This window comes from Burkholderia pseudomultivorans (genome assembly GCF_902499075.1).
Classification (GTDB): domain Bacteria; phylum Pseudomonadota; class Gammaproteobacteria; order Burkholderiales; family Burkholderiaceae; genus Burkholderia; species Burkholderia pseudomultivorans.
Window position 1 is genome coordinate 1 of record NZ_CABVPP010000026.1, and the last position, 57671, is coordinate 57671.

General features: G+C 67.4%; 42 protein-coding genes and 1 pseudogene (1 of these 43 running past the window's edge). 14 read left to right on the forward strand and 29 right to left on the reverse strand.

What is annotated here, in order from left to right:
* Nucleotides 1-245 precede the first annotated feature (245 nt).
* The 19 genes from BST28156_RS18090 to tssJ form a co-directional block, all read right to left on the reverse strand.
* Nucleotides 246-1010 (reverse strand): hypothetical protein, encoded by a 765-nt coding sequence (locus BST28156_RS18090; protein WP_174902965.1) that lies wholly within the window; start codon nt 1008-1010, stop codon nt 246-248.
* Nucleotides 1007-5746, reverse strand: a complete 4740-nt coding sequence (locus BST28156_RS18095) for an RHS repeat-associated core domain-containing protein (protein ID WP_174902966.1) — start codon at nt 5744-5746, stop codon at nt 1007-1009. The genes BST28156_RS18090 and BST28156_RS18095 overlap by 4 nt, the downstream gene beginning before the upstream one ends.
* On the reverse strand, nt 5743-7041 hold the full coding sequence (locus BST28156_RS18100; RefSeq protein WP_174902967.1) for a hypothetical protein: 1299 nt from the start codon (nt 7039-7041) through the stop codon (nt 5743-5745). Before BST28156_RS18100 ends, BST28156_RS18095 begins: the two co-directional genes overlap by 4 nt.
* 17 nt (nt 7042-7058) lie before the next feature.
* Nucleotides 7059-7682, reverse strand: coding sequence for a hypothetical protein (locus BST28156_RS18105; RefSeq protein WP_174902968.1), 624 nt, complete (start codon nt 7680-7682; stop codon nt 7059-7061).
* Nucleotides 7683-7737: 55 nt separating this feature from the next.
* Nucleotides 7738-10011: a type VI secretion system tip protein TssI/VgrG gene (tssI, locus tag BST28156_RS18110; protein WP_174903012.1), complete on the reverse strand. Its 2274-nt coding sequence runs from the start codon at nt 10009-10011 to the stop codon at nt 7738-7740.
* Nucleotides 10008-12674, reverse strand: a complete 2667-nt coding sequence (gene tssH / locus BST28156_RS18115; protein WP_174902969.1) for a type VI secretion system ATPase TssH — start codon at nt 12672-12674, stop codon at nt 10008-10010. Before tssH ends, tssI begins: the two co-directional genes overlap by 4 nt.
* A gap of 12 nt (nt 12675-12686) precedes the next feature.
* Nucleotides 12687-13853 (reverse strand): type VI secretion system baseplate subunit TssG, encoded by a 1167-nt coding sequence (tssG, locus tag BST28156_RS18120; protein WP_437341296.1) that lies wholly within the window; start codon nt 13851-13853, stop codon nt 12687-12689.
* Complete coding sequence (gene tssF / locus BST28156_RS18125; RefSeq protein WP_174902971.1) at nt 13778-15649, reverse strand: type VI secretion system baseplate subunit TssF; 1872 nt, start codon at nt 15647-15649, stop codon at nt 13778-13780. Before tssF ends, tssG begins: the two co-directional genes overlap by 76 nt.
* 4 nt (nt 15650-15653) lie before the next feature.
* Nucleotides 15654-16202 (reverse strand): type VI secretion system baseplate subunit TssE, encoded by a 549-nt coding sequence (tssE, locus tag BST28156_RS18130; RefSeq protein WP_174902972.1) that lies wholly within the window; start codon nt 16200-16202, stop codon nt 15654-15656.
* A 16-nt stretch (nt 16203-16218) separates the two neighbouring features.
* On the reverse strand, nt 16219-16710 hold the full coding sequence (locus BST28156_RS18135; RefSeq protein ID WP_060237878.1) for an Hcp family type VI secretion system effector: 492 nt from the start codon (nt 16708-16710) through the stop codon (nt 16219-16221).
* Between the two features lie 58 nt (nt 16711-16768).
* The gene (gene tssC, locus BST28156_RS18140) at nt 16769-18277 is read right to left on the reverse strand and encodes a type VI secretion system contractile sheath large subunit (RefSeq protein ID WP_174902973.1); all 1509 of its coding nucleotides are present in this window, start codon (nt 18275-18277) and stop codon (nt 16769-16771) included.
* Nucleotides 18270-18824 (reverse strand): type VI secretion system contractile sheath small subunit, encoded by a 555-nt coding sequence (tssB, locus tag BST28156_RS18145; protein WP_060239050.1) that lies wholly within the window; start codon nt 18822-18824, stop codon nt 18270-18272. The genes tssC and tssB overlap by 8 nt, the downstream gene beginning before the upstream one ends.
* Before the next feature lie 78 nt (nt 18825-18902).
* Nucleotides 18903-19919 (reverse strand): type VI secretion system protein TssA, encoded by a 1017-nt coding sequence (gene tssA, locus BST28156_RS18150; protein ID WP_254596393.1) that lies wholly within the window; start codon nt 19917-19919, stop codon nt 18903-18905.
* Between the two features lie 73 nt (nt 19920-19992).
* Nucleotides 19993-22398 (reverse strand): serine/threonine-protein kinase, encoded by a 2406-nt coding sequence (locus BST28156_RS18155; RefSeq protein ID WP_174902975.1) that lies wholly within the window; start codon nt 22396-22398, stop codon nt 19993-19995.
* A gap of 103 nt (nt 22399-22501) precedes the next feature.
* Nucleotides 22502-23176: a type VI secretion system-associated protein TagF gene (gene tagF, locus BST28156_RS18160; protein WP_374991882.1), complete on the reverse strand. Its 675-nt coding sequence runs from the start codon at nt 23174-23176 to the stop codon at nt 22502-22504.
* Nucleotides 23173-26796 (reverse strand): type VI secretion system membrane subunit TssM, encoded by a 3624-nt coding sequence (tssM, locus tag BST28156_RS18165; RefSeq protein WP_174902977.1) that lies wholly within the window; start codon nt 26794-26796, stop codon nt 23173-23175. The genes tagF and tssM overlap by 4 nt, the downstream gene beginning before the upstream one ends.
* A 1-nt stretch (nt 26797) precedes the next feature.
* Entirely contained in the window at nt 26798-28120 is a 1323-nt protein-coding gene (locus BST28156_RS18170) for a DotU family type VI secretion system protein (protein WP_174902978.1), read from the reverse strand.
* 14 nt (nt 28121-28134) lie between these two features.
* Nucleotides 28135-29505, reverse strand: a complete 1371-nt coding sequence (tssK, locus tag BST28156_RS18175; protein WP_174902979.1) for a type VI secretion system baseplate subunit TssK — start codon at nt 29503-29505, stop codon at nt 28135-28137.
* Nucleotides 29502-30017 carry a type VI secretion system lipoprotein TssJ gene (tssJ, locus tag BST28156_RS18180; RefSeq protein WP_174902980.1) on the reverse strand — a complete coding sequence of 172 codons (516 nt, stop codon included), beginning with the start codon at nt 30015-30017 and terminating at the stop codon, nt 29502-29504. The genes tssK and tssJ overlap by 4 nt, the downstream gene beginning before the upstream one ends.
* Before the next feature lie 618 nt (nt 30018-30635).
* On the opposite strand from tssJ, the gene BST28156_RS18185 reads away from it, so the two are divergent.
* Complete coding sequence (locus tag BST28156_RS18185) at nt 30636-31022, forward strand: TssQ family T6SS-associated lipoprotein (protein WP_060237903.1); 387 nt, start codon at nt 30636-30638, stop codon at nt 31020-31022.
* 43 nt (nt 31023-31065) lie between these two features.
* A complete protein-coding gene (gene tagH, locus BST28156_RS18190) occupies nt 31066-32454 on the forward strand; it encodes a type VI secretion system-associated FHA domain protein TagH (protein ID WP_060237906.1) in 1389 nt (462 codons plus the stop codon).
* A gap of 206 nt (nt 32455-32660) precedes the next feature.
* On the opposite strand, the gene BST28156_RS18195 is transcribed toward tagH, so the two are convergent.
* From BST28156_RS18195 to BST28156_RS18230, 8 genes are all read right to left on the reverse strand, one after another.
* A complete protein-coding gene (locus BST28156_RS18195; protein WP_060237909.1) occupies nt 32661-34106 on the reverse strand; it encodes an NAD-dependent succinate-semialdehyde dehydrogenase in 1446 nt (481 codons plus the stop codon).
* A gap of 337 nt (nt 34107-34443) precedes the next feature.
* A complete protein-coding gene (locus BST28156_RS18200) occupies nt 34444-35754 on the reverse strand; it encodes a c-type cytochrome (RefSeq protein ID WP_174902981.1) in 1311 nt (436 codons plus the stop codon).
* A gap of 17 nt (nt 35755-35771) precedes the next feature.
* A complete protein-coding gene (locus BST28156_RS18205) occupies nt 35772-37991 on the reverse strand; it encodes a xanthine dehydrogenase family protein molybdopterin-binding subunit (RefSeq protein ID WP_174902982.1) in 2220 nt (739 codons plus the stop codon).
* 1 nt (nt 37992) lies between these two features.
* Entirely contained in the window at nt 37993-38448 is a 456-nt protein-coding gene (locus BST28156_RS18210; protein ID WP_174902983.1) for a (2Fe-2S)-binding protein, read from the reverse strand.
* Between the two features lie 121 nt (nt 38449-38569).
* Complete coding sequence (locus BST28156_RS18215) at nt 38570-38869, reverse strand: putative quinol monooxygenase (RefSeq protein ID WP_060237918.1); 300 nt, start codon at nt 38867-38869, stop codon at nt 38570-38572.
* Between the two features lie 82 nt (nt 38870-38951).
* Nucleotides 38952-39995: an NADPH-dependent curcumin/dihydrocurcumin reductase gene (gene curA / locus BST28156_RS18220; RefSeq protein ID WP_060237923.1), complete on the reverse strand. Its 1044-nt coding sequence runs from the start codon at nt 39993-39995 to the stop codon at nt 38952-38954.
* Nucleotides 39996-40222: 227 nt separating this feature from the next.
* Entirely contained in the window at nt 40223-40843 is a 621-nt protein-coding gene (locus BST28156_RS18225; protein WP_060237926.1) for a TetR/AcrR family transcriptional regulator, read from the reverse strand.
* 127 nt (nt 40844-40970) lie between these two features.
* Nucleotides 40971-41984, reverse strand: a complete 1014-nt coding sequence (locus BST28156_RS18230) for a DNA-binding protein (RefSeq protein WP_174902984.1) — start codon at nt 41982-41984, stop codon at nt 40971-40973.
* 291 nt (nt 41985-42275) lie between these two features.
* On the opposite strand from BST28156_RS18230, the gene BST28156_RS18235 reads away from it, so the two are divergent.
* The 6 genes from BST28156_RS18235 to BST28156_RS18260 all read left to right on the forward strand — a co-directional run bounded on the left by BST28156_RS18235 (nt 42276) and on the right by BST28156_RS18260 (nt 49059).
* A complete protein-coding gene (locus BST28156_RS18235; protein WP_174902985.1) occupies nt 42276-43058 on the forward strand; it encodes a COG4705 family protein in 783 nt (260 codons plus the stop codon).
* Nucleotides 43059-43096: 38 nt separating this feature from the next.
* On the forward strand, nt 43097-43543 hold the full coding sequence (locus BST28156_RS18240) for a hypothetical protein (RefSeq protein WP_174902986.1): 447 nt from the start codon (nt 43097-43099) through the stop codon (nt 43541-43543).
* A 395-nt stretch (nt 43544-43938) separates the two neighbouring features.
* Nucleotides 43939-45423, forward strand: a complete 1485-nt coding sequence (locus tag BST28156_RS18245) for an aminotransferase class V-fold PLP-dependent enzyme (RefSeq protein ID WP_174902987.1) — start codon at nt 43939-43941, stop codon at nt 45421-45423.
* A 49-nt stretch (nt 45424-45472) separates the two neighbouring features.
* Nucleotides 45473-46279, forward strand: coding sequence for a sulfite exporter TauE/SafE family protein (locus BST28156_RS18250; protein WP_174902988.1), 807 nt, complete (start codon nt 45473-45475; stop codon nt 46277-46279).
* Nucleotides 46280-46994: 715 nt separating this feature from the next.
* A complete protein-coding gene (locus BST28156_RS18255; protein ID WP_174902989.1) occupies nt 46995-48164 on the forward strand; it encodes a porin in 1170 nt (389 codons plus the stop codon).
* A 229-nt stretch (nt 48165-48393) separates the two neighbouring features.
* Entirely contained in the window at nt 48394-49059 is a 666-nt protein-coding gene (locus BST28156_RS18260; protein WP_174902990.1) for a cation diffusion facilitator family transporter, read from the forward strand.
* Nucleotides 49060-49114: 55 nt separating this feature from the next.
* Here BST28156_RS18260 and BST28156_RS18265 read toward each other — a convergent pair whose 3' ends face one another.
* Nucleotides 49115-50305, reverse strand: a complete 1191-nt coding sequence (locus tag BST28156_RS18265; protein WP_060239055.1) for a helix-turn-helix transcriptional regulator — start codon at nt 50303-50305, stop codon at nt 49115-49117.
* Nucleotides 50306-50586: 281 nt separating this feature from the next.
* On the opposite strand from BST28156_RS18265, the gene BST28156_RS18270 reads away from it, so the two are divergent.
* The 5 genes and pseudogenes from BST28156_RS18270 to BST28156_RS18290 all read left to right on the forward strand — a co-directional run bounded on the left by BST28156_RS18270 (nt 50587) and on the right by BST28156_RS18290 (nt 56055).
* Nucleotides 50587-51525: an alpha/beta hydrolase gene (locus BST28156_RS18270; protein WP_174902991.1), complete on the forward strand. Its 939-nt coding sequence runs from the start codon at nt 50587-50589 to the stop codon at nt 51523-51525.
* Nucleotides 51522-52646 carry a bifunctional 3,4-dihydroxy-2-butanone-4-phosphate synthase/GTP cyclohydrolase II gene (gene ribBA / locus BST28156_RS18275; protein ID WP_174902992.1) on the forward strand — a complete coding sequence of 375 codons (1125 nt, stop codon included), beginning with the start codon at nt 51522-51524 and terminating at the stop codon, nt 52644-52646. The genes BST28156_RS18270 and ribBA overlap by 4 nt, the downstream gene beginning before the upstream one ends.
* A 164-nt stretch (nt 52647-52810) precedes the next feature.
* A complete protein-coding gene (locus BST28156_RS18280; protein ID WP_174902993.1) occupies nt 52811-53269 on the forward strand; it encodes a helix-turn-helix domain-containing protein in 459 nt (152 codons plus the stop codon).
* Between the two features lie 2 nt (nt 53270-53271).
* Nucleotides 53272-54617: pseudogene (locus tag BST28156_RS18285) on the forward strand (type II toxin-antitoxin system HipA family toxin).
* A 202-nt stretch (nt 54618-54819) separates the two neighbouring features.
* Nucleotides 54820-56055 carry an NADH:flavin oxidoreductase gene (locus BST28156_RS18290; protein WP_174902994.1) on the forward strand — a complete coding sequence of 412 codons (1236 nt, stop codon included), beginning with the start codon at nt 54820-54822 and terminating at the stop codon, nt 56053-56055.
* Between the two features lie 39 nt (nt 56056-56094).
* Here BST28156_RS18290 and BST28156_RS18295 read toward each other — a convergent pair whose 3' ends face one another.
* Nucleotides 56095-57222: a 4-hydroxyphenylpyruvate dioxygenase family protein gene (locus BST28156_RS18295; RefSeq protein ID WP_174902995.1), complete on the reverse strand. Its 1128-nt coding sequence runs from the start codon at nt 57220-57222 to the stop codon at nt 56095-56097.
* Between the two features lie 354 nt (nt 57223-57576).
* Here BST28156_RS18295 and shiA point away from each other — a divergent pair, with 354 nt between their 5' ends.
* A protein-coding gene (gene shiA / locus BST28156_RS18300; protein WP_060237967.1) for a shikimate transporter crosses the window boundary here: on the forward strand, nt 57577-57671 show its start. 1213 nt of this gene lie beyond the right edge of the window; the window shows 95 of its 1308 coding nt (coding positions 1-95); it begins with the start codon at nt 57577-57579; its stop codon lies off the right edge, out of view.

The window sequence follows — 57671 nt, forward strand, 5'->3', positions numbered from 1 at the left end:
CGGACGGCCCGTTAAGGCGGGAGGCGACCATTCCATCTATTTAGCGGAAACGCGACATCTGAACTTGGGACCTACACTCAAACTGACGATAATTCACGTTATGTAAAATCAACAAAACAGCCACCGAATCCAGCCCATCCTCCGCCCGCCGACGCGAAAAATCCGCATCCGCCGACACAAACAGCCTCTACCGAGCTGCTTCGCCCGGGAAGATCCAACGCCACGAACTTCATCGACCCGCAATGCTAATCGACCGCATGCGAGCCTTTGATCGTGAAGGTGCGCACCCAGTCAAGCGCCGCTTCGCCGGCCATTATTCGTCCAGCCTCCCCTAACTCAATCTCGCAACGGCCCTTAGCAAACTCGAGATGCACATGCACGCCCTCGAAGTTCTCCACGTCGACAGTTCCACCGACGTTAACTGCATCGGCGATCACGAGTTCGATGTCGTTCAGGCGAAAGACACACAAATTCTCTTGGTCCTCGCTGGCGACGCCACTGGGTAGCCAGAACCTCGCTCGTAGCGCAGGCGCCGGCGGGCGCCTCCAATTGGCCCAATGAATGATTTTTCGCAGCCTGTAGTCGATTTCGTCCGATGGATCGTGAAGTGGAATTTCGCATCGATAGGCGGGAAAAGCGGTGTAAACGGCACTACAACGTATGCGATCTGTTTCGTTGCTGATCGAACCGTTGATCAAAGAAGAATGAACGAGTACGCCAAGGTCGAAAGCCGTCTGCCGCAACACGTCGCTCGAAAATAGGTCGATCGGACGTGCTGCGCTCACCGCACTGACTTGGGCGGCGGTGAGCGTGTTCAAGAAGGCAAGCACAAGGGCCGGATCGTACGTGTCTTTCGCGCAGTGGATTTTACAGGCCCAATCTCCGGTGAACCTGACAAAGAATTCCAACTGGGCGCTATTGAACGCCTTCCAGCGCAAGATGTCGTGACGTGCCATCACGGGACGCGGTGTCAGCGCCTCGGTGAAGCGGCGTTGCAATTCGCTTGTCATGGTAGATAATTCTTGCCAGTTTTCACTTTGAAGTTAAAGTCGCTGCCTTTTTTAGCGTTGGCGGAGCGGTCCATTGCTTCGAGATTATGGTGATCATCGTGAAACGCATCGCGAGTCGCTCGATCGGTGTCACAACCAGGCGGGTACTTCTTCACGGTGCCGTCCGGCCTTGTGACAGTCGCGCCATGGGTGTACATCCGCGCTACGGAAATCTGATGGTCGTAGGTCAGATTCGTGATCCTCCTGCCGTTGGCGTCGAGTACATAAGTCTTGTTGCCTTCGGCATCGAATACATAGTTGCCGTCTTTATCTTTTTCGTACTTATAGAAATCAATCTTCTCATTGCCGTTCACCCACTGCAGTTGATCGCGCTGGCTAACCACTCCAGCAGGATCCCTCGCCGGGTCGAGACCACCGGGAAACTGGCTGATGGTTCCTTCGTCTACCCATTTCTTTCCTTCAAGCGTATATCGCTTTATCATTTCCATATGTGTCTCGACAGAATACGTGCTGGTGAACTCGTTTTCCCTTGTGCGTATTCCTTTAACCTTATTGATGGCTTCGTATAAGTCGGGAATTTCGTGATCAATAATTTTATTATATCTGTTTGTTTCGGCGACAAATCCCGCTCCAAACATATTACCCGTTATAGATGCTAGATCCTTTTTTTCGCGTTCGAGCTCCTCGATCTGACCCCTCAGATTTGCGATGATCTCTTCACGTTCCGCTTCCTGCCTTGCTCGCTTTTCGTCGCGCTTCTGTTGTGCGCTCAATTTCTTTTCTTGTGGTTGGCCGGCGGCCGTCGCGTCTTCCGATGAAGGCTCCGTTGCCTCTTCACCCTCATCGTGCGCCTTCAGGCCCAGCACATCTACTACCGCGACCGGATTGGCGGTGTACGCGTAAAGATTGATCCCCCCTGCAAGTCCAAGCGGATCTGACTGAAGATATCGCCCCAACATCGGGCTGTATGACCTGAATCGGTTGACATGCAAGCCGGTTTCGCGCTGCAGCCAATGCCCCGGCCAGCGCACGTCGTACTCCACCGAATTTCCCTCCGCGACCACAATCGTTCCGTATGGATCGATCTCCTTCGCGAGCCATACCACATCGCCGCTGCCATCCTCGATCCACTCGGGCATGCCGACCTGGTTGCAGAGCACGAAGTACTCGTTTCCCGAAGCCGCCGGCGCATCAATGCCGGGATAATCGATGAACATGAACGGCACCAGCGATGTCGCGTCGACATAAACGAAGACTCGCAGCTTGCCGTTGGGTTCGATCTGCGCAGCCAGCCGGTCTTCGCTCCAGTAGTACGCCGTTGAGCGATCACCCGTTGTCGCGATTATCTGGCGGCAAAGGCCGTCGTATTCTGCCGTCCACGCATCGGATCGATCGGACCACTCGATGCCGACAAGGAGGTCCATGCTGTCGTAACGAAAGGTCGTGCGCCGACCGTCGCGCGCAATTTCTTCGCATAGGTGGTTGCGCTCGTTGTATCTGTATTGGCCGTGCGACGCCGTCGATAATCGGTTACCGTCCGCGTAATGCATTCTCGTGCAGGTCGGCATCGACAACAGATTCCCGGCCGGGTCGTACTCGTAGCGGCGAGTTTGCCAACCGGCGCATACCTCGCCGACCAGTCGATGCGCGCCGTCGTACTGGTAGTGCGTGTCACCCTTCTCGCTGTCGCTCACGCGACGCAGCTCCCCGGCCCCGCTGTACTCATACGCCGTTCGACGAAATGCCGCAGGTGCACCGGTACGCCAAGTGACGCGCTCCGTGCAACGCCCCTTGTTATCGAACGTATAGCAAACCTGCGTACCATTGCCCAACTGGAGCAGCACACGGCCGTCATTGCCACGTTGTATGCAATGAGCCCTGCCGCCCAGAGTCCGAATCGACGTTGCTCCTTGCGCGGTAGGCGTGTACATGACGTCGAACCGCCCGAAGCAGGCTGTTCGCCTCAGCCGATGACCATCGTATTCATGCGTGACGCCCGCACCGTCGCGCTTGTCCGACGTGAGTCGTCCGCGCGAATCGAACGTTCGCGTGATCTCGTGCGCATTGGTGGAGGCTTTCGTATGCATGCCAAAGCGGTCATATTCATAAACATGCTTGCTGCCCGACGCCAGAGTCCGCTCGCGCGGCAGGCCGTTGTTGCCGATTTCGAATTTCAATAACCAGTTGCCCGCGCCGTCGTGCTTTTCGATCAGGCGGTCGCCGCCGTCATAGCAATAGGTCTCGCGCAGCTGGCCATGCCGTATCACACTCGTCAGCCGGTTCTTCAGGTCGTAGCCGTAAACGGTTTCGTTACCGTTTGCATCGGTGATCGACGCGATGTTCCGGCGAGGTGTATAACGATAGCGAATCGTCTCGCCGCGCGCATTCTCTTCGCTGGCCAGCAGATTCCATGAACATCGCGTATAGCGGGTCGCGGCGCCATCCTGATCGAACCACCGCAGCAGATTGTCTTCGGCATCGTATTCGAAGCGCTCGGCGTGTCCGCTCATATCCGTGTGCCGGATCACCCTGCCTGCAACGTCGCGTTGTTCTCGCTGTTCATCGGGCAATTGGGCAGCCGCAGTGGCAGCCCCCCATGTCCAATGTTCGACCGCCCGCGGTAGCAGCACCCCGCCGGCAAGGTCGGCGTCGTTGGCATCTCCCCACATCAGGCCAAGCATCGAGTTTGACACGGTGTGCGCAAGCGGGTTGGGCAGGTTCGGCAGATCGTCCTTGCCTGGCCAGAGGTTTCCGAATCGATCGAGGCGGCCGATGTTCCTGTCCAGCCTGTCGTAAAGCCATCGCAACGCTCGGCCGCCCGAGTCGATTTCCTCAACGATGCGACCCGACGGAGCGATCACGTACTCCGCCGCCCCTCCATACGGGTCGACCACGCGGGTAATCGTCCCTACGTCGTTGAACAGGACTGTCCACTTGCCTCCGTCCGCCTCGGTGACAATGGTGCGCCCTGGCTGGTACTCGAAGCGGACGTGCCACATCCCGTCTTGGCCGGTGCTCTCCATGCAGCGACCCTCATGGTCGTAGCGATAAAAGAACGCGTACCCGTTCGCATTGGTAAGGCGCACGATTCGGCGCTGTGAATCATATTCGTAAGCCGAAACCGAATCGAGTGCATTGCGGTAGTTGGCCAGACAGCCGCTTGTATCGTATCCGTAGTGGGCGATGCGGTGAATCTCGCCGCCGACGTCCGTCAGCACAACTTCGAGGATCCGTCCGAACCCGTCATACCCGAACCCGATCACCCGCCGGGTCCGGCCTCGCTCGTCGGTCTGCGTAATACTCTGCAGACGCCCCTTTTCGTTCCAATGCAGGACACTACGCGTTCCATCGCGGATATGACCGACACAGTGGGCGGACCGGTCCGTTGCCGAGTCCCGCTCAAACTCCAGGTTTCCTTCCACTTCGTGCCGGACGATAAAGCGCCGGCCGTCCACCTGTTCAATTTCGTATCCCTGGCAATAACCGCTATATATCCCATCCGCTCGCTTGCCGAAAGCGTATTCTGTTCCGCGCGGATCGGTATAAACCGCACGCGTGCGCAGTAGCTGGAGTTCGTGCTGCCATGCATGTCGGAACCCGTATCCCAGCATGCCGTCCCGCTCGCACCAGCCGCTGCAGTAGTGGCGCCCCCATTTGAACGGCTCGACCCCGTCCGTCTTATAGTCCGTGAAATTGTTCTCGATTTCGCCCGTAACGGCGCTAACCGGCTCGCCCCACGATTCACAGGCCAGTTTCTGCGCCCACTTCGGCAGCTTCGGCCTTACCTTCTTCCCGATCCCATGCTTCGCCCCATGCCACATCATCTGCGCATCCGGCAGCGGAAACCCGCCGATCAACACCGTCGGATCGCCCATGAGCAGCGTGCCCATACTTGGCTCGATACCGGGATCCTTGCCCATCAGGTTGCTGAGCATCATGAACGCGAGATCGGCCGCAGTCTGCGCAGCCGTCATCGCGGCTGCCAGATCCTCGTGATGCTTCGCATCACTGGCAGCAGTTGCCGCGCCCGCCGCCGGCCCAACCGCTGCGTTACCAATCCCCCATGCCTTCCCTGCCCGTCCCAACAACTTCGCTCGTCCGCTTACCTGAGCCGCCTCCTCGCTTTTCTCCGCCGCACTCTCCGCTTCACCGCCCGACTTCCCGACATGCCCCATCGGATTGCAATGCCGCGTGATGTCGATGCCCATGCGCGCCGCACGCATTCCGCCGATAAACGTATTGCTCGAACCCGTCTGGATATCGAAGTAAGGCGTCAGTCCACCACAAGTAGGCGCGAAGCCGATGTCCAGCACCCGTGCGGCAGGGATGCCGCCGACCAACACGCTCAGGCAACCGGCGCCAATCGTCATACCGGAACTCGGCAACGGAAAACCATTACTGGGCGGATGACTGTGCGCATGCGGCGTACCGAGATGCGGAACGCCAATGGTGGCAGCCGGCATCCCCGGCACCTTGTCGAGCAGTGGGATCTGCGCGATACCAGTATTGAGCAACTGCGACGGCATGCCCTGCAATGATGCAAGGGAATTCACCGCCTCGCTGACATGGTGGAGCGTGCTCCCTTTCGACGAGAACGTTTCCTTGAATGGATCGAATGTCGACTTGACCGTATCGAGTAACGCATCGCACGCGGTGTCCGCTTTGGCTTCCGATTGCGTCGCGTGACTCTCTGGGGGATCGGAAGCACGCGTAAAACGAGGTTCGGATTCGCTCATTGCCGTGCCTGCTCATCTTCGGTCGTCACGTGGCGCGCAGCCGACGCCGTGGCCGCACGCAGACGAGCCATGTAAAGCGGATCTTTCTCCAACTCATACGCCCTCGCTTCGGTTTTCAGACCGGCGTTTCCGTAAAGCGATACGAGTCGATCGAGAATGCTGATGCGTTGCCGTTCGCAACCGAACTGCTCGCACAATCCCTTCGCGGCGATCCAGTTCTTTGCGGCTTCCGCCGCCTGGCCGCATGCCAGCAATGCGATGCCACCCTTCTCCATCGCCTCGATCTTCGTATGAACGAGCATCATCCTTCCGGCAGCACCGCTTGCCAGATCGAAATAAGTCGCCGCCTTCGCATGTTCGCCGAGCGTGTTGCAGCAGCCGCCCGTCGCCATCAGCGCATTGAGCACGATCAGCAAATTCCGACTATCGAGCGCTGCCGATAGCGCACGCAAGTACCAGTCCTTCGCGTCGCCCGACGACCCGTGCCGCAATGCCACATCGCCCAAGCCATGCAACGCGATTGCGCAACCGGTCGAATCTTTCCGTTCCGCATGAAATGCAAAGAGCGTGTAATACTTGCGCTGCGCGTCGGGTAGCCTGTCGTGCGCGAGGTCGATCCCGGCAATCTGCATCAAGGCCCCCATGCGCTGCTCGATCGGATATACCGCATCGTTTGCAATGGCGACCAGATTGCGCGTCGCTTTTTCGGAGGAAAAATCGACAGGAAGAATCAACACATGCTCCGCTTTTTTCTCGCGAGCGAGCGGAATCAGGCAAGGTTGCTTCCGGTCGTCACGGATGCAGAACCGATTCCCCTCCATCCAGTCTTCGAATCCATTCAGTGCCAGACATTGCAGAACGATCTTTGCGAAGCCGCCAAAGTCGCCCATCGGTGACGGTAACCATGCCCAAACGACTTTTACCCCCTCGGGAATTAGCGTGCGCACATGAACGACGGCATCACGCAACCGCTGTGCAGGCGCACGCCTCGGATCGGTGCAGGTCAGCGGCAACGGCGGCCAGCTTCCTTCACCGCGCTCGACGCGTACCGCGCTTTCGTCGGCGATCTGACGGGCGAGCGCTTCCATGCACGTTTTCAGATACGCGTCAGCCGAGTCGCACGGAAACGGGAAGATCAGAAAAATCGCGTCGCCGACACGCTCGTCGAGCGATTGCAGCATCTTCAGCACGGGCACGATGTCGTTGTCCGTTGCTTCGAGTAGCAACGTCGGATCGTCAGGCTGATCGATGAAGGCCTCAAGCGACGATTCGATGGCGGAGAATTCGCGATGCATGGCGTCAGGCCGTCCCCTCAGTTCAGACGGATGTACCGGCTGCGCACCACGGTGTCAGCTTCGGTCCGGATATCGACGCCACCTCGCCCGCCTTCGAGCTCGAGCGTCTGTGCACTCAATCTCAGCTTGCCGGCGACTTCGATGTTTACGTTCCGGTTCAGCAATGTCACGACTGGTCCGTCCGGCGACGCGCGTACCTGCAATAACGGACAACCCGACGCATCTGAAACCTGCAAGCACTTGTCTGCTTCGAGCGAAAGTGCCATTGCAGGCTCGACGACCGGTTCGACCGGTTCGCCCGAACCCTTTCGCTTCAGCAACCCGGCGATCAGATATTCAGGCCAATTCGACGGCGATTGCAGCAGTACACGATCACCGATCTCCGGTTTCACGCCATTCATGCATTCCAGCCAGTGCTCGCGTGTGGTGCTATCCGGCATCGACCATTTCACGCGAACCCTGCCCATCGCATCGGGGTGGTGCGTATCCGTCACTTCGCCGATCAATGTCGATGATTCGCGCCGGTCGTCAGGCGCGGAACGATCCGGCGTCGCATCGTTGGCGAACAGTCTTCGCAGTGCCTCGATCGTTTCCGCTTCGAGCGCTTCGTCGACCATCATCTGATCCGATTCGTTTTCCATCGAATGTCTCCCATGCTTCGAATGCAAACGGGCAACCGGTTGGTGCCGGTCGAAATCAATTGATGTGGGCAATCGTTCCCTGGATCGTCACGCCCGACCCGTCGAGCGTGATGGAGCCGCCACCGGTCGCCAGGACGATCTTCGTCGCATTGACATTGACGGTGCAGCTATCCTTGCCGTTGTCTATGTTGATCGTTGGTGCCTGAAGATTGGCGGTCGATTTACCCGAAAGATTGAGATCGTTCTCGCCGTAAATCGTCACGCCCTGTGCATAGCCTGAAATGCTGACGCCCTTGCCGTATCCGTCGATGGCCACGCCGCCATTCTGGCCACTGATTCCAACACCAGTACCGTTTGCGGTTCCGCCGATGGATACGCCGATGTTGTCCTTGTTGATCGACACACCACTCTTTCCTGCGCCCATGTCGATATATTGGCCAGCCGCCAACGAAGCGACTTTGGCCACGTCCACGGAATGATTGCCTGTATTGACTTTCGTCGCATACGACCCGGTGCCGACGACATGCGTGCTGTCCCCCTTGACGAAAACGTCCTGCGTGCCGACAAGCACCGCCAGGTTGTGATTTCCCTTCGTCACCGTATGCGAGCTGTTGCCGTCAACCGTCACGCTGCGATTCCCCCCCACCCCATGCGTCTCATCCACACCAATCTGCGCGACCCGATTCTTGCCGATATTCACCGTCTCGTTCTGCCCGACGCTGCGCTGCCGGTTGTTCTTCACCTGCATCGTTTCGTCGTTCCCGACCGTGTGCGTGTGATTGTTCCCGACGGAAAGCGAATGATCGAGCTCCGTCTCCGCATCGAAATTCCGCTCCGCATGCATCCACAGCTGTTCGGCGCCCTTCTTGTCCTCGAACCGGAACGCGTTTGCATGCTCGGTCGTCCCGCCCGGCGACGACCGCGACAACAACCCGCTCTGCGTCGCACTTCCCGGCAGCCCCCAAGGCGGCATCTTCTCGCCGTTGTAAACCCGCCCCGTCACGATCGGCTCGTCCGGATCGCCGTTCAGGAAATCGACGACGACCTCGTCGCCCACCCGCGGAATCTGCACGCCCCCAAACCCGCCGCCGGCCCACGGGCTCGACACCCGCACCCAGCACGACGAATCCTGGTTGCTCTGCCCATACCGATCCCACCGGAACTGCAGCTTCACGCGCCCATACTGATCGGTCCAGATTTCCTCGCCCGGCGGCCCGACGACGGTTGCCGTCTGCGGGCCGTTGGTGCGCGGCCGCGGCGTCTCGCGCGGCGACCGATAAAGCAGACTCGACGGCTGCGCGACCATCATCGTCTGATGCACGACCGCCTCCGCGCCCTGATCGCTCGCATAAGCGTTCTCCTGAAACCGGTACCGGCACCGCACGATCAGGTACTCGCGGTTCTGGTCCGCACGCGGACAATGCGCGAGCGTGAACAAATAGCCGGGCGCCGCACCGCGCACGTCCGTATCGGCACTCGCGCGCTCGTGCTCGGCCTGCTGTTCCTCGAGCCGCACGCGGCTGTAATGCGCGCCGGGCGCATCGTCGCGATAGCCGCCCGGCCATTCGAACGACGCGAAGCCGTCGTGATCGTGGCCGCGCGGATCGACTTTCTGCGACGACAGGTCCGCACGCGGTTTCGTATAGTCGTAGTCGGTGGTCTGGTGCTTGCCGACGCTCACCTCCTGCGCGGGCAGCCAGCCGTCGATATGCTCTTCGTCGGCGATCGCGGTACGGTCGCGCGCGATGTACGGAATCGTCTCGTAGCCGGGCAACGCGGTATGCGACGACATCGCATCGCACAGCACCAGCGTGTGCGCATCCGCCGCATGCCTGAAATAAAAATAGATGCCCTCGAACTCCATCAGCCGCGACACGAATGCCGTATCGGTTTCGTTGTACTGCACGCAGTACTGGCGCGGCACATAGGATTCGGTCAGCTTGTTCTCGATCGGAAAGCCGTACGGCGCGAGCACCTCCTGCACGATCTCGGGCACGGTGCGGTTCTGGAAGATCCTGCAATCGGAGCGGCGCGTCGCGAGCCACAGCCAGGGCCGCACGATCAGCTCGTAGCCGTAATGCCGTTCGGCGCGCCGGCCGGCCAGCGTTGCGCGCGCGACGATGCCGTTCAGGTAGCGCGTCGACAAGTCCTGCCGTTCGATCCGCACGGTCACGGATTTGCCGAGCATGTCCTTCAGCGACAGGCTGTGACTGTCCGCCAGCGCCTCGATCCGAAACTCGAACAATCGTCCGAGTTCCTCGCTGCCGTCGAGCGCGTGGAATTTCAGGTCGTCGCCGTGCGGGCTGTCGAGTGTGAATACGCGATTCACGTCGTGGCCTCCTCGTCGAACCGGTAAACGAATTCCCCGCCGGCCGCGCTCACCTCGATCGACGCCAGCGCGCGGCCTTCGAGCGTCGCCTCCAGGATCGCGCGCCCGATGCGCGGCATCACGGTATGCGTGAGGATCGCGTCGACCATGCGGCCGCCGGATTCGATGGTCCGGCAGCGCTCGACGATCAGCGCGGTCGCGGCAGCGGTGCAGTGCAGCCGGATGCCGTGGTGCGCATCGATCCGCTGCTCGATCCGGCGCAGTTGCAGCGCGACGATCCGCGCCAGCGTCGCGTCGGTCAGCGGGTAGTACGGCACGACGGTCAGCCGGCCGAGCAGCGCGGCCGGAAATACGTCGAGCAGCGGCGCGCGCAGCGCATCGGCGAGGGTTTGCGCGTCCGGCAGGTGCTCGGGATCGCGGCACAGCTGCATCACGCGATCGGTGCCGACGTTCGACGTCAGAAAAATCACCGTGTGCCGGAAATCGATGTCGCGCCCCTCGCCATCCTCCATCCAGCCCTTGTCGAATACCTGGAAGAAAATCTCGTGCACGTCGCGATGCGCCTTCTCGATCTCGTCGAGCAGAACGACGCTGTACGGCCGCCGACGCACGGCCTCGGTAAGCACCCCGCCCTGTCCGTAGCCGACGTAGCCGGGCGGCGCACCCTTCAACGTCGATACCGTGTGCGCCTCCTGGAACTCGCTCATGTTGATCGTGATCGCGTTGCGCTCGCCGCCGTACAGCGTATCGGCGAGCGCGAGCGCGGTTTCGGTCTTGCCGACGCCGGACGGCCCGCACAGCAGGAACACGCCGTGCGGTTTGGTCGGGTCGTCGAGCTTCGCACGTGCGGTCTGAATCCGTTCGGCAATCAGTTCGACCGCATGGCGCTGGCCGACCACACGTTCGCCGAGTGTCTCGGCGAGCTTGAGCACGGCTTGCGTCTCGTCGCGCACCATCCGGCCGAGCGGAATCCCGGTCCAGTCGGCAACGACCGCGGCGACCGCATGCGTGTCGACGGCGGGCAGCACGAGCGGCGCGTCGTCCTGCATCTCGGCCAGCGCCTGCTGCGCGGCAGCCAGGCGCGACAGAACATCGGTGCGTGCGTCGCCGATCAGCTCGCGCGACGCGTCGTCGTCGAGCAGCGCGGTGCGCGATTCGACGATCGAGGTCAATGCGGCGCGCTCGGCTTGCCAGCGCGTATCGAGCCGATCGAGCTCGGTCTGCACGGTGGCAAGCTCGGCATCGATCGCGTCGCGTCGCGCCGTGTCGCCGCTGCCGATCGCGCACTCGCGCGCGATCCGTTCCCGCTCGATGCGCAGGCCGTCGATGCGCCGGCGCGCGTCCTCGATCGGCGCGGGCACCGCGTGCTGGCTGACGGCGACGCGCGCACAGGCCGTGTCGAGCAGGCTGATCGCCTTGTCCGGCAGCTGCCGTGCGGGAATATACCGGTGCGACAACGTGACGGCGGCCTGCAGCGCGTCGTCGAACACCAGCACGCGATGGTGGGCTTCGAGCTTCGCGGCGAGACCGCGCAGCATCGTCACGGCGGCGGCCTCCTCGGGTTCGAGCACGTGCACCAGCTGGAAGCGCCGCGTCAGCGCGGGATCCTTCTCGATGTACTGTTTGTACTCCGACCACGTGGTCGCGCCGATCGTGCGCAGCAGGCCGCGCGCGAGCGCGGGTTTCAGCAGGTTCGCAGCGTCGCCGGTGCCGGCGGCGCCGCCCGCGCCGACGAGTGTGTGCACTTCGTCGATGAACAGGATCGCCGGCCGCTCGGACGACATCGCCTCGTCGATCACGCCGCGCAGCCGGCTCTCGAACTCGCCTTTCACGCTCGCGCCGGCCTGCAGCAGCCCGATGTCGAGCAGATACAGTGCGACGTCGCGCAGCGACGGCGGCACGTCGCCGGCCGCGATCCGCAGCGCGAAGCCCTCGGCCACGGCCGTCTTGCCGACACCGGCCTCGCCGACCAGCAGCGGGTTGTTCTGCCGGCGCCGCAGCAAGATATCGACGATCTGGCGGATTTCCGGATCGCGCCCGATCACGGGATCGATCTCGCCGGCGCGTGCGCGCGCAGTCAGGTCGACGGCGAAGCGGGCGAGCGCGGAACCGTCGCCGGCCGACGCGGCGACCGCGGCGCGCGCCGAGGCATCGCCGCCGGCGCCGGTCTGCCCGGCCGGCGGCGCTTCGGGCGAGCCTTCGACGATCGATTCGAGCGAATCGGCGAGCACGTCGGGCACGATGCGCTCGAACTCGCGCGCGATCGCGTACAGCACGTTGCGCAGCTGCGGCGTCTTCAGGATCGCCAGCAGCAGCACCGCGCCGCGAATGCGCGTCGCGTCGTACTTCAACGTCGCATAGACCCATGCTCGTTCGACGGCGTCGTCGATGTGCACGGACAGGTCGGACACCGATCCCGCGCCGCGCGGCAGTCGGTCGAGCGCCGCGACGAGCCGGCGCTCGAGCGCGGCCTCGTCGATCTCGAAGCGGCGCAGGATGCGATGCAGGTCGCTGTCGGGCCGCTGCAGGATCTGCTTGATCCAGTGCGCAAGCTCGACGTACGGATTGCCGCGCAGCCGGCAGAATCCGGTGGCCTGCTCGAGCGTCTCGTAGAGGAACGGATCCAGTTTCCCGAACAAATTGACGCGGCCGATATCGGACATGACGGTTCCCGTTTAGGCGGTTTCTCGATGCGGAGCGTGGGCACCGCGATGCAGGTCGTAGCGAACGACGAGATCGCGCGCGGGGCCCGGTTCGAGGCGCTGCCCGAGCCACGCGATGCGGCCGATGCCTTGCGGCGCGCCGAGCGCGAGCGCGGGCACGGCATCGGCCGCGAGTTCGAGCTGCACGTCCCAGTCGAATTCGATGCCGACATATTCGCGCACCCATTGCGCGAGCTGCCGCGCATGCGGGCCGGCCGGCAAAAATCGCCGGTACGCGTCGAGCGACAGCGGGCCGAGCACGATCCGGAACCGCGACTGCGCGTCGCGCACCGCGAGGCCGAGGGCGACGCCGCCGAGGCGCGGCGTCAGCCGCGTCGCGCGGATCGTGCAGCGCTGCGAGCGCTCGATCGCAACCCACTGCGGCATGTGCTCGACGATCCGCGCATCGACGCCGAAATGCTTGCGCACGATCTGCACGAGCCCTTCCGGGTTGCGTGTATGCCGGACGAGATGGCCCGCGTGGAAATAGCGGGCGTGCGGTGCGAGCGTGTCCGCATCGTCGCGCGGAATACGGCCCGCCCCGCCCGCCTGGGCCTCCCGACCGATCAGGCTCGCCACATAACCGTCGAACCGTGCGCGTGCGGGCCGGTCGAGACTCACCGTCGGCTGCGCATCGGCCCACGCGCGGTAGAACAGCAGGATCAGCCGGTGATGAAACAGGTCGGCGAACGCGGCGAAAGCCGGATCGTCGTGCTGCGCCGCGCGTTCGTGCGCGTATTCGGTCAGGTGCGTCGGCAGCGGCCCGTTCGGCCCGAACAGCCCGAAGCCGTGGATCGCGATGCGCGGCAGCGCGGCATCCCGGTCGACCACGCCGGCCACCATCGACGCCGCGAATGCCAGCGACGGCTGCTGGCCGAGCCGGACGGGTTCGTCGCGCGGCCGCGCGGCATGGCCGAGCGGCGCGCGGCCCGGCGACAGCGCATCGAGCCAGCGCAGCGCCTGGAACAGGTCGTAGCCGTGCGGCGCGGCGCGCAGCCGCGCCCACCACGCGGCACGGCGTGCGGCATCGGCGGCCGGCGGCGCGCCGGCGGGCATCTCGTGTTTCATATCGCGGGCCGCCTGCCGACGCGGGCCGGCCAGTGGGCGAGCCGGCCGCGCTGCACGCTGGTCAGCACGCATTCGGCGAACGCGTTGATCGACACGTGCCGGGCAAAGAACTGCTCGAGCACGGCGCCGAGCAGGAACGGGCTGTCGCCGGAGAACGCATGATCGTCGACGGTCACGTCGACCTGCACGCCGCGCCCGAACATCAGCGGCCCGAGCGCCGGCAGGCGGCGGAACACGGGCGAGAACGCGACGCGCTGCACGCCGTCGATCTGCCGCCGCATCGCGGCATCGGCCGGATCGGCATGCAGGCCGAGCAGTTCGCGCAGCGCGTGTGCGCCCTCGTCGGCGTCGAGATCGGTCAGCGTGTGGCGGGCGAGCCCGAGATGGCGGATCAGCCGCCAGGCCGTCTGCGCGTCGGCGATCGGCGGGCGCGGCCGCGACGGGCCGCGGATCGCGACGATCCGCTCGACGGGCGCCGACACCCTCAGCGTGAACGTGTTCGCATCGCCGGGCGGCTGCAGCAGCACAAGGTCGCGGTTCGTGCACAGCGTGTCGACGGACAGGTAGCGCATCGTTTCGTCGTACGGCGCGCACTGGCTGTCGACGAGCGACACGTAGGCTTCGCTGCCGACGTAGCCGGTGCGCGTGCCGTTGGCGCGCGCCTGCGCGGACACCAGCCGCGGCTCGCGCCGCACCGTGTAGTACGCGCCGTAATTGCCGTCGTCGCCGGCGAACGACGCGTGAAACGGCCGGAACTCGCGCGACTGGCCGTCGTCGCGCTGTTCGCTCGCGAGCCGCTGCACCGCATACACCTCGTAGTCGAGCGGCCGGCTGCGGTCCACCACGACATGATGTTCGCGCGCGCCCGGCTGCACGGGGATGCGGTCGCCGCGACGCGCGAACAGGTTCACGGCCGGCGTGCAGTTCAGCGCGAGATGACGCGCGTCGACGGCCGCCTCGAGCGCCGCGTCGTGCCGGTCGAACAGCACGGTCAGCTCGCATTCGTCGCCGCTCGCGCGCGCCAGCGCCGGCTGCAATCCGCCGATGCTGAAGAACAGGAAGCGCGCGGGAAACGCGAAATACTCGCGCAGCAGCCGGTAGCCGTGGAAGCTGCGGCCGTCGTCGGGCAGGATCGCCTGTGCCGGATCGAAGCCTTCGTGCGCGATCGCGTCGGCGTCGAGCGGATGAATCCAGCGCGGCGGCTGGCCAGGGTCGTGGCACACCACGCCGAGCGCGTGCGCGCAAAGCAGTTCGAGCAGATGCAGCGCGTCGCGCTCGGGGCCGGCGAGATGGAACGTCAGCCGGTCGAGCGGCAGTTGCGACAGCTTCGCCCCGCCGCGCGCCTTCAGCCGGATGCGCAGCGCGCCGCGCACGTCCTGCCGTGCCGCGACCGTGCCGCGCGGCAGATAGGCCGGTGCGCCCGTGACGGCCGCATCGGCCAGCTCGAGCGGCCACAGCGTCAGGTCGTGCGCGGTGCGGAATTCGCACGCGGTCTGCTCGGACGCGGCCGGCCGCGCGCGCAGCGCGGTGCCGGCCGGCAGCCGCCAGCCCTGCGCGAGGCTGCCTTCGTTCAGCATCGGCGCGAACCGTACGATCGCCATCGACGGCAGCGGCGCGACGTAGCCCGGATACACGGCATCGAGCAACGCCTGCGTGAAGCGCGGAAACTCCGCGTCCATCTTCAGCTGCACGCGCGCGGTAAGGAAGCTGAAGCCTTCGAGCAGCCGCTCGACGTACGGGTCGGGCGGCCCGGAGTCGTGCAGCCGCAGCCGCGCAGCGACCTTCGGGAACTGCTGCGCGAACTCGCCGCCGAGCTCGCGCAGGTAGGCAAGCTCGCGGTTGTAGTAGTCGAGCAGGCGCGTATCCATCGCGTCAGGCCCCCGCCGTCGATTGCAGCGACATCGCGCCGGTCTCCAGGTCGAGGTCGGAGCGCAGCACGAATTCGACCGGATGCGGAATCGACCACAGCGTGCCGCGGATCTCGAACAGCAGCACGTTGTGGCGCTGCTCGCCGGCGCGGCCGCGCGTCGCGTCGGTCACGCTGCGGACCTCGACGCTGTCGGGCGCGATGCGCGGCTCGAAGCGGACGATCGCGTCGCGAATCGACGCCTCGACCGACATCCGCTCGACGCCCGACATCGGCTTGCCGACGAGCGGCCGCATCCCGTAGTTGACGACCGACGCCTGCGCATGCGGGAACGCCTGCCAGTCGACGAAGCCGTCCTCGCCGTTGCGCGTGTTGAGCAGCCACGCGAGATCGCGCAGCACGGCCGCACGCAGGCGTTCGGCGCCGATCCATTGCGCGCCGGACGCTTCGCTCGCGCACTGCGGCGCGTCGTCGGTGAGCCGGTCGAGCAATGCGGGCTGGAGCCGGTCGCGCAGCTTGCGCTCCCGGTCGTCGCGGGTTTGCAGGTCGTCCATCGTCCTCTCCGCGCGGTCACATCTCGGTGTTTTCCTTGATGTTCCAGCCGACCGACACCTCGGCGCCCTTGCCGCCGTTGTCGTTCTGCTGCCAGTACTGCTTCTTCACCTTCGCGGCCTGGAAGCCGTAGTGCATCAGCAGCCGGTCGGCCGCGTCGCCGGGATCGACGCCCGCAACCTGCGCGGACGTGACGAGCACTTCCTGCAGCGTGACGCGCATGAACTCGACCTGCGTGCCGCCGGTCTTGCACGCGGAGATCTCGACCGACGGCAGGTGCTTGCCGCTCGCGCAGTTCTTGATGATCGCGGGCGAGCCCTTGTCCATGTATGCCGCCACGACGAGATCGTTGAAGCTCGCCTTGCCTGCGTTGCCGCCGCTGCCGCTCGCCATCGCGCCCGGCTGGCTCGCGCCCCACGTGAACGACTGGATGTCGGTCCAGCCCTTGTGCTGCGCGTCCGCGGATTCGCCGGTCACGCCGTCCACCTTCATAAACATTGCCACGCCCATTGCCGTCTCCGTTCAGATCAGATTGCGGTACAAGGTCAGGTTGAATGCCGGTCGCCGCTCATTCGTCGATCGCCTTCGCGGAAGGCAGCCGCGAGATAAGCCGCAGCGACACGGTGAGCCCTTCGAGCTGGTAGTGCGGCCGCAGGAAGAATTTCGACGTGTAGTAGCCCGGGTTGTCCTCGACCTCGTCGACGACCACCTGTGCGGCCGCGAGCGGCTTGCGCGCCTTGGTTTCCTGCGACGAGTTCGCGGGGTCGCCGTCGACGTAGTTCATGATCCAGTCGTTCAGCCAGCGCTCCATGTCGTCGCGTTCGCGAAACGAGCCGATCTTGTCGCGCACGATGCATTTCAGGTAATGCGCGAAGCGGCAGCACGCGAACAGGTACGGCAGGCGGCCCGACAGCCGCGCGTTGGCGGTGGCGTCGGGATCGTGGTACTCGGCGGGCTGGTACAGCGACTGCGCGCCGATGAACGCGGCGAAATCCGAGTTCTTCCGGTGTACGAACGGCATGAAGCCGTTCTTCGCAAGCTCGGCTTCGCGGCGGTCGCTGATCGCGATCTCGGTCGGGCATTTCTGGTCGACACCGCCGTCGTCGGTCGGGAACGTGTGGCTCGGCAGCCCCTCGACCGCCCCGCCGGATTCGACGCCGCGGATCGACGAGCACCAGCCGTACAGCTTGAACGACCGGTTGATGTTCGCCGCCATCGCGTACGCGGAATTCGCCCACGTGTAGCGATCGTGGTTCGCGGCGTCGGTGTCTTCCTCGAAGTCGAATTCGTCGACGGGGTTGGTGCGCGCGCCATACGGCAGCCGCGCGAGAAAGCGCGGCATCGCGAGGCCGACATAGCGGGAATCCTCGGACTGCCGCAGGCTGCGCCACGCCGCGTATTCGGTGTTCTGGAAGATCTTCGTCAAGTCGCGCGGGTTCGACAGCTCCTGCCACGAATCCATCTGCATCAGCTCGGGCGACGCACCGGCGATGAACGGCGCATGCGCGGCGGCCGCGATCTTCGACAGCTCGCCGAGCATCTCGACGTCGGGCGGGCTGTGGTTGAAGTAGAAATCGCCGACGAGGCAGCCGAACGGTTCGCCGCCGAACTGCCCGTACTCCTCCTCGTAGATCTTGCGGAACAGCGGGCTTTGATCCCACGCGACGCCCTTGTAGCGCTTCAGCATGCGCGCGACTTCGTTGCGCGACGCGGGCAGCGCCTTGATCTTCAGCAGCTCGTCGGTTTCGGTGTGCGTGACGAGGTAATGCAGCCCGCGCCATGCGCCTTCGAGCGTCTGGAAATCGTTGTGGTGCAGGATCTCGTTGATCTGTTCGGAGAGCTTCCGGTCGATTTCCGCGATGATCTGCTTGACGCTGCCGTACGCATCGGTCGTCATCCCGACCGTGTGTTCGAGCGCCTGCTGCGCGAGCGTGCGCACCGCGCGCTCGACCGATTCGCGCGCCTCGGCGGTCTTCGGCTTGAACTCCTTTTGCAGCAGCGCGGCGAACGCATCGTGCGCGCGCTCCGGCTGCGCGGTCTCGCGCGACTCGGCGCGGGATTGGGCGGGCTCATTCATCGCGGGTCTCCGGGGCGGTCGTCGCATCGCCCTGCCGTTGCGCGCGCGGTTCGCCGACAAGCGTCTTCAGCAGGTCGGGATCGTTGATCGCGCGCTCGATCAGTTGTTCGGCACCGTGCTTGCCGTCCATGTACGACAGCAGGTTCGACAGCTCGGTGCGCGCGTCGAGCAGACGGCGCAGCGCATCGACGTTGCGCGCGATCGCGGCCGGCGAGAAATCGTCGATCCGCTCGAACGTCATGTCGACGCTGAGCATGCCTTCGCCCGTCAGCGTGTTGGGCACCTGGAACGCGACGCGCGGCGCCACGGACTTCATCCGCTCGTCGAAGTTGTCGACGTCGATCTCGAGAAACCTGCGCTCCGGCAGGTCCGGCAGCGGCTCGGCGCGCTTGCCCGCGAGGTCGGAGATCACGCCCATCACGAACGGCAACTGCACCTTGCGTTCGGCGCCGTAGGTCTCGACGTCGTACTCGATCTGCACGCGCGGCGCCCGATTGCGCGCGATGAACTTCTGTCCGCTGCCCGCTGCCCTGGTTCTGTCCGTCATCGTCCACTCCTTCACGTCGATCAATTCACGTCGATCAAATTGCGCGGTATGCCTTCGCCGCCCGCATGGCGGCATGCTTCATTCGCTCCGCTCGCCGCTTAGCAGGTCCAGCTTCGGCAGGCTCTCCGGAGCGAGGTCCCGGATGATTGCGTAGAAATCGAGCGCCAGCAGGCGCTGCGCGCGCCGCAGCAGCAGCGGCGCCGGATGGCTCGGCTCGTAGTGCTCGAAATAGCGGCACATCTTGTCGAGGCCGATGCGCACGTCGTCGCGGCTGGTCAATTCCGCGTCGCGCCAGGCCTGCGCGTTCGGCACCGGCGCGCCGGACGGCGGCCCGTCCGCCGATGCGTCTGCGCGCGCGGCCCCGGGCGCCGGTGCGGCATGCTCCGGGGCGGCGGCGCGCGTCGCCGGCAACGGCACGTCGTCCACGATCCGTCGCAAGGCCTTTTCGGTGTCGCTGGCGTCGGGCGCCCATTCGCTGCCGAGCGCATCGGTCACGCGCGCGCGGATCGCATCCAGCGCACGCAGCGCGGCACGCGCCGCGTCGAGCGGCGTCCGGCCGTCGTCCTGCATGGCGGACAGCGCGGCAATCAGCCGCTCGCGGCCGCCCGCCGGGCCCGCTTCGTCGCGGCCGTCCAGCAGCCGTTCGGCATCGCGCACGCTCGGACCGCCGTCGAACAGCGGCTGGCGTCGCGCCGCGCGTGCGCAGTCGTGGGCGCCGGCGACATCGGCCAGCGCGTTGATGCGCGGCGTCGGATCCAGGTCGCCGTCCGCGTCGAGGCGCGGGTGCACGTCGCTCCACCAGCGCTCGAGTGCCGCCGCGACGAGCGCAAGCCCGTCCGCGTAGCCGGGAATGCCGTACAGCTCGGTCCAGCTGCGCGTCAGGCACGCGACGACGCGCAGATCCTTGGTGCGCGCGAGCAACGCGAGCGCGAGCCGCTCGATCGTGTGCCAGTCGGGCGCCTCGGCCGGGATCACGGTGTCGCCGTACTGCTGCTCGGCGCGCGGCGTCGAGCGCTCCTGCAGCTGCAGGAAGTCGGGCTCGTATTCGAGGTTTGCGCCGCAGCGCGCATCGGGTGCGACGTCCGCGAGCAGCATGCCGATCAGTTCGGCACGCGGCGTCGAACCGAGCGGGAGCGGCGACGGGGCGGCGAGTACCGCCTGGCTGACGTTATTCGAATACATAGTCGATGCTGACCGGTTTGCTGCCGAAGTCGATCGCCACGGTGCGGCGCAACGGCGGCAGCGAGCCGTTGCGGATCTCGATCTGATAGACGCCCGGCGCAAGCGATACCGAGCGCAGCGGCGGGCTTGCGCCGCGCCGCGCGCCGTTCACGTAGACGTCGCCCCACGGGCGCACGTGAAAGCGCACGACGACGTTTTCCGACGCCGGCGGCGGCCGCTGCTCGACGGCGGCCGGCGCATTGACCGTCGCGACGGCCGTATCGGCGCCGGCCGGTGCAGCCGATCCAGGCGCCGGAGCTTGGGCCTGCGCTGGCGCCGACTGCGCGACGGCATCGGAGGACGGCACGGTGACGACGCGCTCCGATGCGTCGAGGCTGCCTGCCGGCGCGATCGCCGAACTCGAGCCGGCCTGCGATGGCGTCGGGCCGGCGGCGTTCGTTGCGACCTGCGGTGCGGACGCGGCGGTCGCCACGGACGGCATGCTGGCCGGTACGTCGGCGACCGGTGCCGGCGAAGACGGCGCCGACGCGCCGGCCGGCAGGCTCGACGGCGGCACCACGACCGGCGTCGGCCCGTGCTGCGCGAGCGTGGTGTCAGGCGCGCTGGCGGGCGATGGCGTGCCGGGCGGCGGCTGGCTCGCCTCGGACGTTGCGTCGCCGGCGATGCGCGCAGGGCGCGACAGATAGGTGGCCACGATGCCGACCGCGATCAGCGCGACCAGCGCAGCACCGAGATAGACCGGCATGCGCCGCTCGCCGAAGCGGTTGCGGGTGGCGCGGTCAGGCGGCGCGTCAGGCGGGTCCGACGCGCCACGCACCGGCGCGGACGCGGCAGGACGCGATGAGGTTGCACCGGCAGTCGCCGCGAACGCATCCGGATTCCGGTTCGCGTTCCCGTTGCTGCCGTCGCTCGCGGTTGCCGGCTCGCTTCGCTGCGCGGCATCGGCGCGGGTGTGTTCCCCGACACCTGCCGACCGTGCCGCCGTATCGCGTCCGGTTGTTTCGCTCCGCGGCGCTTCATTCGCTTTCGCCGCCTCTCCGGTTTGGCGATCGGGATCCTGCTTCGGCGTGTCGGACAGCGCCGGTTCGGCGGAAAGCCCTGATGTCTGCGACGCCGCTGCCGACGACGCAGACGCTCCAGCCACGGCTGCAAGCGGCGCCTTTTCCGCCGTGGCCGATGCGGCGGCGGTTCCCTCGCGACCGGACGAAGCCGCCGACGAGTCGTGCGATGGCGTACCGGGCGATGGATCCGCACGGTCCTGCTTCGGATGCACGGCATCGCCGTGGCCGGCCGAAGCGGAATTCGCGGATTCACGGTCGTCTTCCGACGTCGCTCCACGCTTCGGCGGTCCGCCCGCCGTTCCGGCCTCTTCCCCGCCGTGCGCGTCCGTTCCCGGCGCCGCCGCCGGCGGCACGACCGCCGCCACGCCATACGCGCTCGTCCGGTCGAAATCCTGCAAGCCGAGTTCCGCCGCGAACGCGGCGACCGACTCGGGCCGGTCGGGAATCCGCAGCTGCAGCGCATGATCGACCGCCGCCAGAAACGCCGGGCTGTACACCTCGCCGGCCGGCAGTTCGCGCGACACGAGCGGCCGGTACGTATCCTTGATGCTGCGCACGACCGCCGCCGGCGGCAGGTCGCCGACGATCATCGCGTGCATCACCGCGCCGAGCGCATACAGGTCGGTCCACGGCCCCTGGCTGAACGCCGGGTCGTCCGTGTATTGCTCGATCGGCGCATAGCCGGGCTTGATCATCATCGCGCCGTCGTCGACCAGATCGCCGATCCGCTTGCGCGCCGCGCCGAAGTCGAGCAGGATCGCGCTGCCGTTCGGGCGGATCAGCACGTTGTCGAGCGCGACGTCGCGATGAAAGCACTGCGCGCGATGCAGCGTGTCGAGCGCCCCGAGCAGCGCGCCGACGATATGGCGCAGTTGCGTCTCGCCGATCCGCATCCCGCCGTCGAGCAGCTGCTTGAGCGTGCGCCCTTCGTAGAACGGCATCACCATGTACGCGGTGCCGTGGCTTTCCCAGAAGTGCAGCACCTTGACGAGCCCCGGATGATCGAACTGCGCGAGCAGCCGCGCCTCGTTGAGGAACGCGCCGCGCCCCGCGTCGAACGCCTGCGCGAAGCGCTCGGAGCGCAGCGACACCGTATAGTCGCCGCCGCGCGTCGCGAGCATCGACGGCATGTACTCCTTGATCGCGACCGCGCGCCGCAACGTGCGGTCGAATGCGCGATAGACGATTCCGAAACCGCCGATGCCCAGCACCTCGTCGAGCTGCAGCTCGCCGAGGCGATGGCCGAGCGGCAGCGGCCGCACCGTGAATTCGGGCGGGTCGCCGCGCGTCGCCGTGTCGTGCTCGTTGTCTCTCGATCCAGCGTCCTTCATGTTCACCTCTCGATACCGCGGTTCGTCGCTGCGCCGCCGCGCGGCACCGACGAATCGCCGATCGGCGCGCCGTCGCGCGCCTGCGTCGCCTGCGATTCCGGCCCTAGCCGTCGCCGAACAGCCGCAGGAACAATGCGTTGTCGGGCGCGCCGGTATGTGCGTGGGTGCGCAGCGGCGAGCCGTCCGCACGATTGGTCCACCAGAAGCTGGTCCCGCCGTGCGGATCGAAATAACCGGACAGCCCCGGCCACGCTGCCGGCGCAGCGTGGTCCGTGCCGTCCGTTTCGCCCGCGCCGTTGCCGGCCATGCCGCCGCCCGGCACGAGACGCACACGTTCGAGCGCGCGCTCGAGGTCGGTCGGCGCACGCGCATGCCGGATCGCATCGAGCAGCGCATGACCGATCTGCCGGTAGAACGTGTCGGCCGCGTCCGGCAACGCGCTCCAGTAGTCGGCCGCGCGCATCGGCAGCGTGACGATCACCGGGTAGTAGCGCCCGACGCGGTCGCAGCTCGGCGCGAGGCAGCCCGGCTGCACGCACGACGCGCCGGCGCCGGCCGGGATCAGGAAGTTCCATACCGGCGCGACCGTGTAATGACGCTCGATCTCGTCCGCGCCGCGCGCGCGCATCGCGGCCATCCCTTGCTGCAGCCACCGCTCCCACCAGAGCGCGAGCGCATGCGGCAGCCGGCTGTTCACGAAGTCGCCGGCGCCGGGAATCTTCCCGTACCAGGCCGGTGCGTCGCCGGCGGCGGTCGTGGGCGGCGGAGTGGTGCTCATGGCTTCGGAGGGCATGTAAAGGACTCCATCTGGGCCAGCCTGAACGGATTGCGGACGCTGCCGGCGTTCACCTGCAGCACGAGCGGTTTGCCGTCGACGGCGAAGCGCGCAATCATCTGGTCCGAGCCGCGTCCGGCCGATACCGCCGCGCGATCGAACAGCCGGTGCAGCGCCCACGGCCCGTCGGTCGTGAAGCCGTCACTCGTGCCGCCCTGCCCCGACACCTGCAGGCGCACCTGGTTGCTGCCGCGCGGGCCCGGCCAGTCCACCGCGCTCTGCACCAGCGGGCCGTGCGCGTAGCGGACGATCTGCCCGTCGACGTCGAGCACCATCTCGGTGATCGACGGGTCCATTTCGAGCGGCTGGATCTGCACCTTCAACTGTGCGGTGCGCGCACCGCCGCCGAAATAGACGTCGCGGATCACCGCCGCCTTCTCGAACGACGACAGCATCGCGGCGGCCGACGGATCGGCCTCCGCATTGCGGTTCGCGAAGCGCCACGGATGCGACGTCGTATCGACGATCGACTGCAGGTTCTTCTGGAAGAAGTCGTCCATCAGTCCGCCCGGCGCGAACATCTGCGCGAAGTCCGCCGGTGCGACGTCGCGCGTCGCGCCGCGCGCGAACGGATAGCGGCCCGCGATCGCCTGCCGGCAGAAGTCGCCGACGTTGGCGCCGGCGCGCTGCGCGACGCTGCGCTGCTCGACGGTCGCGACGCTGCCGTTCGCGACGTTCGACAGGTCGTCGAGCACTTCGCGGAACGGCGTCGGCAGGCGTCCGGCCTGCGCACGCAGGCGCGCCGGCGCGTCGGACGGCGGCGGCTGCGCGCCGCTGCGCAGTGCGTCGTCGGTGGCCGTCAGGTACGTATACAGCGCATCGATCGACTTCAGCACCGCATCGAACGAGGCGGCCTGGTCGCCGCTGCCCGGCGCGAACGCGCGCAGCCCGGCGAAGTGGCTGTCGACGACCTGCTCGGCGCTGGCCGGCGCCGCCGCGGACGGGTTCGCGTCGCTGCCCGGCTGTCCCGCGAAGATTTGCGCGAGCGAGCTGCGCGCCTCGTCGACCTTGTCCTGCGCACGCGACGCGAGATTGCGCGCACCGCCCGGCGCGTCGCCGAGCGCCGTGTCGCGCGCGAGCGCGACCATCAGCCGCGACAACGGCGAATCGGCCGACGACAGCGCACGCGCGACCTGGATGCTCTGCGCAAGCGTCGACGTGCGCTGCAGACGAATGTCGGCGAGGTAGTCGTCCCAGATCTTCAGGTAATCGTTCAGGTAGATCTGGCGGATGTCGCGCGCCCACGCCGCCGCGTCGTTCGGCCCCGGCACCTCGGACAGCCCGAGGTTCAGCACCCACACTTCCTCGCGCCCGTACGCCTCGACCTCGCCGGCAAGACGCGGCGCGAACACGTTGCGATAGCCGTTGCGCGTATAGAGGCCCGGCACGCCGTCGGACAGCGGCTTGCCGCTCTGCCGCCGGAACACGAGCGACGCGTCGGGGCCGACCGCGCGCGCGACGCTGAAGTCGAACGCGGACGTCGCGGGCCGCAGCGTGCGCGTTAGCTGCCGGTACAGCCGCTGCGAGAACGGCACCTGCCGCAGCCGCTCGCGGACATCGGCCACCAGCCGCTCGTTCATCGGATACGGCGACACCGCGACGCGGTTGCCGAACAGCGCGGCGAGATGCGCGCGCAGCGCGGAACGTTCGGCCGGCGAGAAATCGGGCGGCAGCGCGCGCTCCATCTCGAGATCGACGACCGCCTGCACGAAAGCGGGATCGTAGTGCGCGCTGTCGTACAGCATCAGGTAGGCCTTCAGCGCGGCATACGCGTACTCCGTCTCGTCGGGGCGTGCGTCGCGCAGCGCGGCTTCCATCCGGTTCGCGGCGATCGGCAGCAGCACGTCGTCGAGCGCGCGCCGGTACACGGCGTCGACGGCCTCGTCGATCTTCTCGCCCTGGAACAGTCCCCAGCGATACGCGAGCGGCGGACGAGACAGGTCGACGCCGCCCGCATTCGCGAGGCTGCCGAGCGCATCGAGCACCGGCAGCAGTCGCGCAACGTCCGACGCATCCGAGAACTTCGCGCCGGCGATCTGCGCATCGACGGCCGGCACGCGCGCGCCGATCTGGTCGAGATACGCGCGATTGTTCGAATAGCTGCGCAGCCACGCGACCAGCACGGCCACGCAAACGAGCGCCAGCGCGACATAGCCTGCAATTCGCAGCACGCGCTGCCGCCGGTGCCAGCGCAGGTTGCTGCCGGCCAGCGCGGCCTCGCGGAAAATGTGCTCCTGCAGCAGCGACTTCAGGAAGAAGCTGCGCCCCGTCGAGCCGACCTGCGCGACGGGCGGCACGCCCTCGATCTTCAGGAACCGCTTGATGCCGCTCATCACGCGATCGAACGCAGTGCCCTCCTGCGTGCCGCTCGTCAGGTAGACGCCGCGCAGCATCGGCATCGGCTCGAAGCTCGACACGGAGAACACTTCGGCGACGAACTGGCCGAGCATCTCCTGCAGATCGGCGATCTGCTGCGGCAGCAGGTAGGTCATTTCGCGCTGCCGCGCGTCGGTCTGCGCGGCGAGCAGTTCGGGCAGGCCGTCGTTCAGCCGCTGGTGCAGCAGCCGGTATTCGCGGTCGAACGCCGCGCGCAGGTCGAAACCGGGCGCCTCGCTTTGCGCGAGCGGGAACGTGAAGCCCCAGACCTGCGCGCATTCCGCACGGCCGAAACCGCCGAAATACTCGGCGAAGCCGGCGAGCAGGTCGGCCTTGGTGACGAGCAGGTACACCGGGAAACGGATGCCGAGCTGCGCGCGCAGCTCGAGCAGCCGCTTGCGCAGCACCATCGCGTGCTGCGTGCGCTCGGCCTCCGACGCGCCGAGCAGGTCGGCGACGCTGATCGTCAGCATCGCGCCGTTCAGCGGCTGGCGCGTGCGGTACTTCTTCAGCAGCTCGACGAAGCCGTTCCACTCGGCTTCGTCGAGCGCGCGATTGCCTTCGTGGGTCGTATAGCGGCCGGCCGTATCGATCAGCACCGCGTCGTTCGTGAACCACCAGTCGCAATGCCGCGTGCCGCCGACACCGCGAATCGCCGCGCGGCCGAATTGCTCGGCCAGCGGAAAACTGAGCCCCGAATTGACGAGCGCGGTCGTCTTGCCCGAGCCCGGCGCGCCGATGAACACGTACCACGGCAACTGATACAGATACTGGCGCGACATCCGGTCGAACCAGTGCCGCACGCCGTTGCGTGCGGCGTCGGGCTGCCCGAAGCGGACTTTCTTCAGCAGCGTCGCGGCTTCGTCGAAGCGGCTGCGCAGCTCGTCGAGCTGCGCCTTGGCCGGATCGTCGGCGACGGCGGGCGCGGCCTCGCGCAACTGGTTCAGCAACTGCGCATTGAGCTGGCCGGCGCGCCAGCTTCGCCACGCGACGCGTGCGCCCCACGCGACGAACAGCGCCGCGATCGTCAGCCCGCGCGCCCAACCGCTTTCGAGCGGCCGGACCTCGGCGAAGGCAAACAGCGGCCCGGCGAGCCACACGAAGCATGCGAGCACGACGAGACCCGCGAAGGTCCAGATTTCCCGCGACGGCAACGGCCGGACGAAACGCGCGACAGCCTGGTTCATGTCAGTGCGCCTCCTGCGTCGCGCTCGCGCCGACGGCGGCGCTGCCGGGCGCCGGCAGCAGCGTGATCTCGACGCGCCGGTTCAGCGCGCGGTTCGCGGGGGAATCGTTCGGCGCGACGGGATCGAGCGTGCCGCGCCCTTCGGCCGCGACGCGTTCCGGACGGGCGAGCCGCGCGGCGATCAGGCTGCGCACCGCCTCCGCGCGTTCGCGCGACAGGTCCCAGTTCGACGCGAAGCGTGCGGTATGCACGGGCGTATCGTCGGTGTAGCCGGTCACGCGCACGTTGCCCGGCACCTCGTTCAGCGCGTCCGACACGCGTGCGAGCACCGGTGCATAGCGGTCGATCACCGATGTCGAGCCCGACTTGAACAGCCCGTCGCCGCGCAGCACGATCACGCTGCGATCGGCGTCGTCGTGCACCGACACGAGGCCGGCCGCGATCTCGGGCGCGAGGAACTTCGCGATGCGCGGCGCGGGCGCCGGGCGCGGCGGCGCCTGCGCGGGCTGCAGCTTCGGCACGTGCAGCGCGTCGATCGACGCGAACAGCCGGTCCGAATGCCCGGCGAGCGCGATGCGCAGGCCCGCGAACACGCCGAAACCGATCAGCAGCGCGAGCGCCGCGCACACCCACAGCGGCACCGCGAAGCGGCGCGACACGTCGCGCGTGACGACGTCACGCCAGTGCGGCGACAGCGCCGGATCGAATTCGCCGCGCACCGACCGGATCGTCTGCGCGAGCTGGCGGCGCAGCGCGTCGAGCTGCGCATGGCCGTTGTCGAGCACGCGATAGCGGCCCTCGAAGCCGAGCGCGAGACAGAAATACAGCAGTTCCAGCAGATCGAGATGCTGTCGCGGCTGCTGCGACAGGCGATCGAGCAGATGGAAGAACTTCTCGCCCCCCCAGGTCTCGTTGTGAAACGACACGAGCAGACTGTGCGACGACCACACGCTGCCGCCCCACGGCGTCAGCGCGGCTGCTTCGTCGAGCGCCGTGCACAGGCAGTAGCGCGCGCCGATGATCGCCTCGGACGGCACGCCCGCCTCCTGCGCACGCGTCTCGAACTGCCGGATCTCGACGACCAGATGCTCGCGCAGCCATGCGGGATTCGGATGATGGACGGTCGAGCGAATCTGCGGCACGAGGTTGAGCAGCGGGTTCGCGGCCGCGACGAGCGGGTTCGTGCCGCTCGCGGCCCAGCGATCCGGGCGCGGCTGCGTGGTGATCGGGCCCGCGGCGCCGGACGCGGCGGCCGGATGAGTGCCGCCCGGATTCGGCGGCACGAATCCGCCTGCGCCGGAGATCGAATCGGAGGAAGAATTCATCGCGCTGCCCGCCCTCACCCGCGTATCGCCCAGAACTCCATCGAGAGCCCCGGGAATTCGCCGGCAAAATGAAAGGCGAGACCGCCGGAGCGGGCGAGCTGCTTCCACAGGTCGCTGCCCTTGTCGATCTCGAAGTACGTATGCCCCGCGTGATACGGAATCTGTCGCGGCGCGACCGGCAACTGGCGCATCGTGATGCCCGGCAGCTGGAGCTGCACGAGGTCGCGGATGCGCTCGACCGGCCCGAGCTTCGCCTGCGCGGGAAAACGTGCGCGCAGGCTGTCGGCCGGCACGTCCGCGCGAACCGCGAGCACGAAGCCGGCGGTGTCGCGCAGCGCCGGATCGGCGAGCGTCGCGACGCGGATGCCGTTGCCTGCGTCGCGCAATTCGATCTGGATCGCGTTCTGTTCCAGCACGGTCGACAGCGACCGGCGCAGCTCCGTCATCAGATCGGCGAAGCTCGTGCGCAAGTCGTCGTGCACGTAGACGGCGAGCGATTGCGGACGCCGGCCGGCCGCGGTGAACGTGCTGAGATCGCACGCAAGTTTCAGCCAGTCGCAGAACAGCGCTTCCGGATGCGTGGCGACGTGCTGCTGCGCATGCCAGGTCAGTGCGAGATAACGGTTCACGAGCTGCAGCAGCAGGAAGTCCGCGACTTCCGATACGCCGCCGCGCCCCGGCTCCGACAGCCGTTCCGCAAGCGCTTCGCTGCGCTGCGTGAGCAGGCCGTGCAGTTCGCGCGTATGTGCGAGCAGCACCGGATCGCGCTGCGCGACGAGGCGCGGCGGAATGTAGCTGTCGTCGACGAGCAGCCGCGCATCGGTGCGCCGCTCGACGATTCTCGCGACGCCCAGCGCGTGCCAGTCGCCGGTGAGTTCCGCTTCGAGCATCAGCCGCACGTTGAGCCGGCCCGTTTGCAGCAGCGCCGGGCCGAGCGCGACCGCATTCGCATCGGCCACTTCGTATTCGCGCACGACGTAGCGTGCGACGTCCGCGTCGCTGTCGGCGCCGAACGAGACTTCCTCGCCGCCGCCGCGCCAGCACGGCAGCGCGAGCACGACCAGCTGGTCTTTCGCATCGGACGGCACGTCGAGCGGCTCGGGCAGGTCGTCCGGATGCGACAGGTCGAACGGCGTGCCGTCGCGCATCACGCCCGATGCGACGCGCAGCGCGACCTTGCCGAGCGCGAGTTGCTCGCGATCGATCTCGAGCGTGTCGAAGCCCCAGTAGAAGCCTTGCAGCGGCAGGCAGCGCAGCCCGACGTAGCGCTCCCAGTGACGTTCGAGCTGCTGGAAATGCTGCGGCCGCAGGAACATCCCTTCGGTCCATATCACGCGCTGGCGCAGCGCCGCGACCGGCGTCGCGGACATCGTCGGCTCGGTCATGGCCGCCCCCGCGCGTCGTTCAGCGCGATGCCGCCGTTCCGGACCGCGATCGACAGCTTCATTTCGCCCGGCGACATCTGCCAGAACTTGATCAGGTTCAGCTGCTTCGCGCGCGGCAGCGGCACCGTGAGCCGCCAGCGATTCTTTTCGAGCACGCGATATTCGGCGACGATGCCGATCGCACCGGCCTCGACGTTACCGCGATAGTGCAGCGTGCGCGTGTCGCCCGGGCGCAGGATGATCCGGTCGCTGCCCAGCAGGTCGGCGCCGAGCGCGTTCTCCGGCTTGTCCTGCAGCGAGAAGAAGTCCGCGCTGTCGAACGCCGACGAGGTCCGCAGCTGGAACACCTTCAGCACGATCGGCGAAGGCTTGCGATTGAGGTCGGGATTGACGTCCGGCGCCACGTCGACCGTGATCGCATACGGCACCGCGGCGGCATGCTCGGTCGCGCCGCATCCAGGCAACAGCAATACGCATCCCAATACGATGAAACCGCTCGACCGCCATCGCATATTTCACCCTCGCAGCCCGATAACCGTCCGCCGGTTCCCGACTGCAGAACCGGAAGCGCCGATCAAAAAGGGACAATTAATTGACTGGTAATTACGTAACTCTCGGATCCTTCCATTGCAATTGCATTCGGCAATTTATTCTATAAAAAACACGGGTCAAATCAGCGATCGGCTGCCTGAATTGAAATTGGGGGGAAGCGATGGGCAATTGAATTGATATAGGACATTCCATGGAGACGTTATCCCGACCGGTGCGCCGTGGCGGCCCGGTTCTATTGCGCGGACAGCGCCGGTGGATACCGGGCGAACGCCGGACCGGCGACCGCTCGCGACGCTGACCGCGGGTCAGGCTGTTCGCGCCGCCCGAACGGACGGCCCGCATTTCGACCATTGACGGGCGCAGGCCAAACAACAGACGAAAACAAAAAGCACAGCGAACTATAGGTTCGATTTCCGGGATTAACAAGCGTCATCCGGGCATTCAATTTGAATAGCGTCTCAACACCAATTTGCGAAATGAAACAAAACGTAACAGAGTCGTTGGCCCCGATAATTGGCACTAGAATCCAACAGCGCTTGCGTACCACCTTCCAATTACGCGAATTCTTAATTTCAATAATGAAAGGCCGTTCAACGCTCGTTCTTTGCTTCGGCGCCTTGTTGCTGGCGATCGGCGCTTGCAGCACGTCCCCGACCCAGACGGCCGCGCGCGCCTCGGTCGACAGCGCGCGCGCCGCGTACGACGCCGGCGACTACGGGCGCACCATCGCGATCCTGAGTCGCGCGAAGGAGATCGACGGCGCGGACACCGACACGCAGGTCGCCGCGCACAAGCTCCTTGCGTTCAGCTATTGCGTGACGAACCGCATCGCGCAGTGCCGCGCCGAGTTTTCGCGGATTCTCGACTTGAACCCGCGCTTCGACTTGTCCCCTGCCGAGAAGGGGCATCCGGTCTGGGGGCCGGCGTTCGAATTCGCGCGACGCAGGCATGCGTCGTCATCCTGAACGAACCGGTTCCGCGCGCCTCATTCACCGAGCGACGTATGACATGCAACTGATCGTGATCGAACACGCCGGCGAGCCCGTCGAAGGCGACACCTACGACGCCGTCGTGTTTCACCCGCCCGGCGGCACCATCGGCCGGGCCAGCGACAACCATCTCGTGCTGCGCGACGACACCCGGCAGATTTCGCGGCTGCAGGCGCTGCTGCAGGTCGGCGACGACGCGTGCCTGCTGAAGAACCTGAGCAGCGTGTCGACGATCGAGGTGAATCGCGAGCCGGTCGGCTATGCGCAGGAACGGCCGCTGAAGACGGGCGACATTATTCGCATCGGGCCGTACGTGCTGCGTGCGGAACGCGACGATGGCGGCGACGTCGAGTTTGCTGCCGATGCGGCCACGACCGTCGACATGCCGGGCGCGGCGGACACGCCCGCGCCGTCGGACGCCGATCCGAAAGCCGCCGGCAACCGGCTGTGGGGGCTGCTGCACGACCGCTTCGCGCGCGGCAAGGCGCCGGACGCCGAGGCGCGGCCCGCGCCGGCGCGCGGCGACGCGCAGTCGGCAAGCGGTGCAGCGCCGGCTGCGCCGTCGCAACGGGACCTGCATCAGCTGTCGACCGATCCGCTCGATCTGTTCGCGCAGGCGTCGGGCGATATCGGCGCGTCGCCGGTCGCCGATCGCAACGACGCGCCGGATCGCGACGCGCCGACGCAGGCCGATCATGCGCCCGAGTGGACCCAGCACGTCCGTGTGCGGCCGGCACCGACCACGCCGGCCGATCCGCCGCCGGCCGCAGCGCCTGCGCCACATGCCGCGCGCGCGACGCCGCCGACCCCCGATGCATTGCTGCGCGCGTTCTTCGAGGGCGCCGGGCTCGATGCAGCGGCCGAATCGCACCAGTGGTCGGCGGAACAGCTCTTTATCGCAGGCCAGTTGCTCGCGCTGTTCGCGAACGGTACGGTCGAGCTGCTGTCGTCGCGCAGCATCCTGAAGCGCGAGGTAAAGGCGCACATGACGATGCTGCTCGATCGCGAGAACAATCCGCTGAAGCTGCTGCCGGACGGCGGCGCGGTGCTGCGGCAGATGTTCGGGCTGCCGCTGCCGGGTTTCATGTCGCCGCAAAGCGCGGTGAGCGATGCGTTCCAGGATCTGCATGCACACCAGATCGGCATGGTTGCCGGCATGCGCGCCGCGCTGATGGACCTGCTGACGCGCTTTTCGCCGCAGCGGCTGCGCGAGCGCGACGACGCGATGCGCTGGTACGAGAAGCGTGTGCCCGTGCTGTACAAGGCGAGGATGTGGGATCGCTATGCGGCGACCCATCGCGATACGGTGTTCGCGATCGAGGACGACTTCGCGTCGGTATTCGGCAAGGCGTTTCTCGCTGCCTACGACGCCGAGGTGGAAAGTTATCGCGGCAGCGGCCGGCATTGAGTGCAACGCTCCGGCTTGCCGCAGGCATGTCGTAGTCGCGCCCGCCCGCTTCCGCGGCCGGACGCGATGCGCTACGAAGCGCCGCAACGCCACGCAGCGCGTGTGCGGCTATCCTGAGCGCAATGGCAACACCGATCGGACGCGGCTGCCATGCGCAACGTACGCGCCGCGCAAGCAGCGACGCGCACGCGCGATTGCACGCTCCGTCAGACCGCCATCACGGTCACCGACTTCGTGACGAGATACGGCTCGAGCGCTTCCGGCCCGCCTTCCGACCCGTAGCCGGAATCCTTCACGCCGCCGAACGGCATTTCCGGCCACGGCGTCGCGGGCTGGTTGATCCACAGCATCCCGACTTCGAGGCGCTGCGTGAGCAGGTGCACGTTCGCGAACGAACGCGTGAACGCGTAGCCGGCCAGCCCGTACGGCAAACGGTTGGCCTCGGCGATCGCGTCTTCCAGCTTGTCGAAGCCGCGGATCGCCGCGACCGGGCCGAACGGCTCGTTGTTGAACACGTCCGCTTCGAGCGGCACGTTCGCGAGCACGGTCGGCGCGAAGAAGTTGCCTTCCGAACCGATCCGCTCGCCGCCCGTCTCGACGCTCGCGCCGACCTTGCGCGCGTTGTCGACGAGCGACGCCATCGCGGTGAGCCGGCGCGGATTCGCGAGCGCGCCGAGCGTCGTGCCTTCTTCGAGGCCGTTGCCGACCTTCAGCCCTTCCGCATGCTGGACCAGCGCGCGCGTGAATTCGTCGCGGATGCTGTTGTGCACAAGAAAGCGCGTCGGCGAGATGCAGACCTGCCCCGCGTTGCGGAACTTCGCGCCGCCGGCCGCCTTCACCGCGAGCGCGACGTCGGCGTCCTCGGCGACGATCACCGGTGCGTGGCCGCCGAGTTCCATCGTCGCGCGTTTCATGTGCTGCCCGGCGAGCGCGGCGAGCTGCTTGCCGACCGGCGTCGAGCCCGTGAAGGTCACCTTGCGGATCACCGGATGCGGGATCAGGTACGACGAGATTTCCGCCGGGTCGCCATAGACGAGGCCGATCACGCCGGCCGGCACGCCGGCATCGACGAAGGCGCGCAGCAGCGCGGCCGGCGACGCCGGGGTTTCCTCCGGCGCCTTCACGAGGAACGAGCAGCCCGTCGCGAGCGCGGCGCTCAGCTTGCGCACGACCTGGTTGACCGGGAAGTTCCACGGCGTGAACGCCGCGACCGGGCCGACCGGCTCCTTCACGACCGTCTGCTGCGCGCCGAGGTTGCGCGGCGGCACGATCCGGCCGTACACGCGCCGGCCTTCGTCGGCGAACCATTCGATGATGTCGGCCGCGGACAGCACTTCGATGCGCGCTTCGGCGAGCGGCTTGCCCTGTTCCTGCGTCATCAGCTGCGCGATCGCGTCGGCGCGTTCGCGCACCAGCGCGGCGGCCTTGCGCATCGTCGCCGCGCGCTCGTGCGCAGGTACCTTGCGCCATGCTTCGAAACCGCGCTGGGCGGCGGCGAGCGCGCGATCGAGATCGGCGATGCCCGCGTGGGCGACCTTGCCGATGGTCCTGCCGGTCGCCGGGTTCACGACGTCGATCGTCTTGCCGCTCGCGGCGTCGACCCACTCGCCGTCGATCAGGAGTTGCGTATCCGTATAAGTCACGTTAGCCATCCAGACACCTCTGCTTTGCGTCGAAAAAGCGTGCCGCCGCGAACGAAGGCACGCCGGTTATCGGGAACGCCGCCCGCGCACGAAGGGCGCGGCGGCGTACGGTGCGGGCGTATCGCCCGCGGTTCTGCGGCCCTCGCGTCGCGCGCGGCACGCGATCGTCACGGGGCATGACGCGAGTCCGACATCGTCGCCGGGTTACGGCCCCTTGTCCATCTTTCGGCAGGCCAGGCACTTGAGAACTCGGGCCAAAATGCATGGCATCCCGAGCCGTGCCGGCCGTACCGCTGCGACGAACCGGGCCGGCCCGCGCTTGCGCTCGTCACGGGCGGGCCGATCCTCACTGTGCGGCTGCCGTCGCCTTGCGCAGCTTCGCGACCTCGGCCGCCTGCACGGCCGGCGCGCCGTTGTTCCAGCCGGCGCGCATGAAGGTCAGCACGTCGGCGATCTGCCGGTCGTTCAGCTGGTTCGAGAACGCCGGCATCGGATACGCGGACGGCACCCCGCCGATCACGAGCGTGTCGCTGCCGTTCAACGTCACGTTGATCAGCGACGATGCATCGCGCTCCAGCACGTTCGGATTGCCGGCCAGCGGCGCAAGCAGCGGCGCGTAGCCTTGTCCGCCCGCGCCGTGGCAATGCAGGCAGTATGCGTTATACACCGTTGCGCCCGGATCGTTCGCCGGCCGGCCGAGCGCCACCTGCGTCGCCTTCGGGTCGTACCGGTATGGCGGCGCACCGGTGCCGCCCGCTGCGGGCAGCGTTTTCAGGTAGCGCGCGATCGCGCCGAGATCGTCGTCGGTCAGCGCCTGCGTGCTGTGGTTGATCACGCCGACCATCGAACCGAACGCGGTCGCATGCCGGTTCGCGCCGGTTTTCAGGAACTGCGCGACGTCGGCCTCGTTCCAGCGGCCGAGCCCGGTGTTGTGCTCGCCCGTCAGGTTCGACGCGAACCAGTTGTCGATCGCGGCGCCCGACAGGAACGCCGCACCGCCTTCGTCGAGCGCCTTCTCCTGGAAGCCGACGCCGCGCGGCGTATGGCAGGACCCACAGTGGCCGAGGCCCTGCACGAGGTATGCGCCGCGATTCCACATCGCGTCCCTGGACGGCTTGTCCGCATAAGGCGTCGTGTCGAGGAACACCATGTTCCACAACGCGAGCGGCCAGCGCATGTTCAGCGGCCACGGGATGTCGGACGGCCGGTTCGCCTGCTTCACCGGTTCGATGCCGTGCATGAAGTACGCATACAGCGCCTTCACGTCGTCGTCCTTCAGCTTCGCGTACGACGGGTACGGCATCGCCGGATACAGATGATGGCCGTCCTTCGCGACGCCCTTGCGCAGCGCGCTCGAGAACTCGGCTTCGGTATAGCCGCCGATGCCGGTATCCGGGTCGGGCGTGATGTTGGTCGTATAGATCGCGCCCATCGGCGTGACCATCTTCAGGCCGCCCGCGAACGGCGTGCCGTGCGGCGCGGTGTGGCACGCGACGCAGTCGCCGGCCTTCGCGAGATAGGCGCCGCGCGCGACGAGCGCGTCGTCCGGCGTCGCCGCGTGCGCGAGCGTGCCGGCCGCCAGCGCGGACGCGCCGGCGAGCGCGGCCAGTGACGCGCGAAGCGCACCGGCGGCGCGAGTCGGAGTGAGGTTGCGCATGGTTCGTGTCCTCCGCATCAGGCCGTCTTCAGCTGGTTGCCGACCGGCAGCTTGCGCAGCCGCTTGCCGGTCGCCGCGAAGATAGCGTTCGACACCGCCGCCGCCGTCGCGGCCGTGCCCGGCTCGCCGATCCCGCCCGGCGCTTCGCCGCTCTTCACGATATGCACGTCGATCGGCGGCGTCTCGTTGATCCGCAGCATCCGGTAGTCGGTGAAGTTGCTCTGCATCACGCGGCCGTTCTCGATCGTGATCTCGCCGTACAGCGCGCCGGTGATCCCGAAGATGATGCCGCCCTGCACCTGCGCCTCGATCGTGTTCGGGTTGACGAACATTCCGCAGTCGACCGCGCAGACGACGCGCTTGACCTGCACCTCGCCGTCGTCGACCGCGACGTCGACGACGATCGAGAAGAAGCTGCCGAACGCATGCATCACCGACACGCCGCGCCCCTGCCCCTTCGGCAGCGCGCTGCCCCACCCCGCCGCCTTCGCCGCGACGTCGAGCACGTTGCGTGCGCGCGGCGTCTTGTCGAGCAGCGCGCGGCGATATTGCACGGGATCGGTCTTGGTCTGCGCGGCCAGCTCGTCGATGAAGCTCTCGACGACGAAGGTGCCGCGCGTCGGGCCGACGCCGCGCCAGAACGCGGTCGGCACGTGGCGCGGCTCCTGCCGCACGTAGTCGACGAGCTGGTTCGGCAGGTCGTACGGCAATTCGGCCGCGACCTCGACCGCGTCGGGATCGACGCCGTCCTTGAACGCGGGCGGCGCGAAGCGCGCCATGATCGACGAGCCGACGATCCGGTGCTGCCACGCGATCGGCTTGCCGTTCGCGTCGAGGCCGGCCGAGATCCGGTCGTAGTAGCACGGCCGGTACATGTCGTGCTGCACGTCTTCCTCGCGCGTCCAGACGACCTTCACCGGCGCGCCGACCTGTTTGCCGATCTTCACGGCGTGGCCGATCATGTCCGTCTCGAGCCGCCGGCCGAAGCCGCCGCCGAGCAGATGGTTGTGCACGACGATGCGATCCGGCGACAGGCCGGTGAGCCGCTGCACGGTGTCGACCGCGCGCGTCGGCACCTGCGTGCCGACCCAGATCTCGCAGCCGTCGCCGCGCACGTGCACCGTGCAGTTCACGGGCTCCATCGTTGCGTGCGCAAGCAGCGGCTGCTCGTACACGGCATCGACGCGCGTCTTCGCGTCCGCGAACGCCTTCGCGACGTCGCCGTCCTTGCGCGCGACCGCGCCCTTGCCGTTCGCCGCCGCCTGCGCGAGATCCGCGAAAAGATCCTTCGTCGATACCTTCGCGCCCGCGCCCTCGTTCCATTTGACGACGAGCGCCGATGCGCCGCGCTTGGCCGCCCACGTGTGATCGCCGACCACCGCGACCGCGTCGTCGACGCGCACGACCTGGCGCACGCCGGGGATCCGCTTCGCGGCCGTATCGTCGACGCTCGCGACCGTGCCGCCGAATACCGGACTGTTCACGATCACCGCGTAGAGCATGCCCGGCAGACGCACGTCGAGCCCGAACTGCGCGGTGCCGTCGACCTTCTCCGGCGAGTCGAGCCGCTTCGCGGGCGTGCCGACCAGCTTGAAGTCCGCCGGCCTTTTCAGCGCGACGTCGGTCGGCACAGGCAGTTTCGCGGCGGCGTCCGCGAGCTGGCCGTACGATGCGCGCCGGCCGCTCGGCGGATGCTGCACCTCGCCGTTTTCTGCGCGACAGCTCGCCGGATCGACATTCCATTGCTTCGCGGCCGCCGCGACCAGCAGCGTGCGCGCGGTCGCGCCTGCACGGCGCAGCGGCTCCCACGCGTAGCGCACCGACGTCGAGCCGCCGGTCAGCTGGCCGCCCAGCAGCGGATCGAGGAACAGCTTCTCGTTCGGCGGCGCATGGTCGAGCGTGACGCTCGACAGCGGCACCTCGAGTTCCTCGGCGATCAGCATCGGCAGCGCCGTATAGACGCCCTGCCCCATCTCGACCTTCGGCATCACGAGCGTGACCTTGCCGGTGCGGTCGATCTGCACGAAGGCGTTCGGCGCGAACACGCCGGTCGGCGCCGGTTCGGCTGCGTCGCCGCCGATCACCGAGCGTCGCGCATCGTCGCCCGCTGCCGGCAGGCTGAAGCCGAGCAGCAGCCCGCCCCCCGCGGCCGCGCCGAGCGACACGCCGAGCCGGAGAAACGAACGGCGCGACACGCCCGCGCCGGCCCGACCTGCTTCGATCAGTCCTCGCGACATGTCAGGCCCCCTTCGCGGCTTGCTTCACGGCCGCGCGAATCCGGTGATAGGTGCCGCAGCGGCAGATGTTGCCGGCCATCGCGGCATCGATGTCGGCGTCGCTCGGGTTCGGGTTCGACGCGATCAGCGCGGTGGCCGTCATCACCTGCCCCGACTGGCAGTAGCCGCACTGCACGACGTCGAGTTCGCGCCATGCCTGCTGGACCTTCCGGCCGGCCGGCGTGGCTCCGACCGCCTCGATCGTCGTGATTTTCCGGCCGGCGACCGCCGCGACCGGCAGCACGCACGCGCGCGCGGCGACGCCGTCGAGATGCACGGTGCACGCGCCGCATTGCGCGATCCCGCAGCCGAACTTCGTGCCGGTCAGGCCGACGAGATCGCGCAGGACCCAGAGCAGCGGCATGTCGTCGGGGGCGTCGACCGTACGGGTCTCGTCGTTGATGTTGAGGGTAAGCATTCAGCCTCCGGGGCCTGTGTATGGGGGAAAGCGGCGCGACCGCGCGCCGTGTCGTCATCGCCGCCGCGCGCTGCGCGACGGCTGCTGCGGGCGGCCCGGGCAAAAGCGGGCCGCTGCTCGGTTACTCGGCCACGTCGATGCCGGACAACACCTTGATCACGGGCGGCGCGGCAAACCAGTCTGCCGACTTGTCGCGGAACGCGACGAAGTACGGGCTGGCGAGATGCGCATCGAATGCCGCCTGGTCGTCGTAGATCTCGAACAGGTGCAGGTTCGGCGAATCGCCGGCTTCGCGGAACAGGTCGTAGCGGCGGTTGCCGGGCTCGGCGCGCGTCTTGCCGACCATGCTGCGCAATTCGGCCTCGGCGGCCTGCGCATGCTCGGGTTTCGGGAACAACGAGGCCATCACGTAAAGCGCCATGGTTTCACTCCTTTCGAAACGGAATCGAGAATGCCACATGCCGGCGTCGCGCGACGCCGGCATGTGGCATCGGCTGGGCGGATTACGCCAGTTCGTCCGGGCCGACGCGCACCACGACCTTGCCGAAGTTCTTGCCGGCGAGCAGGCCGATCAGCGCAGCCGGCGCATCGGCCAGGTCGGGAATCACGTCTTCGCGCGCCTTCACCTTGCCCTGCGCGACCCATTCGCTCATGTCCTTCAGGAACGGCGCATAGCCGGTCGCATAGTGGTCGAGGATGATGAAACCCTGCATCCGGATGCGCTTGCGCAGGATCGTGCCCACCAGCGCCGGCAGACGGTCGGGGCCGGCCGGCGGCGCGGTGTCGTTGTAGTGCGCGATGATGCCGCACACGGGCACGCGCGCATGGTCGTTGAGCAGCGGCCACACCGCGTCGAACACGGCGCCGCCGACGTTCTCGAAATAGACGTCGATGCCGTTCGGGCACGCGTCCTTCAGCTTGTTCGCAAACGCCGGATCGCGATGATCGACGCACGCGTCGAAGCCGAGCGTATCGGTCACGTACGCGCATTTGTCCGCGCCGCCCGCAACACCGACCACGCGGCAGCCCTTCAGCTTCGCGATCTGCCCGACGACGGCGCCGACCGCGCCGCTCGCCGCCGCGACGACCACGGTTTCGCCGGCCTTCGGCTCGCCGATCTTCAGCAATCCGGTGTAGGCGGTGAACCCCGGCATGCCGAGCACGCCGAGCGCATACGACGGATGCGCGAAGTCGCGGCCGAGCGGGATCAGGTCGCGGCCGTCGGACAGCGCATAGTCCTGCCAGCCGCCGCCCGCGACGACCAGATCGCCTTCGCGGAACGCCGGCAGGTTCGACGACACGACGCGGCTGACCGTGCCACCGACCATCACCTGGCCGAGTTCGACCGACGCGGCATAGGACGGCGCGTCGCTCATCCGGCCGCGCATGTACGGATCGAGCGACAGCCAGACCGTGCGCAGCAGCACCTGCCCCGCGCCGGGCACCGGCACGTCGCCGGTTTCGGTGCGGAAGTCGTTCGGGGTGGGCGCGCCCACCGGGCGCGAGTTCAGGACGATGCGGCGGTTTGCAGTCTTGCTTTGCGGCATGTGAGCCTCCGTCAGCGTGAAATTCGACGAGGAATGCGTGTGCGGTGACACGATTCGGTCAGGGATGAACGACAGATGCGAGCACGCCGGCCGGCGCAGCGACGGCGAGGTCGCTTTGCCTGCGGGCGCGTGGGTGAAGCAATCGGAACGGCGATAGGGTCTCTGTCATAAGTAGACCAGTCGTCTAGTATCGGGGTAAAAACAAGGCGCGCCGATGCGCGCCTGATTTATGACCGTGCTCCGTCATGCGAGGACGGCGCCAGGTTCAGCATCCGCCGTGTCGCGGCCATCGCGGTTTCGAGCGGCTTGCGGTTGCGGTGGATCTTTTCCAGCAGCGTCGCGCCGAGCCACAGCTCGTAGAGAAGCGCGGCCGTATGGAGCGGATCGTCGATGCCGCTCAGCGAGCCGTCGGCCAGCCCGGCATCGATGCCGCCCGCGAGCCGCTCGACGATCTGGCTGGTGCCGCGCCGCAGGACGGCGCGCATCGCCTCGGACAGGTCGGAGACCTCCGCGCCGAGCTTCACCGCGAGACACTTGCCCTCGGGATCGTCCGCGCACTGCGTATCCAGCCAGTTGCTCCAGTACGTCATCAGCCGCTCGGCGCCCGTGCCGCCCTGGTGCCGGAGCAGCTTGTCGAGATGCGCGAGATAGCCCTCGAAATACGATTCCAGCAGCGCTTCGCCGAATGCTTCCTTCGAACCGAAGTAATGGTAGAACGAGCCCTTCGGGATGCCCGCCGCGGCGAGTATCTCGTTCAGACCGACCGCCGAGAACCCCTTGTGGAGCATGATCGGCTTCGCGATGTTCAGGATGTGCTGGCGGACTTCCGCGCCCGAAGATGCATTCATGATGGCGTATGGTAGCAGCGATTAGACCGGTCGTCTAATGACATCGACCCGGCAGGTTGAGCGGCACTTTACCCGATTCGCGCGGGGCGATCGGACGGATGCGGGCTGTCGCCGCATGTCGTTGATGTCAGGCGGATTTCGGCGTGCGCCGTTTGCCGACAGGCTTGGCGGGACGCAGGCCCGCGGATGGCCGGACAGCCGCGCGGCGCACCGCCGCGCGCGAAGCGGAGGCGCGTTCGGCGCGCAACGCATCGAGTTCGGCGACGCTGGCCGCGTGGGCTGCGCGTGCGCCGTCGAGCTGCCCTTCGAGCATGCCGCAGCGGTGCTGCATGTCGGCGAGTTGCGCCTGCAGCGTGGCGGCGTCCTTGCGATATTGCGCATCGCGCTGTTCGGCGCGCGCGGTCGCCGCGTCGAGTTCCTTTTGCAGTCGTGCGGTCGCGAGCCGTTCGCGGTCGATCTCCTGCAGCGCCCGCCTTTCCGACGCGCGCAGCCGCTCTTCCGCCCGGCTCGCATCGTCGCGCAGCCGGTCGAGCTGCGCGGTGAAATCCGCGCGGGCCTGCGCGAGCGCGCGGCCGCCTTCCGCATTGTCGGCCTTCAAACGCTCGATTTCCGCTTGCTGCGCGCGCCGCGACGCTTCGTCCGCCGCCTTTTCCTGCTGGAGTTCCTGGATTCGCACCTGCGCGGCGAGCAGCGCGGCCGTGCGCTGCTCCAGCGCGGTTTCGGTGCGCGCCAGCTCGGCCTGCAACGCGGCGACTTCGGTCCGGGCTGCCGCGCGCTCGGCTTCGACGTCGGCGCGCAGCGCGTCGAGCGCCGACGCCGCGTCGGCGGACGAGCGGCTCCACAGTGCGGCGACGAGTTCGCCCGCCGCGGCCTGCAGGTCGGCCGGCAAATCCGGATGCTCGATGCGGACACGGCTCTTTTCCCGCAGCTCCGACCAGAATTCGCCGAGCACGGCCGTCGGCGTACTCATGCTGCCCTTGCGGACGAGCTGGTACAGGCGGTTGGCGGTGGGCGTGACGCCGAAGCGGAAGAACAGCAGCGCACAGACCTCGCGGTAAAGCTCGCGCGTTTTCGGGAAGGCGGCCTTGAGGCGCTCGATTTCGGCGGTCAGGCGGGGTTCGTCGGCGGCAAGGTCGGACATGGGTGGGAGCATCGAGGGAAATTTCGCAAATAATATAACGTAAACCGTTAAATATCCAATCCATCGGGTTCAGATTTTTGACATTATTTCTATAATGTTGAGATTTCCGGTGGCTGGGCGTTGTCGACCGCCCCGAGCGGTGCTCCGAAGGATGCGCCGCGGCGGTCCGCCCGACCTCTCGCCTCCCAATCGCCCGCACCCGCCCGACCCGACCGCCGGCGCCCCTTGCTAAGGTTCCGATAAGGCTGCGTCCCTAGACTGCATGGCACCGCACTCTCCCGGAGCCGTCCCATGTCCCCCGCTCTCGCCCGGCCGGCCGCACGCTGGCTCAACAAGGTGCCCGAGATCACGCTCGCGTTCTGGATCATCAAGATCATGTCGACCACGGTCGGCGAAACCTGCGCCGACTATCTCGCCGTCAACGCGGGCTGGGGCCAGGGTGTGACGCGCGGGCTGATGATGTCGCTGCTTGCGATTGCACTCTTGCTGCAGCTGCGCACGCGCCGCTACACGCCGTGGATTTACTGGCTCACGGTCGTCCTCGTGAGCATCGTCGGGACGCAAATCACCGACCTGCTGACCGACGGGCTCGGCGTCAGCCTCTATATCAGCACGGGCGTATTCGCCGTCGCACTCGCCGCGATCTTCGCGATCTGGTATCGGATCGAGCACACGCTGTCGATCGACGCGATCGACACACCGCAGCGCGAGCTGTTCTATTGGGCCGCGATCCTCTGCACGTTCGCGCTGGGCACCGCTGCCGGCGATCTCGCGACCGAAGCGCTCGGGCTCGGTTTCTCGCTCGGCGCCGTCGCTTTCGGCGTGCTGCTCGCACTCGTCTACGTTGCGTGGAGCAGCGGCGTCAACGCGGTACTGACGTTCTGGATCGCATACATCCTCACGCGGCCGTTCGGCGCGTCACTCGGCGACCTGCTCACACAGTCGCGCAGCTACGGCGGATTCGGCCTGGGTGCCGCGACGACGAGCCTGCTGTTCCTGTCCGTGATCGTCGCGCTCGTCGCCGTCGCGCAATTCGGCGCCGGCATTCGTGCGCGTGAGGAATCCGCCAAATGATTTTCCTGTCCCGCTCAAACCCGAATCGAGGATCGTTCATGCGCTCTCCGACCATGCTTTCCCGCCTGCTCGTCGCCTGTTCCGCTTGCGCCGCGCTCGCCGCTGCGGCCGGCTGCTCGAAGCAGGCCGACAGTGCCGCCGCAGCGACTGCGGCTTCCGCGCCGGCGGTGCCGGCCGCGCCCGCGCAGACATCGAGACTCGGCGACCTCTCCCGCTTCCGCGCGATCGCCGCCGACGTCTCCGCCTTGGTCGCGAAGGGCGATCTCGCCGGCGGCAACGCGCGCATCAAGGATCTGGAGCTGGCGTGGGATGAAGCCGAAGCGGGCCTCAAGCCGCGCGCGGCGGACGACTGGCACGTACTCGACAAGGCGATCGATCGCGCGCTCGAAGCGCTGCGTGCCGATCATCCGACGCAGGCCGACTGCTCGACGGCGATGCGCGATCTTCTGGGCGTATTCGACAAGCTTGCGGGCAAGTCGGCTTGACGGGGAGGAGCGCCTGCCGCCCTTCGGGGCTGCGTTGGCCGTCGTGGTTTGGCGGGCGACTCGGGTAGTCGATCGATATTCGCGCGCGCATGCGCGCATCGGTCACCCGACCGCGGCAGCGTTGGCGCCGGAGACTTCACTGACCTTCATGCGGCTTCGGCCGCAGTCCGTATGCGCGGCGGGTTCGCCGCGTGTGCCGAACAGCCCGGTGTCGGGCGTCAACACGTGTCATCGGCGCGGTGCGCCGACGGTCAAGAATTCAATCCTTGAATTCCACAAATAAATAGAATTTAAATCCACCAAAGCCCCAATCCAAAGTTGACTTTGGAGTATTTTTCCCCGTGTCCGGACGTATCATTTCTCGCATTCCAGCAGGCATGTGAAAGACGAAAGAAATGAGCGAGAACGACAAGCTGCATTACCTCGACTATGCGGCAACCACTCCGGCGGATCCCCGCGTGATCGCGTCGATGGCCGACTGTCTCGGCGCCGACGGCGTGTTCGGCAATCCGGCATCGAGTTCTCACGCGGCCGGCCGGATCGCGCGGGAAAGAGTCGAACGCGCGCGCGCGCAGGTCGCCGCCCTGATCGGCGCGGCGGCCGACGAGATCGTCTGGACGTCCGGCGCGACCGAATCCAACAACCTCGCGCTCAAGGGCTATGCCGACGCGGCGACCGGAAAGCCGCACCTGATCACGAGCAGCATCGAGCACAAGGCCATTCTCGACACGATGGCCAGCCTGTCGAAGCGCGGCTTCCCGGTGACCTGCGTGACGCCGAATGCCGACGGCGAGATCACGGTCGAAGCCGTGGCAGGCGCGATGCGCGCCGACACCGGCCTGGTGTCGCTGATGCTCGTGAACAACGAAATCGGCACGCTGACGAACATCCGCGAGATCGGCCGGTTGGTGCATGCGGCCGGCGCGCTGCTCCACGTCGACGCCGCGCAGGCGCTCGGCAAGACGCCCATCGACGTGCACGCGCTCGGCATCGACATGATGTCGATGTCTGCGCACAAGGTTTACGGCCCGAAGGGCATCGGCGCGCTGTTCGTGCGTCGCGAGATCGCGGACCGTATCGCGCCGCAAATGCACGGCGGCGGACACGAGCGTGGACTGCGTTCCGGCACGCTCGCGACTCACCAGATCGTCGGGATGGGCACCGCGTGCGAACTGGCGGCCGAGTCGCTCGAACGCGAAACCGCGCGGATTGCGGCGCTCGGCGCGCGATTGACGAATGCGGTGCTCGCACTCGGCGACGTGACGCAGAATGCTCGCGCGGCGCAACGGATTCCCCATACGCTGAGCCTGACCGTGACCGCGCCCGGATTCTTTCCGTTCATGCTGGGCGATGCGCTCGCGGTGTCGTCGACGTCGGCGTGCAATTCGGCCGCCGGCACGCCGTCGCACGTGCTGACCGCGCTCGGCCTCGACGCGGATGCGGCCGCCCGGACCGTACGCATCAGCATCGGCCGTTTTACGACGGAACAGGACATCGACTTCGCGGTCGACTGTTTCCGCCGCGCGATCGAACAATGCCGGTCGACCGCATCGAACGGCTTCGCCGCGTCGCGCCAGATCGCGCCGGACGACCTGAAAGCGATTCGCAGCGCGGGTTTCCGCGCCATCGTCTGCAATCGGCCCGATGGTGAAAGCGCCGATCAGCCGGCCTTCGCGGAGATCGCCGCGGCCGCACGGGCGCTGGGCCTCGACGCGCGATACCTGCCGATCGATGGCGCCCGCATCGGCGACGCGGAAATCGACGCGTTCGGCGCGATGCTCGAAGTGCTGCCGAAACCGGTGCTCGCCTACTGCGGCAGCGGCAAACGGTCCGCGACGCTGTGGAGCCGTTTGCTCGCGCGCCGTGCGGTGACGGCATGACGGCGGCTTCGATTCGGCCCGGAAGGCGTGCCGGTCCCCGCGTCATGCCATGTTGACCTCGCTGGTTCTCGGCAGCCTCGTCGGCGCGGTGCTCGGCATGACGGGCGCCGGCGGCGGCATCCTGGCCGTGCCGGCACTGGTGGCCGGCATGGGATGGTCGATGCAGCAGGCGACGCCGGTTGCGCTGATCGCGGTGGCCGGTAGCGCGGCGATCGGCACGGCGGAAGCGTGGCGTCGCCGGCTGGTGCGCTATCGCGCGGCGCTCGTGATGACGGCGGCGGGCATGCCGATGACGTCGCTCGGCGTGCGGCTCGCGCATCGGCTCCCGCAGCGTCTGCTGATGCTGATGTTCGCGCTCGTGATGCTGGTCGTCGCGATCCGTCTGCTGCGGCAGGCCGCGCGCGGCGCAATCGTGTCGCCGGAATCGCGCGGGTGTGTCGCCCGCGTCGATCCCGACACCGGACGCATCGCGTGGAACTGGCTCTCCGCGATCTCGCTCGCCGCGACCGGCGCATTGACGGGGCTGATGACGGGACTGCTGGGCGTCGGCGGCGGATTCATCATCGTGCCGATGCTGCGCAAGCTGACCGATATCACGATGCACGGCATCGTCGCGACGTCGCTGATGGTCATTGCGCTGGTCGGCATCGGCGGGATTGCGTCGACGATGCTGCAAGGTGCCGCGCCGCCGGTCGAATTCACGCTGTTATTTACCGTCACCACTGCGCTCGGCATGGTCACGGGGCGAATGATTGCCGGAAAATTATCGGTTCGCCATATTCAGATGGGGTTTGCCGGCATCCTGGTTCTGATCGCGGCCGCAATGGCCGTCAAGGCGATCGTCGGCAGCTGGTAATCGGGCTGCGTTGCAATTCCTTGCAGGAAGCACATTCAAGCGAGATTGCCGCATGATTTTAGCGTGCCGATATCGGCCTGTCCGCTTTATCGCGACACCCCGCCCGAATCGAATATCGCGCATGAAACCGGAGGCCGGTCTGCCCGGCCCACGGCCGCGCCGCGCCATGATCAGCCGAGATTGTCGACTTTGAGACGGTAAAGCGTGTAAATCACGAAAACGACCAGAACCGTGCCGAATATCGCAATCTGGCGGATGATACGCGCCCGTTTCTCATTGGGAGTCACGAAGGTTCTCCTGTTTATGTTCGGGTAAAAGTATAGCGTCGACCGTCCGGCACGCGGATTATGCTGTGCGATATCCAAACCCCGAAAAACTGCCGATCGATCCGCAGCCGTTTATATCAGATATACCGCCGAGACGGCAATCGCAAAATCCGATTGGCGATTTTCTTTCTCGAATAGGCGGTTGCGAATCCGCCCCCTCTCCGCAACCCGCGCCGTGGCAATTTCAGCCAATTTATGCTGATTTGTGGTTTTTCATGGGGATGTCATCGAGCGTCGCGAAACTGCCGTGCCGCCGACCTGCACACCGGCGGCAATGCGGCAAGGCCCTGTCCCGATTGCAACGGACAGGTCGGCCGGACCGGTTTTGCAACCGATTTGCAATCCTTATTTCATTCAATACGCACCGCTCTCGCATGAAGACATCAACGATGAACAAGTTCGCGCTGTCCGCGCTTTCGCTGACGCTGACGGGCCTCGCCGGCGCCGCGCACGCGCAGTCCAACGTCGCGCTGTACGGCGTGATCGATACGTCGATCACCTACGTTCACGGCAACGACGGCACGGCCGGCAATCTTTGGGCAATGGGCTCCGGCAACCTGTCCGGCAGCCGCTGGGGCCTGAAAGGCAGCGAGGATCTGGGCGGCGGCCTGAAGACGGTTTTCCAGCTCGAAAGCGGCTTCAATTCGGGCACCGGCAGCATGAGCCAGGGCAAGCGCCTGTTCGGCCGCCAGGCGTTCGTCGGCCTGCAGAGCGACCGGTACGGCAAGCTCACGCTCGGCCGCCAGTACGATCCGGTCGTCGATCTCGTGCAGCCCGTCACCGCCGACAACTACTTCAGCAGCGTCTTCTCGACGCCCGGCGACGTCGACAACAACGACAACAGCCTGCGCGTGAACAACACGGTCAAGTACACGTCGCCGGTGCTGGCCGGCCTGCAGGTCGAGGCGATGTACGGCTTCGGCGGCGTCGCGGGCTCGATGGGCTCGGGCCTTACGTACTCGGTCGCGGCGGCGTACAACAACGGCCCGCTCGGCATCGCCGGCGGCTATTTCTACGCGAACAACGCGAGCGGCGCGGCGCGCGCCGCGAACTGGAGCGGCTCGTCCGACGCGATCTTCGACGGCCCGATCAACAGCGGCTACCTGAGCGCGAAGAGCATCGGCATCGCGCAAATCGCGGGCCAGTATGCGATCGGCCCGGTCACGCTCGGCCTCGGCTACAGCAACGCGCAGTACAAGCGCGACGACAATTCGGTTGCCGGCTTCGCCAGCACGCAGAAGTACAACACCGGTCGCGCGTTCGTCATGTACCAGGCATCGGCGCCGCTGCTGCTGGGCATCGGCTACGCGTACACGAAGGCGAGCGGCAACGTCGACGCGAAATACCACCAGGTGTCGCTGGGCGCGGACTATGCACTGTCGAAGCGCACCGACGTCTACCTGGTCGGCGCATATCAGCATGCGAGCGGCCAGCAGCAGGTGGTGAACGCGAACGGCCAGCTCGTCACGCAAGACGCGCAGGCATCGATCGGTTCGTACGGCTACGGCGGCACGAAATCGCAGGAAATCGTCGCACTGGGCCTGCGTCACAAGTTCTGATCGCAGCAGCGGCTTCGGTTCCGGGCAGCGGCGCAGTCGCCCGGCGCCGGAGCCGCCTCGGCTTGTCCGGCCTTGCGCCGTCTGCAACGACGCGCCGGCCAGTCGACGGCGCCGCAACCGGCATCGCGCGATGGCCGAACAGCGCCCGCGCCCTTCGTCTGTCATTTACCTGCAACCGTCGACCGGTAGCGTGCGAGTCCGACTCCCGCTTTCGACAGACGAATTTGCCATGCAGCGCCCGCCGCGCGTCGCCTCCCCGCTCTACGCAGCCACGTCCCGCACCCTCGCCATCAGCCTTGCGATCAACCTGCTGTTGCTCGCCGTCGAGGCGATCGCCGCAGGGGCCGCGCATTCGTCCGGCCTGCTCGCGGATGTCGTGCATGCGGCGATCGATCTTGCGGCGGATGCGTTGATCCTCGTCGCATGCCGCCTCGATGCGCGCCTGCCGCCGGAACGACGCCCGACCTTCGAGCCGATCGCGCTCGCGGGCCTCGGTGCGCTGCTCGTCGCGACCGGCGTGCAGATGATCTGGCAGGCGGCGAACCGCTTCGATGCGTCGCCCGTCGTGCAGCCGGGCGCGGCCACGCTCGCGCTGGTCGTCGCTACGCTCGTCGGCAAGGCCGCGCTGTCGCGCTGGATGCTGCGCAAGGCGCGCGAAACGGGCTCCGCGCTGCTCGAGGCGAGCGGCTGGCACGTGCGCACCGATGCGCTGTCGGCGTTGCTGGCCGCGCTGGCGATGAGCGCGGCGCTGGTCGGTCTCGGCCGTCTCGACGATATCGCCGCGCTCGCGATCGGCGCGATCGTGATCCGCACCGGCGCCGGGTTCGTCCTGCGCGGTGCCGCGCAGTGGCCGTGGCCGGCCGCGGGGGCGGGTCGCTCCACGCGCGGGTCGTAACGCCCCGCGGCATCGACGCACGGCCCCCGTCGTCCGGCCACGCGCAGGCGGTCGATCAGCCCAGCGGCACGACGCTGCCGAGCAGGATCCGCACGAGCGTCGCCTGACGCGTGACGCCCGTTTTCGAAAAGATCGCGCGCAAATGCGTGCGCGCGGTGTTCTTGCTGATACCCGATTCTTCCGCCGCCTCCTCGAGCGTCAGGCCGTTGGTCAGCAGCAGCGCGAGCGACGTCTCGGCCGGCGTCAGATCGAACAGCTTGCGGATGATTTCCTGCGCGCCCTGCGGCTTGCGGTCGGGGTCGCGCAGGAACAGCGTGACGGCCGGCCGCCGCTTGTTGTCTTCCGACCAGTCGGACAGCAGCACCGTGCGCACCAGCAGCCCGAGGCGCGGCTTGTCGAAGCTGCGCGTGATCGGCATCGCCTCGACGATCGCCGCGGCCGTGCCGTGGTGCCCCATCACCGCATGACGGATCAGCCGCTTCAGCGTGCGGTTCTCCTGCGCGTCGGTCGCCTCGATCGTGCCGCGCGCGATCGTCAGCCCGTTGCCCTGCTTGAGGATTTCGTCGGCGACGCTGTTCATGTCGATGATCGTGCCGTTCTCGTCGAGCGTGATCGTGCCGATCTGCATCCGGTTGATCGCGTTCGCATAGATCGAGCGCTCGACCTCGGCCGTGTCGAGCCGCGAATGCAGTTCGACCGCGCGCTTCAGATGCGGCAGCAGCAGCGCGCAGACCGCCTTGTCGCGCGCGGAAAACTGCTTCGACGCATGGTTGCGGCACACGCGGAACCGGCATTCGACGCCCGACGGCGTGCGCAGGTCCGCGCCGAGGATGTAGCGCACGTCCTGCGGCTTCAGGAACTGCTTGTACAGCTCGCTCGACAGCCAGCCCGTATCGCCGAACACCTCGTCGACGGTCACCATGCGATCGGCCGGCAGGCCGACGAACGGATCGAGCGAATAGTAGTAGTTGTTGTAGGACGCCTCGCCGTCGCCCGGCACGACCGGGCCGAACTCCGACGCGTGCACGGACAGCGGCGCGCGGCGGTCGCTCGCGGCCGCGCGCAGGATCAGCGTCACGTAGTTGGCCTGCAGCAAGCGGCGAATCAGTTCGAGCGCCCCCGCCCACGGCGGCGTTTCCAGCGGCCCCTGGTAGATCAGCGCCATCAGTTCGCTGAAATCCGCGACGCCGATATCGGCCTCATCGCTGCTTGCCTGGCTCTCTTGCGGAGCCCATCTTGTCTCCATCAGCACGCTCCATCCTCCATGCGACTTTTTCCGGTGTGATTCCCCAGTGCGTCGCCGTGATTAAGACGCGTCTTAATTCCGGCGTCATCGGTAGATTCACTGAACAGTGAGCTTTGGCCATCCGGCCGTGCGCACCATCGTCCGATCGGATGATGTGGAGCGCGGGTCGCTGCGCTGGAATGCCCGTCAGGCCGTGCCGACAGGTGTCCGGCGCGGACTCGGGGAAACCGCGATTGGGGTTTACCTGATTCAGACCGCATCCGATTCAGACAGGAGTTTCCATGCCGCTCGACCCTCAGGCGCAGGCGCTGCTCGCCGCATTCGCGCAAGCGCCCGCGATCGCTTTCGATCGACTGACCGTCCCCGCCTACCGGGCCAGTCTTGCCGCAGGCGGCGCGTTCGCGCCCGGCGACGCGATTGCTTCCGAAGAGGACTGGCAGGTCCCGGCGCCGGGTCGTCGGTTGGCCGCACGCCTGTATCGGCCCGATGCCGACGGGCCGCTGCCGCTGACCGTGTTTTTCCATGGCGGCGGCTTCGTCGCGTGCGGTATCGATTCGCACGCGAACCTGTGCCGCAGCCTCGCGCGACGCGCCCGCACGCTGGTGTTGTCGGTCGACTACCGGCTGGCGCCCGAAGCGCGCTTCCCGGCGGCCGCGCACGACGCATGCGACGCCGTGCGCTGGGCGGCCGCCAGTGCGCGCGACCTGGGTGCGCGCGCCGGCGCGATCGCGGTGGCCGGCGACAGCGCCGGCGGCAACCTCGCGGCAGTCGCGGCGCTGCAGTTGCGCGGCTCGGGCATCGCGATCGCGCATCAGTTGCTGCTGTATCCGGTCGTCGATTGCGCGACCGAGCATCCGTCGTACGCATCGCTCGGCGACGGCTATTTCCTGACGGCGGACATGATGCGCTGGTTCAAGCACCAGTATTTCGACGACGGCGCCGATCGCGCGTCGCCGCTCGCCAGCCCGCTCGCCGCGCCGGACATCGCAGGCGCGGCGCCGGCGACGATCGTCAGCGCCGAATTCGATCCGCTGCGCGACGAAGCGGAAGCGTATGCGCTGCGGCTCGCGCAGGCCGGCACGCCGGTCACGCTGGTGCGCTGGCCGGGCCAGCTGCACGGCTTCGCGAGCATGCTCGGCGCCGTCGATGCAGCCGACCGCGTGCTGAGCTTCGGCGCGGACGCGCTGCGCCGCGCGTTCGACGCGACGGAGGCCCGATGACGCTGGCCGGCACCGTCGCGATCGTCGACGAACTGCGTGCGGGCCGGATGGTGCTGCTCGTCGACGAAGAGGACCGCGAGAACGAAGGCGATCTCGTGATCGCGGCCGATCACGTGACGCCCGACGCGATCAATTTCATGGCGCGCTTCGGGCGCGGGCTGATCTGCCTGACGCTGACGGCGGAACGCTGCGAACAGCTGCGCCTGCCGCCGATGGCCGACCATAACGGCACGCCGTTCGGCACCGCGTTCACCGTCAGCATCGAGGCGGCCGAAGGCGTGACGACCGGCATCTCGGCCGCCGATCGTGCGCACACGATCCGCACCGCCGTGCGTGCGAGCGCGCGCCCCGACGATCTCGTGCAGCCCGGCCACGTGTTTCCGATCGCGGCGCGCCCGGGCGGCGTGCTGGTGCGTGCGGGACATACCGAGGCCGGCTGCGACCTGGCCGCGCTCGCGGGGCTCACGCCCGCGTCGGTGATCTGCGAGGTGATGAACGACGACGGCACGATGGCGCGGCTGCCCGAGTTGAAGGCGTTCGCCGCGCAGCACGGGCTGAAGATCGGCACGATCGCGGACCTGATCCATTACCGCCGCGAGCACGAGTCGCTGGTCGAACGCGTCGGCGAACGGCCGCTGCACACGCCGTGGGGACGGTTCCGCGCAATCCAGTATCGCGACACCGTGCACGGCGCGCCGCATCTCGCGCTGGTGCGCGGCGAACCCGATCCGGCGACGCCGGTGCTCACGCGCGTGCACGAATGCCATTCGCTGCTCGACCTGCTCGACGCGGAGCCGTCCGCGCATTCGTGGCCGCTGCACGCGGCACTGCAGCGGATCGACGCGGCCGGCTGCGGCGTCGCGGTGCTGCTCGACTGCGACATGCACGGCGACGCGATGCGTACGCCGGCAGGCAATGCACGCCAAGACGGCCGTGCGACGGGGATCGGCTCGCAGATTCTGCGCGACGTCGGCGTGCGGCGTCTGAACGTGCTGTCGAGCCCGTTCCGGCTGCCCGCGCTGTCGGGACACGATCTGGAAATCATGGCGTTCATCCCGCTCGGCGACGACGATCCGGAAAGCGTGCGGGCCGCGCCCGCGAATCCGCTTCGCGCGGCGTGACGCGCGAGCTTCGGTGCGGCGCCCGCACCGGACGGAGGCGTTGCGACTGACAAGCTATCGTTTGTTTTTATAAAATACAGCACTTGGTTTGTATTCTGCAGATACATGCCATAGACTGTATTTTCCGATTACAAACGATCGCCTGTCATTTCGCGGAGCGACTCATGGCATTTCCTGTCCAGACCCTGGGCCAGCTGCGCCCGATACTCGTCGGCTTCCGCAAGTCGGCGGGACTCACGCAGGCGCAGCTCGCCGCCCGCCTCGGCGTCACGCAGCAATCGTACGCGCAGCTCGAGTCCAACCCGTCCGCGGTCAGCATCGAACGGCTGTTCAAGGTGCTGAACGTGCTCGGCGTGCGCCTGACGCTCGATCCGGTCTTGCCGGACGAGACCGGGGAAGCCGGCGGCGGCGCTGGCGCTGGCGCGGGCCGCCCGCAAGCGGGCGACGCGGGCGGCACCGGCCCGGCGGACGCGAAAGCCGCGCCGGGTGCACGCAAGACGGCCGCGCCCCGGCGTGCGCCCGGCGTGACAGCAGTCACTGCCAAGGCATCGGACAGCGTCGCGCGGAAGCGGCCGGCGGCCGCGCGCGCCAGACGCTCCGTCGCGAAGCGGGAGGACTGGTGACGATGGCCCGGCGCACATCCCGTCACGATCGCCTCGACCTGTGGATGAACGGCATCCCGGTCGGCTACTGGGAAGTCCGGCGCGGCGTCGAACGCCTCGTCTATCTGCCGGCGTGGATCGACGATCCGCAAGGGCGTCCGCTCTCGCTGTCGCTGCCCTTCACGCCCGGCAACCAGCCGCATCAGGGCGCGATCGTCGCCGACTATTTCGACAACCTGCTGCCGGACAGCCAGCCGATCCGCCGCCGGATCGCGCAGCGATACCGGCTCGGGTCGACCGCGCCGTTCGCACTGCTCGCGTCGATCGGCCGCGACTGCGTCGGCGCGCTCCAACTGCTGCCGCCCGACGAGACGCCGGTCGATCTCGAAGCGATCGACGGTACTGCGCTCGACGACGCGGCCGTGGCCGACGCGCTGCGCCACGCTACCGCCGCACCGCTGCCCGGCCACGCGGAGCCCGCCGGCGATCTGCGCCTGTCGATCGCCGGCGCGCAGGAAAAGACCGCGCTGCTGCGGCACGGCCAGCGCTGGCTGCTGCCGTCGGGCAGCACGCCGACCACACCCATATCTTCAAGCTGCCGCTGGGACGCGTCGGCAACATGCAGGCCGACATGCGCACGTCGGTCGAGAACGAATGGCTGTGTTCGAAGATCGTCGCGGCCTACGGACTGCCGGTCGCGCAGTGCGACATCGGCCATTTCGACGACCAGAAGGCGCTGATCGTCGAGCGCTTCGACCGGCGCCCGTCCCGCGACGGCACGTGGATCCTGCGGCTGCCGCAGGAGGACATGTGCCAGGCGACCGGCACGCCGTCCGGCGCGAAATACGAATCGGACGGCGGCCCGGGGATCGAGACGATCATGGGCATCCTCGCGAATTCCGCCGACGCGGTGCGCGACCGCATGCACTTCTTCGTCGCGCAGCTCGTGTTCTGGGTGCTCGCGGCGATCGACGGCCACGCGAAGAACTTCAGCATCGCGCACCTGCCCGGCAACACGTATCGCAGCACGCCGCTGTACGACGTGCTGTCCGCGCATCCGATCATCGGCACGCGCCGCAACCAGCTTGCGCCGCGGCGCGCGCGACTCGCGATGGCCGTCAGCGGGAAGAACCGTCACTACGCGATCGCGGACATCCAGCCGCGCCACTGGATCGCACAGGGCCGGCGCGTCGGGCTGACCGAGGACGACGTGCGCGGCGCGATGGCGCGCGTGGTTGCGCGGACCGAGCCTGCGATCGCGGAAGTCGCGTCGCAGCTCCCGGCGGATTTCCCGGCCGACGTGGCCGACGCGATTTTCGAAGGGATGCGTCGCCAGAGCCGCAAGCTGGGCGCGACCGACGCGGTGTGAGGTTTTCGACGGGGTTCGTTGCGGCGGACCGGGCGCAATGCGGCGGCCGTCGCGTCGGGCACCGGTCCGAACCGGCACATCATCCGCGACGCGCCACGGGACTGCATTCACACCGCACCCGCGACCTCATCCACCCGGACGATGCGCATCCGCCCCGTCGCCGCACAATGACCGGCGTGCCCATTCCCGACGCCCGCCCGACATGGAATCCGCCGAACTTTCCACCGCGTTCAGCCCGCTGCGCATCGGCCCGCTGACGCTGCGCAATCGCCTGATCAAATCCGCGACCAACGAAGGGATGACGCCGAACGGCGTGCCGTCGCGCGCGCTCGTGCGGTTTCACGAGTGCATCGCCGAAGGCGGCGCGGCGCTGACGACCGTCGCGTACTGCGCGATCAGCGCGGACGGCCGCACCTTCGTCGACCAGGCGCAGCTCGACGCGCCGACGGTCCGGCACTTCCGCGCGCTGACCGACGCCGTCCACCGTCACGGCGCGGCGGCCTCCGCGCAGATCACGCACGGCGGCTGCTTCACGTTCCTGCCGTCGCTGTCGACGAAGCGCCCGTTGAGCGCGTCGGGCGGCTTCAACAAGGTCGGCGTGATGAGCGGCCGCTTCCTGAAACAGGCGATGACGCGCGACCAGATGACGGCCGTCGCCGACGAATTTGCGCAGGCGGCCCGCCATGCGCGCGACGCCGGCTTCGATGCGGTCGAGATCCACATGGGGCACGGCTATCTGCTGAGCCAGTTCCTGTCGCCGCTCTACAACCGCCGCCGCGACGCCTACGGCGGCGATGCGGCGCGGCGCGCGGCGTTCCCGGTCGAGGTGCTGCGCCGCGTGCTCGATGCGGTGGGCCGCGATCTCGCCGTCGTCTGCAAGATCGGCGTGACCGAAGGCGTACGCGGCGGCGGTACCGCCGATGACGCATGCGAGATCGCGCGGCGGCTCGAAGCCGAAGGCGCGCATCTGCTCGTGCTCAGCGGCGGGATGAACGTCGAATCGGTGTGGCAGCTGTTCGGCAGCCCGCTGCCGGGCGATGCGCGCGCGAACGCCGACAACGCGATCGTGCGCGCCGCGATGGCGCTGCAGAAACTGACCGAGCCGAAGATGGGCGCGTTTCGCGAGCTGTATTTCCTCGAGCACTCGCGCAAGGTGCGCGCGGCCGTCAGGATGCCGCTCGCGTACCTCGGCGGCGTGCGGTCGCGCGAGAACGTTGCGCAGGCGATGCGCGACGGCTTCGACGCGGTCGCGCTCGCCCGTGCGCTCGTATTCGAGCCGGATTTCGTGAACGGGCTGCGCGACGGCCGGCTCGTGCAGTCGGGCTGCACGTCGTGCAACCGCTGCGTCGTGTCGATGTATACGCCGGGCGGCACCGCGTGCGCGCTGCGCGAGCCGAACGATCCTGCGCCGAACCGCGTGCCGGCCGCCGGCGCGTGAGGCTGCGGGGCGATGCGGCAGCGGCGGCGCGGAACCGCGTCAGCCCGCGTCGCGGGCGCGGGCCAGCGCCGCGAGGTTGCCTTCGCCGAAGCCGTGATGCCCCTTGCGCTGTACGATCTCGAAGAAAATCTCGCCGGGCCGGCGCTTGACGAAGGTCTGGAAGAACAGCCGCGGCACACCGTCGCTGCCGATCTCGCCATCGACCAGCACCGCGCGGCGGCGCAGCGCATCGAGATCGACGCCATGCCCCGGCAGCCGCGCGTCGACTTCGTCGTAGTAGCGCGCGGGCGGCTCGATGAACTCGACGCCGTTCGCGCGCAGCGCATCGACGGACGCCAGGATATCGTCGGTCGCGAGCGCGACGTGCTGCACGCCCTCGCCCGGATGGTCGGGCAGATACGCGTGCATCAGCTCGGTGCGTCGCGTCCCTTCCTCGTACACCGGAATGCGCACCGCGCCGCACGGCGACACCATCACGCGCGACTCCTCCGACACGTGCCAGTGCGCGTCGATTTCATGGATTTCGCGGAAATGCAGCAGGTCGTGGTAGAAGTCCAGCCACTCCTGCATGCGCCCTGCACCGACCGTCTGCGTGAAGTGATCGACCTGCAGCAGCCCCGTGCCCGCGCAGTCGAGATCGGTATGTGCGGTGGCGATGTCGATCGGCCGGAAATCGATGTCGAAGATCGAGATGTCGCCGACGCCGCCGCGCTGGCCGTCCCGCCCGCGCCAGCGGTCGACGAAATAGAGATGCGAATCGCCGATGCCCTGGATCGCCGGGATCTTCAGCTCGCCGACCCCGACCCGCTCGCCCTCGAACGCCCAGGCGCCCAGTTCGATCGCGCGCTCGAACGCGCGCCGCGCGCTGGCCACGCGAATGCCGATCGCGCAGACGCCCATCCCGTATTCCTCCGCATAACGCGCGGCGAACGAATCCGGCTCGGCATTGATCAGGAAATGCATCTGCCCCTGCCGGTACAGCGTGACGGCCTTGCTGACATGCCGTGCGATCGCCTTGAACCCGAGCTGCTCGAAGCGTTGCGCGAGCGCCTCCGGCACCGGCGCGGCGAACTCGACGAACTCCAGCCCGGCCATCCCGAGCGGATTGGCGGCCGGATCGTCGACGGGCGGCGTATCGCTGGACAGTGGGTGGGAATTGCCGGGCATTCCAGTCTCCGAAGGCATGCGGTCGATGGGGATGGCGCCCGGCGCGTGCGGCATGCCCGGCCGACACGGCGACGGGCCTCCGCCCGGACCGGGCGAGTTTTCGATGGTGCAGATTTTAACCAGATCGTTCACGCCGGCACACCCTGGCCGAACGGGATATCGCCGCCGCGCCTAGTGCAAACCCGAAAAGCGTTCGATAATCGCACGGGCTTGAACGATAATCGCCCACTTTGACCGATCGGCCAATTGCCGCCGCGCGGCACGCGCCCTATCCTCCGTTCACTGATCGATTCAATGCAGCATCGGACGCGGCGCCGCCACGCTCCATGATGCGCCGTGCCAGGAGACACCGCCATGACCCCCACCTTCGATACGCTCGACGCCGCCGCCGGCAGCCGCGCGCGCAGCCAGGCCCGCAAGGCCGCGGTCGGCAGCTTTGTCGGCGCCGT

Excerpts from the sequence above, each read along its gene's own strand:
- BST28156_RS18185 (WP_060237903.1), top strand. The coding sequence starts at position 30,636 with ATGAAAGGCCGTTCAACGCTCGTTCTTTGCTTCGGCGCCTTGTTGCTG.
- BST28156_RS18255 (WP_174902989.1), top strand. The coding sequence starts at position 46,995 with ATGAACAAGTTCGCGCTGTCCGCGCTTTCGCTGACGCTGACGGGCCTC.
- curA (WP_060237923.1), bottom strand. The coding sequence starts at position 39,995 with ATGCCGCAAAGCAAGACTGCAAACCGCCGCATCGTCCTGAACTCGCGC.
- tssM (WP_174902977.1), bottom strand. The coding sequence starts at position 26,796 with ATGAACCAGGCTGTCGCGCGTTTCGTCCGGCCGTTGCCGTCGCGGGAA.
- BST28156_RS18090 (WP_174902965.1), bottom strand. The coding sequence starts at position 1,010 with ATGACAAGCGAATTGCAACGCCGCTTCACCGAGGCGCTGACACCGCGT.
- BST28156_RS18260 (WP_174902990.1), top strand. The coding sequence starts at position 48,394 with ATGCAGCGCCCGCCGCGCGTCGCCTCCCCGCTCTACGCAGCCACGTCC.
- BST28156_RS18155 (WP_174902975.1), bottom strand. The coding sequence starts at position 22,398 with ATGAAGGACGCTGGATCGAGAGACAACGAGCACGACACGGCGACGCGC.
- BST28156_RS18225 (WP_060237926.1), bottom strand. The coding sequence starts at position 40,843 with ATGAATGCATCTTCGGGCGCGGAAGTCCGCCAGCACATCCTGAACATC.
- BST28156_RS18215 (WP_060237918.1), bottom strand. The coding sequence starts at position 38,869 with ATGGCGCTTTACGTGATGGCCTCGTTGTTCCCGAAACCCGAGCATGCG.
- BST28156_RS18265 (WP_060239055.1), bottom strand. The coding sequence starts at position 50,305 with ATGGAGACAAGATGGGCTCCGCAAGAGAGCCAGGCAAGCAGCGATGAG.
- tssK (WP_174902979.1), bottom strand. The coding sequence starts at position 29,505 with ATGACCGAGCCGACGATGTCCGCGACGCCGGTCGCGGCGCTGCGCCAG.
- BST28156_RS18210 (WP_174902983.1), bottom strand. The coding sequence starts at position 38,448 with ATGCTTACCCTCAACATCAACGACGAGACCCGTACGGTCGACGCCCCC.
- BST28156_RS18240 (WP_174902986.1), top strand. The coding sequence starts at position 43,097 with ATGCGCTCTCCGACCATGCTTTCCCGCCTGCTCGTCGCCTGTTCCGCT.
- BST28156_RS18295 (WP_174902995.1), bottom strand. The coding sequence starts at position 57,222 with ATGCCCGGCAATTCCCACCCACTGTCCAGCGATACGCCGCCCGTCGAC.
- BST28156_RS18270 (WP_174902991.1), top strand. The coding sequence starts at position 50,587 with ATGCCGCTCGACCCTCAGGCGCAGGCGCTGCTCGCCGCATTCGCGCAA.
- tssA (WP_254596393.1), bottom strand. The coding sequence starts at position 19,919 with ATGCTGCTCGCGGACGTCGCACCCGATGCGCGCTGCGGCGCAAACCTC.
- BST28156_RS18250 (WP_174902988.1), top strand. The coding sequence starts at position 45,473 with ATGTTGACCTCGCTGGTTCTCGGCAGCCTCGTCGGCGCGGTGCTCGGC.
- BST28156_RS18100 (WP_174902967.1), bottom strand. The coding sequence starts at position 7,041 with ATGCATCGCGAATTCTCCGCCATCGAATCGTCGCTTGAGGCCTTCATC.
- BST28156_RS18235 (WP_174902985.1), top strand. The coding sequence starts at position 42,276 with ATGTCCCCCGCTCTCGCCCGGCCGGCCGCACGCTGGCTCAACAAGGTG.
- tssB (WP_060239050.1), bottom strand. The coding sequence starts at position 18,824 with ATGACGGACAGAACCAGGGCAGCGGGCAGCGGACAGAAGTTCATCGCG.
- tagH (WP_060237906.1), top strand. The coding sequence starts at position 31,066 with ATGCAACTGATCGTGATCGAACACGCCGGCGAGCCCGTCGAAGGCGAC.
- tssJ (WP_174902980.1), bottom strand. The coding sequence starts at position 30,017 with ATGCGATGGCGGTCGAGCGGTTTCATCGTATTGGGATGCGTATTGCTG.
- BST28156_RS18205 (WP_174902982.1), bottom strand. The coding sequence starts at position 37,991 with ATGTCGCGAGGACTGATCGAAGCAGGTCGGGCCGGCGCGGGCGTGTCG.
- tssH (WP_174902969.1), bottom strand. The coding sequence starts at position 12,674 with ATGTCCGATATCGGCCGCGTCAATTTGTTCGGGAAACTGGATCCGTTC.
- tssE (WP_174902972.1), bottom strand. The coding sequence starts at position 16,202 with ATGGACGACCTGCAAACCCGCGACGACCGGGAGCGCAAGCTGCGCGAC.
- BST28156_RS18200 (WP_174902981.1), bottom strand. The coding sequence starts at position 35,754 with ATGCGCAACCTCACTCCGACTCGCGCCGCCGGTGCGCTTCGCGCGTCA.
- BST28156_RS18280 (WP_174902993.1), top strand. The coding sequence starts at position 52,811 with ATGGCATTTCCTGTCCAGACCCTGGGCCAGCTGCGCCCGATACTCGTC.
- ribBA (WP_174902992.1), top strand. The coding sequence starts at position 51,522 with ATGACGCTGGCCGGCACCGTCGCGATCGTCGACGAACTGCGTGCGGGC.
- tssC (WP_174902973.1), bottom strand. The coding sequence starts at position 18,277 with ATGAATGAGCCCGCCCAATCCCGCGCCGAGTCGCGCGAGACCGCGCAG.
- tagF (WP_374991882.1), bottom strand. The coding sequence starts at position 23,176 with ATGAGCACCACTCCGCCGCCCACGACCGCCGCCGGCGACGCACCGGCC.
- BST28156_RS18290 (WP_174902994.1), top strand. The coding sequence starts at position 54,820 with ATGGAATCCGCCGAACTTTCCACCGCGTTCAGCCCGCTGCGCATCGGC.
- BST28156_RS18105 (WP_174902968.1), bottom strand. The coding sequence starts at position 7,682 with ATGGAAAACGAATCGGATCAGATGATGGTCGACGAAGCGCTCGAAGCG.
- tssG (WP_437341296.1), bottom strand. The coding sequence starts at position 13,853 with ATGCGTGCTGACCAGCGTGCAGCGCGGCCGGCTCGCCCACTGGCCGGC.
- BST28156_RS18195 (WP_060237909.1), bottom strand. The coding sequence starts at position 34,106 with ATGGCTAACGTGACTTATACGGATACGCAACTCCTGATCGACGGCGAG.
- BST28156_RS18245 (WP_174902987.1), top strand. The coding sequence starts at position 43,939 with ATGAGCGAGAACGACAAGCTGCATTACCTCGACTATGCGGCAACCACT.
- BST28156_RS18135 (WP_060237878.1), bottom strand. The coding sequence starts at position 16,710 with ATGGGCGTGGCAATGTTTATGAAGGTGGACGGCGTGACCGGCGAATCC.
- BST28156_RS18230 (WP_174902984.1), bottom strand. The coding sequence starts at position 41,984 with ATGTCCGACCTTGCCGCCGACGAACCCCGCCTGACCGCCGAAATCGAG.
- BST28156_RS18170 (WP_174902978.1), bottom strand. The coding sequence starts at position 28,120 with ATGAATTCTTCCTCCGATTCGATCTCCGGCGCAGGCGGATTCGTGCCG.
- tssF (WP_174902971.1), bottom strand. The coding sequence starts at position 15,649 with ATGGATACGCGCCTGCTCGACTACTACAACCGCGAGCTTGCCTACCTG.
- BST28156_RS18095 (WP_174902966.1), bottom strand. The coding sequence starts at position 5,746 with ATGAGCGAATCCGAACCTCGTTTTACGCGTGCTTCCGATCCCCCAGAG.